Source organism: Martelella mediterranea, assembly GCF_004342225.1.
Taxonomy (GTDB): Bacteria; Pseudomonadota; Alphaproteobacteria; order Rhizobiales; family Rhizobiaceae; genus Martelella; species Martelella mediterranea_B.
Genome location: NZ_SMAR01000021.1, coordinates 1 through 57671, shown reverse-complemented (window position 1 = coordinate 57671; position 57671 = coordinate 1). Strand labels below are relative to the sequence as shown.

General features: G+C 54.2%; 50 protein-coding genes and 2 tRNA genes. 17 read left to right on the top strand and 35 right to left on the bottom strand.

Annotated features, from left to right (window positions below):
* Positions 1-111 precede the first annotated feature (111 nt).
* On the top strand, positions 112-732 hold the full coding sequence (locus EDC90_RS13550; protein ID WP_132312528.1) for a TIGR00730 family Rossman fold protein: 621 nt from the start codon (positions 112-114) through the stop codon (positions 730-732).
* Here EDC90_RS13550 and rarD read toward each other — a convergent pair.
* From rarD to EDC90_RS13525, 5 genes are all read right to left on the bottom strand, one after another.
* A complete protein-coding gene (rarD, locus tag EDC90_RS13545) occupies positions 719-1666 on the bottom strand; it encodes an EamA family transporter RarD (RefSeq protein WP_132312526.1) in 948 nt (315 codons plus the stop codon). The two genes, EDC90_RS13550 and rarD, sit on opposite strands and share 14 nt — an antisense overlap.
* A gap of 102 nt (positions 1667-1768) precedes the next feature.
* On the bottom strand, positions 1769-3388 hold the full coding sequence (gene cimA / locus EDC90_RS13540) for a citramalate synthase (protein ID WP_132312524.1): 1620 nt from the start codon (positions 3386-3388) through the stop codon (positions 1769-1771).
* Positions 3389-3426: 38 nt separating this feature from the next.
* Positions 3427-3930 carry a GFA family protein gene (locus EDC90_RS13535; RefSeq protein WP_132312522.1) on the bottom strand — a complete coding sequence of 168 codons (504 nt, stop codon included), beginning with the start codon at positions 3928-3930 and terminating at the stop codon, positions 3427-3429.
* Positions 3927-5348: a cysteine--tRNA ligase gene (cysS, locus tag EDC90_RS13530; RefSeq protein ID WP_132312520.1), complete on the bottom strand. Its 1422-nt coding sequence runs from the start codon at positions 5346-5348 to the stop codon at positions 3927-3929. The genes EDC90_RS13535 and cysS overlap by 4 nt, the downstream gene beginning before the upstream one ends.
* A gap of 236 nt (positions 5349-5584) precedes the next feature.
* Entirely contained in the window at positions 5585-6043 is a 459-nt protein-coding gene (locus EDC90_RS13525; protein ID WP_207903911.1) for an Lrp/AsnC family transcriptional regulator, read from the bottom strand.
* Positions 6044-6171: 128 nt separating this feature from the next.
* On the opposite strand from EDC90_RS13525, the gene EDC90_RS13520 reads away from it, so the two are divergent.
* Entirely contained in the window at positions 6172-7317 is a 1146-nt protein-coding gene (locus EDC90_RS13520) for an MFS transporter (protein ID WP_165972840.1), read from the top strand.
* Between the two features lie 66 nt (positions 7318-7383).
* Here the strand turns inward: EDC90_RS13520 and EDC90_RS13515 are convergent, their stop codons facing one another.
* From EDC90_RS13515 to EDC90_RS13455, 13 genes are all read right to left on the bottom strand, one after another.
* Positions 7384-8127 carry an SDR family NAD(P)-dependent oxidoreductase gene (locus tag EDC90_RS13515; protein ID WP_132312514.1) on the bottom strand — a complete coding sequence of 248 codons (744 nt, stop codon included), beginning with the start codon at positions 8125-8127 and terminating at the stop codon, positions 7384-7386.
* A 214-nt stretch (positions 8128-8341) separates the two neighbouring features.
* Positions 8342-9832 carry an amidophosphoribosyltransferase gene (gene purF, locus EDC90_RS13510; RefSeq protein ID WP_132312512.1) on the bottom strand — a complete coding sequence of 497 codons (1491 nt, stop codon included), beginning with the start codon at positions 9830-9832 and terminating at the stop codon, positions 8342-8344.
* A 66-nt stretch (positions 9833-9898) separates the two neighbouring features.
* A complete protein-coding gene (locus EDC90_RS13505) occupies positions 9899-10477 on the bottom strand; it encodes a CvpA family protein (RefSeq protein ID WP_132312510.1) in 579 nt (192 codons plus the stop codon).
* Positions 10478-10562: 85 nt separating this feature from the next.
* Positions 10563-11963: a DNA repair protein RadA gene (radA, locus tag EDC90_RS13500; RefSeq protein WP_132312508.1), complete on the bottom strand. Its 1401-nt coding sequence runs from the start codon at positions 11961-11963 to the stop codon at positions 10563-10565.
* Between the two features lie 21 nt (positions 11964-11984).
* The gene (gene alr / locus EDC90_RS13495) at positions 11985-13160 is read right to left on the bottom strand and encodes an alanine racemase (RefSeq protein WP_132312505.1); all 1176 of its coding nucleotides are present in this window, start codon (positions 13158-13160) and stop codon (positions 11985-11987) included.
* Between the two features lie 62 nt (positions 13161-13222).
* Complete coding sequence (locus tag EDC90_RS13490) at positions 13223-14716, bottom strand: replicative DNA helicase (protein ID WP_132312502.1); 1494 nt, start codon at positions 14714-14716, stop codon at positions 13223-13225.
* Positions 14717-14979: 263 nt separating this feature from the next.
* Positions 14980-15609, bottom strand: a complete 630-nt coding sequence (gene rplI, locus EDC90_RS13485) for a 50S ribosomal protein L9 (RefSeq protein WP_132312499.1) — start codon at positions 15607-15609, stop codon at positions 14980-14982.
* A gap of 26 nt (positions 15610-15635) precedes the next feature.
* Positions 15636-16607: a DUF2232 domain-containing protein gene (locus EDC90_RS13480; protein WP_132312496.1), complete on the bottom strand. Its 972-nt coding sequence runs from the start codon at positions 16605-16607 to the stop codon at positions 15636-15638.
* 144 nt (positions 16608-16751) lie between these two features.
* Positions 16752-17000: a 30S ribosomal protein S18 gene (gene rpsR, locus EDC90_RS13475; protein ID WP_018062978.1), complete on the bottom strand. Its 249-nt coding sequence runs from the start codon at positions 16998-17000 to the stop codon at positions 16752-16754.
* 26 nt (positions 17001-17026) lie between these two features.
* The gene (gene rpsF, locus EDC90_RS13470; protein WP_132312494.1) at positions 17027-17401 is read right to left on the bottom strand and encodes a 30S ribosomal protein S6; all 375 of its coding nucleotides are present in this window, start codon (positions 17399-17401) and stop codon (positions 17027-17029) included.
* Positions 17402-17706: 305 nt separating this feature from the next.
* On the bottom strand, positions 17707-18627 hold the full coding sequence (locus EDC90_RS13465; RefSeq protein WP_132312491.1) for a calcium/sodium antiporter: 921 nt from the start codon (positions 18625-18627) through the stop codon (positions 17707-17709).
* Positions 18628-18765: 138 nt separating this feature from the next.
* Complete coding sequence (locus EDC90_RS13460; RefSeq protein ID WP_132312488.1) at positions 18766-19809, bottom strand: aldo/keto reductase; 1044 nt, start codon at positions 19807-19809, stop codon at positions 18766-18768.
* A gap of 17 nt (positions 19810-19826) precedes the next feature.
* Entirely contained in the window at positions 19827-20096 is a 270-nt protein-coding gene (locus EDC90_RS13455; RefSeq protein WP_132312485.1) for a hypothetical protein, read from the bottom strand.
* On the opposite strand from EDC90_RS13455, the gene fabD reads away from it, so the two are divergent.
* The 7 genes from fabD (at position 20084) to gmk (ending at position 27091) form a co-directional block, all read left to right on the top strand.
* On the top strand, positions 20084-21028 hold the full coding sequence (fabD, locus tag EDC90_RS13450) for an ACP S-malonyltransferase (RefSeq protein ID WP_132312482.1): 945 nt from the start codon (positions 20084-20086) through the stop codon (positions 21026-21028). The genes EDC90_RS13455 and fabD overlap by 13 nt on opposite strands.
* A 101-nt stretch (positions 21029-21129) precedes the next feature.
* Positions 21130-21867 carry a 3-oxoacyl-[acyl-carrier-protein] reductase gene (gene fabG / locus EDC90_RS13445; protein ID WP_132312480.1) on the top strand — a complete coding sequence of 246 codons (738 nt, stop codon included), beginning with the start codon at positions 21130-21132 and terminating at the stop codon, positions 21865-21867.
* Between the two features lie 283 nt (positions 21868-22150).
* Positions 22151-22387, top strand: a complete 237-nt coding sequence (locus tag EDC90_RS13440; RefSeq protein ID WP_132312477.1) for an acyl carrier protein — start codon at positions 22151-22153, stop codon at positions 22385-22387.
* Between the two features lie 300 nt (positions 22388-22687).
* Complete coding sequence (gene fabF, locus EDC90_RS13435; RefSeq protein WP_132312475.1) at positions 22688-23950, top strand: beta-ketoacyl-ACP synthase II; 1263 nt, start codon at positions 22688-22690, stop codon at positions 23948-23950.
* Positions 23951-24238: 288 nt separating this feature from the next.
* Positions 24239-25387 carry an endolytic transglycosylase MltG gene (mltG, locus tag EDC90_RS13430; protein ID WP_132312473.1) on the top strand — a complete coding sequence of 383 codons (1149 nt, stop codon included), beginning with the start codon at positions 24239-24241 and terminating at the stop codon, positions 25385-25387.
* A 161-nt stretch (positions 25388-25548) separates the two neighbouring features.
* Positions 25549-26436 (top strand): YicC/YloC family endoribonuclease, encoded by an 888-nt coding sequence (locus tag EDC90_RS13425; protein WP_132312471.1) that lies wholly within the window; start codon positions 25549-25551, stop codon positions 26434-26436.
* 4 nt (positions 26437-26440) lie between these two features.
* Positions 26441-27091 carry a guanylate kinase gene (gene gmk / locus EDC90_RS13420; RefSeq protein WP_132312469.1) on the top strand — a complete coding sequence of 217 codons (651 nt, stop codon included), beginning with the start codon at positions 26441-26443 and terminating at the stop codon, positions 27089-27091.
* Positions 27092-27130: 39 nt separating this feature from the next.
* Here the strand turns inward: gmk and rsmA are convergent, their stop codons facing one another.
* From rsmA to EDC90_RS13385, 7 genes are all read right to left on the bottom strand, one after another.
* On the bottom strand, positions 27131-27958 hold the full coding sequence (gene rsmA / locus EDC90_RS13415; RefSeq protein WP_132312467.1) for a 16S rRNA (adenine(1518)-N(6)/adenine(1519)-N(6))-dimethyltransferase RsmA: 828 nt from the start codon (positions 27956-27958) through the stop codon (positions 27131-27133).
* Entirely contained in the window at positions 27955-28968 is a 1014-nt protein-coding gene (pdxA, locus tag EDC90_RS13410; RefSeq protein ID WP_132312465.1) for a 4-hydroxythreonine-4-phosphate dehydrogenase PdxA, read from the bottom strand. Before pdxA ends, rsmA begins: the two co-directional genes overlap by 4 nt.
* Positions 28969-28990: 22 nt before the next feature.
* Complete coding sequence (locus EDC90_RS13405) at positions 28991-29944, bottom strand: peptidylprolyl isomerase (protein ID WP_132312463.1); 954 nt, start codon at positions 29942-29944, stop codon at positions 28991-28993.
* Positions 29945-30142: 198 nt separating this feature from the next.
* Positions 30143-32347 carry an LPS-assembly protein LptD gene (locus tag EDC90_RS13400; RefSeq protein WP_432420006.1) on the bottom strand — a complete coding sequence of 735 codons (2205 nt, stop codon included), beginning with the start codon at positions 32345-32347 and terminating at the stop codon, positions 30143-30145.
* A gap of 155 nt (positions 32348-32502) precedes the next feature.
* Positions 32503-33576, bottom strand: a complete 1074-nt coding sequence (gene lptG, locus EDC90_RS13395) for an LPS export ABC transporter permease LptG (protein WP_132312461.1) — start codon at positions 33574-33576, stop codon at positions 32503-32505.
* Entirely contained in the window at positions 33573-34724 is a 1152-nt protein-coding gene (locus EDC90_RS13390; RefSeq protein WP_132312459.1) for an LptF/LptG family permease, read from the bottom strand. The genes lptG and EDC90_RS13390 overlap by 4 nt, the downstream gene beginning before the upstream one ends.
* A gap of 109 nt (positions 34725-34833) precedes the next feature.
* Entirely contained in the window at positions 34834-35619 is a 786-nt protein-coding gene (locus EDC90_RS13385; protein ID WP_245511053.1) for a phosphatase PAP2 family protein, read from the bottom strand.
* Between the two features lie 201 nt (positions 35620-35820).
* On the opposite strand from EDC90_RS13385, the gene EDC90_RS13380 reads away from it, so the two are divergent.
* Entirely contained in the window at positions 35821-37305 is a 1485-nt protein-coding gene (locus tag EDC90_RS13380) for a leucyl aminopeptidase (RefSeq protein WP_132312457.1), read from the top strand.
* A gap of 127 nt (positions 37306-37432) precedes the next feature.
* Positions 37433-37882: a DNA polymerase III subunit chi gene (locus tag EDC90_RS13375; RefSeq protein WP_132312455.1), complete on the top strand. Its 450-nt coding sequence runs from the start codon at positions 37433-37435 to the stop codon at positions 37880-37882.
* 12 nt (positions 37883-37894) lie between these two features.
* Here the strand turns inward: EDC90_RS13375 and EDC90_RS13370 are convergent, their stop codons facing one another.
* Together EDC90_RS13370 and EDC90_RS13365 are read right to left on the bottom strand one after the other, a co-directional pair.
* Positions 37895-38185 (bottom strand): DNA-binding protein, encoded by a 291-nt coding sequence (locus tag EDC90_RS13370; protein ID WP_132312453.1) that lies wholly within the window; start codon positions 38183-38185, stop codon positions 37895-37897.
* A 113-nt stretch (positions 38186-38298) separates the two neighbouring features.
* Positions 38299-38514 carry a DUF2842 domain-containing protein gene (locus EDC90_RS13365; protein WP_132312451.1) on the bottom strand — a complete coding sequence of 72 codons (216 nt, stop codon included), beginning with the start codon at positions 38512-38514 and terminating at the stop codon, positions 38299-38301.
* 98 nt (positions 38515-38612) lie between these two features.
* On the opposite strand from EDC90_RS13365, the gene EDC90_RS13360 reads away from it, so the two are divergent.
* Entirely contained in the window at positions 38613-39704 is a 1092-nt protein-coding gene (locus EDC90_RS13360; protein ID WP_132312449.1) for a COX15/CtaA family protein, read from the top strand.
* Between the two features lie 182 nt (positions 39705-39886).
* On the opposite strand, the gene EDC90_RS13355 is transcribed toward EDC90_RS13360, so the two are convergent.
* From EDC90_RS13355 to EDC90_RS13345, 3 genes are all read right to left on the bottom strand, one after another.
* The gene (locus tag EDC90_RS13355) at positions 39887-40720 is read right to left on the bottom strand and encodes a DODA-type extradiol aromatic ring-opening family dioxygenase (protein WP_132312446.1); all 834 of its coding nucleotides are present in this window, start codon (positions 40718-40720) and stop codon (positions 39887-39889) included.
* A gap of 94 nt (positions 40721-40814) precedes the next feature.
* On the bottom strand, positions 40815-41747 hold the full coding sequence (argC, locus tag EDC90_RS13350; protein WP_132312443.1) for an N-acetyl-gamma-glutamyl-phosphate reductase: 933 nt from the start codon (positions 41745-41747) through the stop codon (positions 40815-40817).
* Between the two features lie 183 nt (positions 41748-41930).
* On the bottom strand, positions 41931-43193 hold the full coding sequence (locus EDC90_RS13345) for an AGE family epimerase/isomerase (protein ID WP_132312440.1): 1263 nt from the start codon (positions 43191-43193) through the stop codon (positions 41931-41933).
* A gap of 338 nt (positions 43194-43531) precedes the next feature.
* On the opposite strand from EDC90_RS13345, the gene metH reads away from it, so the two are divergent.
* Complete coding sequence (metH, locus tag EDC90_RS13340; protein ID WP_132312437.1) at positions 43532-47302, top strand: methionine synthase; 3771 nt, start codon at positions 43532-43534, stop codon at positions 47300-47302.
* 553 nt (positions 47303-47855) lie between these two features.
* Here the strand turns inward: metH and EDC90_RS13335 are convergent.
* The 3 genes from EDC90_RS13335 to EDC90_RS13325 form a co-directional block, all read right to left on the bottom strand.
* A tRNA-Asn gene (locus EDC90_RS13335) sits at positions 47856-47930 on the bottom strand.
* A gap of 159 nt (positions 47931-48089) precedes the next feature.
* Complete coding sequence (locus tag EDC90_RS13330) at positions 48090-48758, bottom strand: hypothetical protein (RefSeq protein ID WP_132312434.1); 669 nt, start codon at positions 48756-48758, stop codon at positions 48090-48092.
* 40 nt (positions 48759-48798) lie between these two features.
* On the bottom strand, positions 48799-50709 hold the full coding sequence (locus tag EDC90_RS13325; protein WP_245511052.1) for a mechanosensitive ion channel family protein: 1911 nt from the start codon (positions 50707-50709) through the stop codon (positions 48799-48801).
* 327 nt (positions 50710-51036) lie between these two features.
* Here EDC90_RS13325 and EDC90_RS13320 point away from each other — a divergent pair.
* The 4 genes from EDC90_RS13320 (at position 51037) to EDC90_RS13305 (ending at position 56178) form a co-directional block, all read left to right on the top strand.
* Positions 51037-51110 (top strand) — tRNA-Cys (locus EDC90_RS13320).
* A gap of 343 nt (positions 51111-51453) precedes the next feature.
* Positions 51454-52125, top strand: a complete 672-nt coding sequence (locus EDC90_RS13315; RefSeq protein WP_132312431.1) for a protein-L-isoaspartate O-methyltransferase family protein — start codon at positions 51454-51456, stop codon at positions 52123-52125.
* Between the two features lie 211 nt (positions 52126-52336).
* Positions 52337-53056 carry a PopZ family protein gene (locus EDC90_RS21440; protein WP_132312429.1) on the top strand — a complete coding sequence of 240 codons (720 nt, stop codon included), beginning with the start codon at positions 52337-52339 and terminating at the stop codon, positions 53054-53056.
* A gap of 209 nt (positions 53057-53265) precedes the next feature.
* The gene (locus tag EDC90_RS13305) at positions 53266-56178 is read left to right on the top strand and encodes a valine--tRNA ligase (RefSeq protein WP_132312426.1); all 2913 of its coding nucleotides are present in this window, start codon (positions 53266-53268) and stop codon (positions 56176-56178) included.
* 184 nt (positions 56179-56362) lie between these two features.
* Here EDC90_RS13305 and rpsI read toward each other — a convergent pair whose 3' ends face one another.
* The gene (rpsI, locus tag EDC90_RS13300) at positions 56363-56842 is read right to left on the bottom strand and encodes a 30S ribosomal protein S9 (RefSeq protein WP_132312424.1); all 480 of its coding nucleotides are present in this window, start codon (positions 56840-56842) and stop codon (positions 56363-56365) included.
* The gene (gene rplM, locus EDC90_RS13295; protein ID WP_132312422.1) at positions 56842-57306 is read right to left on the bottom strand and encodes a 50S ribosomal protein L13; all 465 of its coding nucleotides are present in this window, start codon (positions 57304-57306) and stop codon (positions 56842-56844) included. The genes rpsI and rplM overlap by 1 nt, the downstream gene beginning before the upstream one ends.
* Positions 57307-57671: the final 365 nt, after the last annotated feature.

Sequence of the window (57671 nt, the reverse complement as noted above, 5' to 3'; positions counted from 1 at the left end):
AGTACAAGCCTTCTTTAACGCACATACTGCGGTTGCACACGGGAAAAGCCCATTTGTGATCGATTTGCAATGATCTTGACCGATGCAGCGCAAATACGCTTGAGTGAAACCATGAAAACAGAACAAGATCCGATTCGACGTATTTGCGTATATTGCGGCTCCAGACCGGGCAGTCACCCGGCCTATATGGCTGCGGGAAAAGCACTGGGTGAAGCAATCGCCCGGGCGGGTTATGGCCTCGTTTATGGCGGTGGCACAAAAGGCATCATGGGCGCTGTCGCAGAAGGCGTTCTGGAGCATGACGGGCATGTACTCGGCATTATTCCGGAATTCCTCGTGGATATGGAAGCGACACGCGACCAGCTCGAGAAACTCGACGAACTTGTCATTACGCCTGATATGCATCAGCGCAAGCACAAGATGTTTGAGCGCTCCGATGCTTTTGTGGCCCTTCCAGGTGGCATTGGCACGCTTGAGGAAATCGTGGAAATCATGACCTGGGCACAGCTCGGGCGTCACTCAAAGCCGATGATTCTGGGTAATGTTGACAGCTTCTGGGACCCGATGATCCAGCTGATGGATCACATGCACGGGCAGGGCTTCCTGCACACCAGCCATCAGGTTCGCCCACAATTGATCGATGAAATCGGTGATATTCTTCCGGCCATTGAAGCCATCTGGGCCGCTGAGAACGGCCGTGATGGAGAGGCTGAGGTCATCAGCCGCCTTTGAGTTTGCGGCTTCGCCGCGTTCTGAACATGGACAGCGTATAGATAACCAGCGCTGTCCAGATCAGCGCGAAGGCGCTCAGCTTTGGTAGTTCCAGAGGCTCGCGAAAAATTAAAACCGCGACCAGAAATATCATGCTCGGCGCGATATACTGCATGATGCCGATCGTCGAAAGTTTTAGCAGCTTCGCAGCGTTCGCGTAAATCATCAGCGGTATCGCAGTCGCCGCACCACAGCCCACGAGAAGAAGGGCATTGCGTAGAGAATTCAGAAAGTGTCCGGAGCCGGTTGCCTCAAGATAAATGATATAGGCAAGCGCCGGGCCGCTCATGATAAGTGCTTCAAGGGTAAAGCCGGCATTTCCGCCAATCGGAACCAGTTTTTTCAAAAGCCCGTAAAGCCCGAACGACACAGGAAGGGCCAGGGCGACAAGCGGAAGACTGCCCGTCTCGATGGTCAGAATCATAACGGCGCAAAATGCCAGGCCGATGGCCAGGATCTGCCCTTTGGTGAGCTTTTCGTGCAGTATGATTGCCGCCAGTGCAATCGAAAAAAGAGGATTGATAAAGTAGCCGAGTGCTGCATCGACTGTGTGTGCATTGCTGACGGCCCAGATGTATACGCCCCAGTTTATGCTGATGAAGATACAGCAAAGCGCAGCCAGCGCCAGCATGCGCGGACGCCTGATCGCCGCACGGACATCCCGCGTCTGACCGGCAGCCAAAATGACGACACCGGCAAAAGGAAGCGACCAGATGATACGATGCGCCAGTACTTCCATTGGCGGGAGATCGGAGATCAGCTGAAGGTACAGCGGCAGAAGGCCCCACATCATATACACCGAAAGCGCAAGTATCAGGCCAGGTAGCGTATCTCCATCCGCTGGCTTTCCGTTTGAAACTGTTGTGGCGGCGGGCTCTGGTGGATGCGCTGACATGGCATGATCTTTCAAAAAAGCGAATAGCGTTCAATAAACGTTCGTTTGATTAAACGCCAGCCGCCTTCATTGCAGTATCAATCAAAGAAAATGATGGCAGCACTATTCTGCAGCAGCGCGACCGGCCATCTTCCGGTTTTTCATCAGCTTGAAGACAATCGAGTCGACCAGCGCCTGGAATGAGGCATCGATGATGTTTTCCGAGACACCGACGGTCCACCAGCGCACGCCATCGTCGTCGATGCTTTCGATGAGAACGCGGGTGATCGCATCCGTACCTCCATTGAGGATACGCACCTTGTAATCCGCCAGTTTGAGGTCGGCGATTTCGCTCTGGAACTTGCCAAGATCTTTGCGAAATGCGCGGTCGAGCGCATTCACCGGGCCGTCGCCTTCCGAAACGGACATGACCGGCCTGCCGTCAATATCGAGCTTCACCACCGCTTCCGAGACGGTCTTGATGCGGCCATGGCTGTCATAGCGGCGCTCAACCATGACGCGGAAACTATCGACGTGAAAGAAATGCGGAACCGAGCCCAGCTCCCTGAGCGCCAGAAGCTCGAAGCTGGCATCGGCGCCTTCATAGGCGTAGCCGGCGGCTTCGCGTTCCTTGACCATCGCAATCAGCCGGTCGAGGCGCGGGTCGTCTTTAGAAACGACAATACCTCTTTTCTGCAGTTCATTGATAAAATTCGATTTTCCGCCCTGATCGGAAACCATGACGCGACGCATATTGCCAACCTGTTCCGGGTCGACGTGTTCGTATGTTTTCGGATCTTTGAGCAGTGCAGAGGCGTGAATGCCGGCTTTGGTGGCAAAGGCAGATGCGCCGACATAGGGTAGCTGCGGATCCGGCGCGCGGTTCAAAAGCTCGTCGAAGCCGCGTGAAAGGCCGGTAAGCTCGGTCAGCCCTTCCGCGTCGATACCCAGCACGAAGCGGTTCATGTAGCGCGGCTTCAGCGCCAACGTTGCAGCAAGCGTGATGATGTTGGCATTGCCGCAGCGTTCGCCGATCCCGTTCAGCGTGCCCTGAACCTGCCGCACCCCGGCACGAACGGCGGCAAGCGAATTGGCCACGGCCTGGCCCGTGTCATTGTGGGCATGGATACCGAGAAACGTGCCGGGAATGCCGGCGGCAATGACGTCGGCGACAATCTCGGTGACCTCGTCCGGCTGCGTACCGCCATTCGTATCGCAAAGAACGATCCATCGCGCGCCGGCGTCATAGGCCGTCTTCGCGCAGGCGAGGGCATAGTCCCGGTTTGCCTTGTAGCCGTCGAAGAAGTGTTCGCAATCGACCATGGCCTCCTTGGCTGCAGCGGCGACAGCTTTGACGCTTTCGCAAATGCAGACGAGGTTCTCATCGTTCGAAATGCCAAGCGCAACATCCACATGGTAGTCCCAGCTCTTGGCGACCAGACAGACGGCATCGCTCTGGCTGTCGAGGAGTGTGGCAAGGCCCGGATCGTTGGAAGCGGAAACACCGGCGCGTTTGGTCATGCCGAAAGCGGTCAGCTTTGCCCGCGTAGTGCGCCTTTCAGCAAAAAACGCAGTGTCGGTAGGGTTTGCGCCGGGATAACCGCCTTCGACATAATCGATGCCGACCGCGTCGAGCATGCCGGCAATGGCAATCTTGTCCTCCACCGAAAAGTCGATGCCCGGCGTCTGCTGGCCGTCGCGCAATGTGGTGTCGAACAGATAGATGCGTTCGCGCTTTTCCATGTCGTGGGTCTCCGTCCCTAAAACTGGCCTTTTCGGCCTTATTGTCCGGCAGTCGTTTTTTCGTTTTCCGGCCATTTTTCAGTATCATGGTCGGGGTGCTGGTGGTTGCTGGCGGCAATCGCAGCAGTGCCGCCAGGCAGGTCTGAGCGGTCGGTTGGTATCGCGCGAAGGCCAGCGAGTTCATGAAAGAAGGGAACCCGAGCCTCGACGCCGTCCTGTGAGACTGGCGACAAGGCTTTGGGATCATCCAGACTGCCAAGCGTAACCGCAATCGAGTCAGCGCTTATAGTTTCGAAAAACAACGGCGTGCCGCAGTCCGCACAAAAGCCACGCCGAACCTGATCAGAGGAATGAAACCAACCGGGCGCACCCCGCGTCAGGCTGAAATCATCACGATGTGCACCGGCAAGCGGCATGAAGTAGTTGCCTGAGGCCTTCTGGCACATGCGGCAGTGACAGATGTGAGGGTAGGAGAGTGCACCTTTCACATGGTAGCGCACCGCGCCGCACTGGCACCCGCCGGAGAGGACCGATGTCGTCATCGCTTGACCTCCCATGTTGTCTCGCGTTCGCCGGTTTCCTTGTTTTTTGAGTCTTTTAGCTGAATGCCCTGAGATGCAAGCTCATCGCGGATCCGGTCTGCCTCCGCCCAGTTCTTGTCGCGGATGAAGGCGAGTCTTTCATCGACTCTGTGCTGGATTGCTGCGCTGGTGCTTTCATCTATGCGCGCCTCATGACGTTGCAGCCCAAGCAGTTGAGCGCTTGCTGCAAAAACCGGCAACAACGCAGCATCGGAATTGGCTTTTTGTGCCAGCGCATGAAGTCTTTGAATAGCCGATACCGTGTTGAGGTCATCCGACAGAGCCTCTAGCATTTTTGTGTCCGGCTCTGCTTTTTCGTCGCCTGCTACCGGCCACTTTGAGATCAGACGCTCAGCCTCTTCCAACCGCTTCACCGAAAAATCGATCGGCTCGCGATAATGCGTCATCAGCATGGCCAGCCGGAGAACTTCACCGGGCCATTTGCGACCGCCGAAATTTGTCGTCTCCAGAAGCTCGTGGATGGTGAAGAAATTGTCCTCCGACTTCGACATCTTCCGGCCTTCGACCTGCACAAAACCGTTATGCATCCAGACATTCGCCATCGTATGGTTGCCGTGAGCACAGCAGGACTGGGCGATTTCGTTTTCGTGATGCGGGAAAATCAGATCCAGCCCGCCGCCATGAATATCGAAGGTCTCGCCGAGATGTTTTTCCGACATCACCGAGCATTCGATATGCCAGCCGGGACGGCCATTAATCGTGACGGTTTCGCCGTCATGGTTAAAAACCGCATCCCAGCCCGGTTCATCAGCCGCGCTTTCCTTCCAGAGAACAAAATCTGCCGGGCTCTTCTTGTGGCTTTCAACAGCGATACGGGCTCCGGCCTGCTGGTCCTCAAGGTTGCGACGCGACAATTGCCCGTAATCGGGCATTGAAGGAACGCTGAACAGCACTTCGCGGCCTTCGGCGCCGTTGGCGATATAGGCATTGCCCTTGTCGATCAGTGTCTGGATCATCGCTGCCATGCCGTCGATATGTTCGGTGGCGCGTGGCTCGACAGACGGTTCTATCACGCCCAGAGCTTCGACATCCTTGTGGAACTGGTCGGCGGTTTTCTCCGTCACCTTGCGGATGGCCGCATTCAGCGGCAGCTCCGGATAATCGCGTTTCGCGCGGGCATTAATCTTGTCGTCCACATCGGTGATATTGCGGACATAGGTGACGTGCTGCTCGCCATAGAGGTGGCGCAGGAGGCGGTAAAGCACATCAAAAACGATGACGGGGCGGGCGTTACCGATATGGGCAAAATCATAAACCGTCGGCCCGCAGACATACATGCGCACATTGTTCGGATCGATCGGCTCGAAATCCTGCTTCTCGCGCGTCAGTGTATTATAAAGTCTGAGGGGTGTACCCATCCTATTCTCCCGAAATCAGTCAGCTCAGTACATCAAAAGAACCAGCGCCCCGGCCGGGACGTCTGTCGAATGAGTTGATTTCAGGACAGGAACGACCGACCAGCGAGAACGCTAGTGAATAATAATGCAGCAAATGCAAATGGTCGTTTTCATGATGGTCTTATGCCTTTCGGCCTGCGGTGAGTCAAGCAGGCTTTGCCGGTGGTTTTGAGCCACTTCCACCGCGTTTGCGCCAGTCAGTTCCAGCCGCGCTCAGGATCGGGTGATGGGCCGCGTTCAAGCGCTGTATTCAGCACGATATGACTGCGGGTTCTTAAAACACCATCAATGGCTTGCAGTCGTTTGAGCAATGCCTCAAGCTCTGAGGTGTCACGCGTGCGGGCTTTGAGGATATATCCGGTTTCACCCGCAACGCTGTGAATCTCCTCCACATCTGCGACCTGCTGAAACGCCTCAAGCATGGATTGCTGCCGCCAGCTATCGGTATCAACATGAATAAAAGCAAGAAGCGGGCAGCCAATCAGTGCTCCGTCCAGACACGCCACCGTTTTTGTTATAACGCCGTCACGTTTCAGCCGCTTGACCCGCTCGTGAACGGCAGGTGGTGAAAGCGCGACCTTTTCACCGAGTTCAACGAAGGACCTGTCTGCATTGTCCGCCAGAAGCGCTAATATCTTTCGGTCTTTCTGGTCCATTATGGGAACGGCTCTTCCTGATCTCTGAATGCTATTCGTTTTTTGCCGCACGACTGCCTGTTCGCTTGATCGTGAATTATGTTCGGACATACTGCGGCTATCCAGAACACAATTCAACGAGCTATTTCTTGCAAAATAAAAACCTGAAGCCGCTTAAATTGTCAGCGCTGATACTTGGTGTTTTTCTCATTGGCGCGAACTCATTCATCCTCGGCCCGATCCTTGGCGATGTCGCTCAATCTCTGAATACCAGACCGGTTGCGATTACGCGCGCGATCTCGGCGTTCGGAGCCGCCGCAGCTTTTTCGGCTTTTTTTCTGTCCGGATTGATTGATCGGATCGATACCCGAATCATACTGACGGGTTCAGTGACTTTGATCATGATCGCCTTTGCCGGGTCCGCAATCAGCATAAACTGGCAAATGCTCGCACTGTTTCAGGCTCTGGCGGGTTTTTCGACAGGCATATTGCTGCCGGCCATTTATGCAGAAGCCGTTATGAGCGCGCCTGAGGGGCAGGGCGCGCGCGTGCTGGGTATCGTGCTTTCGGGGTGGTCTATCGCTCTTGTTGCCGGTGTTCCGGTATCAGCGCTTTTAAGCGACGTCCTGAACTGGCGGATCGCCTATACGGTTCTGGGAAGCCTGGCTGCCGCGCTGGCGATCGCCGTTCTTGGTCTGAAAACAAACCGGCCTGCGGAAAAGGCCCCGGCACTTTCCAGAGTGCAGGCACTACGGATCGCAGGTGCGAAAAGCCTGCTACTCACCGGTCTTTTGTTCATGATTGCCTTTTACGGCACATATGCCTTGCTCGGTCACCATATCCGGGAGGTACAGAACCTTAACGCGACGCTCGCCAGTACTGTCGTGATCGCATATGGCATTGGCTTCGGTCTTGGCGGAGCATCCGCCCGTCAGGTTGACAGGCTTGGTCCCGGACGGGCGTTTCCGTTTTTCCTGCTCGCCTCGATGGTGCTCTACCTCGCTCTCATCGCCGCAACGCACACATTGCTGGCTTCGCTTGGTGTCGCGTTCCTGCTTGGGATCTCAAACCACTTCGGCATCAGTCTTGTGGTTTTGCGTCTTGCTCAGCGTAACCCGCATGCAAGAGGCACACTCATCGGGCTCAATACAACGGCAACATATGTGGCCGTTTTCTTCGGTCCTCTGATCATGAGCAGTCTTTATCAAGGGGTAAACTTTTACGCTGTCTGCGTGCTTGCAGGTGCCTTGCTCGGCACCTGTGCGCTTCTGATGTGGCGCATCCGCAAATTATAGCGGCACCACAAATGAAGAGAAAAGACATCGGACACTTGCCGCGCAAAGCGCGCGGTCACGGCCTGATCATGAAGGCAAACGGTAATCCTTCAAACGTTCATCGCGAAAAACGTAAAGCTTTCCGCTTTCCTGATACTCAGGCGTCGTCAAGGGCAGTATCTTTGCCGCAACTTCGGAGGGATGTGGCAATGTCATCGGATCTTCTCCGGGGGCAGCCTGCGCGCGCATTGCCGTGCGGGTGCGTCCTGGATCGAAACTTGTGACTTTGATTGGCGTATGCGCCGTTTCTCCCGCCCATGTGCGTGCCAGCGCTTCAACGGCCGCCTTGGACGCTGAATAGGGGCCCCAGAATGGTTTGCAGCTGTGCGCAGCGCCCGACGAAAGAAAGACGGCGCGGCCGGCATCCGATTTCAGCAATAGTGGTTCCAATGAGCGGATCAAACGCCAGCTTGCCGTCACGTTGATTGTCATGACCTGCTCGAAGACCTTGGACTCGATGTGCGAAAGCGGAGAAACCACACCCAGAACGCCCGCATTGGCAACAAGAATGTCCAGTTTGCCCCAGCGCTTGAAGATCGAGCCACCAAGGCGGTCGATGGCTGCCATATCGGCAAGGTCCATCGGCACCAGCGTTGCCGAGCCATTGCCGTCTTCCTTAATGGCATCATCCAGTTCTTCCAGACCACCAACAGTGCGTGCACAGGCAACAACATGCGCACCGGCTTTTGCCAGTTCCAGTGCCGTAAAGTATCCGATCCCACGCGAAGCGCCGGTGACGACGGCAAGCCGTCCTTTCAGATCAAACGTCATCATAAAATCCCGCTGACATTTTAAAACTCTTACTCGAGTCTTTAAAGCAATCGTTACGTCCGCTGGTTCGCGAACAGGCATTTTCTCAAGGGTTACAAAGACAAATAAACAGGGAAAAGCGTGAATTGCTCTTTCCCTGTTTCACCATGTCTTACATTCAAAAACCACCCTGCATGAGCCGGGCGCTGCGCGTTGAATATTTTGCAGCGACTAATCAGCCGTTTCCGGCCAGCAACTCAACCTTACTGAACTCTGTTTCGTGTTCCTTATCCAGAAGCCTGGTCGGATAGTCGCCGGTAAACTGGTGGTCTGTAAACTGAGGCAGCGCGTTGTTTCGCTTCTCCCCGCCAACTGCATCATAAAGACCGTCAATTGAAAGAAACTGGAGGGAGTCGGCTCCGATAAACTCGCACATATCTTTCAGTGTTTCGTGATTGTTGGCGAGCAACTTGTCGCGATCGGGTGTATCGATACCATAATAGTCCGGATAGAAGATCATCGGGCTTGCAACGCGGATATGGACTTCTTTCGCCCCGGCTTCACGCAGCATCTGAACAATCTTCACCGAAGTTGTACCACGCACGATCGAGTCATCGATCAGCACAACGCGGCTGCCAGAGATAACAGCGCGGTTGGCCGAGTGCTTCAGCTTGACGCCAAAGGCACGGATCTGCTGTGTCGGCTCGATAAAAGTGCGCCCGACATAGTGGTTACGGATGATACCAAGTTCGAAGGGTATTCCGCTTTCCTGCGCATAACCAATTGCTGCCGGTGTGCCGCCATCGGGTACCGGCACCACAACATCGGCGTCGACCGGCGCTTCCTTGGCCAGATTGAAACCCATGTTCTTGCGCGTCTGATAGACATTTCTGCCACCGACAACGGAATCAGGCCGGGCGAAATAGACATATTCGAAAAGACAGAGGCGTTCCGGCTTCTTCAGGGCCGGCTTTCGCGAGTCAATGGACACCGAACCGTCGGGCTGAAGCTCGCAAATAATAACTTCGCCGTTCTCGACATCGCGTACGAATTTCGCGCCAATGATGTCCAGCGCACAGGTTTCCGAGCAGAAAATGGGTTTGCCGTTGATTTCGCCCATGACGAGCGGGCGAATGCCGTTCGGATCGCGTGCGGCAATCAGCTTGGTGCGCGTCATCGCGATCATTGAATATCCACCTTCCATCTGATTGATGGCATCAATGAAGCGGTCCGATGAGGTTTTGGCGCGCGAGCGGGCAATCAGGTGCAAAACAACTTCTGTATCTGAAGTTGACTGGCAAATGGCACCATCTGAAATCAGCTTGCGGCGCATCGACAAACCATTGGTGAAATTGCCATTGTGCGCAATCGCGATACCGCCCACTTCCAGCTCGGCAAACAGAGGCTGCACGTTGCGAAGAACGGTTCCACCGGTTGTCGAATAGCGCACATGGCCCATGGCCAGCGCGCCCTTCAGGCTTTCAAGCATGGCCGGATCTGTGTAGTGATCGCCAACAAGACCGAGATGGCGCTCGGACCGGAACTGCTGCCCATCATATGACACGATACCAGCTGCTTCCTGGCCGCGATGCTGCAGAGCATGGAGACCCAATGCGGTCAACGCTGCCGCATCCGGATGGCCCAAAATGCCAAAAACGCCGCATTCTTCATGCAACGTGTCATCATCCAGGCTGAAATTCTCATCAAGGTCAAAACTGTCTGTCATTTTCCGATCCGGCATTCGCATACCCCGGAAGGCAGCGCGAAGAGTTGGAGTGTACCGGGCGTCATATCACGACGCCCGATCGGTGTCCGGTACGATTGCGACAACTTTTTTATCAGCCATCGCCAGAATGCGCTCCTGCTCCGTATAAAGGGACGAGGCCTCGAGATTTCCCCCCGGACGCAACGTTTCCAGTTTTGCCGCCAGTGAGTCGAGCACCGGCTTCGATTTGGCGTTCGTTATCCAATCGGGGCTTTGTGCGTCGCCAACAAGCCAGTTCCAGAATGCAACAGCGACGACAAGGATAAGCAATCCACGGAAAAGACCGAAAACAAATCCCAGTGAACGGTCCAGTACACCGGCCCGGCTATCGATTACAAAATCGGCCAGTCGGGTCGTAAGGAAGGAGAAAATCACCAGAGCGACCAGAAAGATCACCGCAAAAGCGCCACCGATTGCCAATCGCGCGTCCCCCAGAAAACCTTCAAAGGCGGACTGCAGAAACGGGTAGCCGAAATAAGCGATAACCGCCGACAGCCCCCATGCCAGAATCGCAAGCACTTCGCGTGAGAAACCGCGGATCATCGCAAGAACAGCGGAAAACAATATCACGCCAACAACAATCAGATCGAACAACGTGACTGGCATTCAGGGCTCCGCTCGTCCAATGGCCGTAATGTCCCGGCCTCATTTTTCTTGTATGTGGCCCTGGGGCCGAATTCTATGGTTCAGTTCAGTCTTCAGACGCATCGCCACTTTTCGATTTCGAACCGGCTATCATCGCAACCAGTTCGGGCAAAGCACTGAGCTCTTTTAAACCGTTCTTGTGACCGTTTGCAATTTCCGCCGTTCCCAACGGCAAAAGCGCGCTTGAAAACCCTAGTTTCTGCGCTTCTTTCAACCTCTGGGCAGCCTGGGCCACGGGGCGAATTGCACCCGACAGGCTTACTTCGCCGAAATAAACGCTATCAGGCGGAAGAGCAAGTCCGGCCAGAGATGAAATCAGAGCTGCGGCAACCGCCATATCGGCAGCAGGTTCAGTAACCCGATAGCCACCGGCTATATTCAGATAGACATCGTGGTTTCCAAGGCGGACTCCGCAATGCGCCTCAAGAACCGCCAGGATCATTGATAGCCGCGCCGAATCCCAGCCCACAACCGCGCGCCGCGGGGTTCCGAGAGACGTTGGCGCGACGAGGGCCTGCACTTCCACCAGCACAGGCCTTGTGCCTTCCATTCCTGCAAAGACTGCAGCGCCGGGTGCTTTGTCATTGCGCTCACCGAGAAAAAGCTCGGAGGGGTTTGCGACTTCCCGAAGTCCCTTGTCTCCCATCTCGAAGACACCAATTTCATCGGTCGCGCCAAAGCGATTTTTGACAGTTCTGAGGATCCGATAGTGGTGTCCGCGTTCACCTTCAAAATAGAGAACGGCATCAACCATATGCTCGACAACACGCGGACCGGCAATCTGGCCTTCCTTCGTGACATGTCCCACGAGAACCATCGCAGCACCGGTTTGCTTGGCAAAGCGGATCATGGCCTGAACGCCGGTGCGCACCTGCGTCACCGTGCCAGGTGCTGCCTCCGCCTGATCACTCCACAGGGTTTGGATGGAATCAATAATAACCAGATCGGGGCGGGGGCCACTGGCAAGCGTGGCCAGAATATCTTCGACATTGGTTTCAGCGGCAAGCAGAACCTGTGTATCGGAGGCGCCCAGCCTCTTGGCTCTCAGACGAACCTGCGCGATGGCCTCTTCACCAGATACATAGATGACACGTTGATTCTGGCGTGACAGGGCGGCAGCGGCCTGCATCAGCAAAGTCGATTTTCCGATACCCGGATCGCCACCGACCAAAACAGCCGAACCGCGCACAAAACCACCACCGGTAACACGGTCCAGCTCCGCGATATGGCTCCCGATACGCGGCGCTTCCTCACTTTCGCCATCAAGGGCAACGAGGGCGACCGGACGGCCTTTCTTTGGCGCGCGGGCAGGGCCGCCGCCAATACCCGCCGTCGGGTTCTCCTCGACAATCGTGTTCCATGCGCCGCAGGAATCGCATTTTCCAGCCCAGCGCGGATGTACCGTTCCGCAATTCTGGCAGATGAACTGTATTTTCGTTTTGGCCAAGGCTTCGCTTTGTCTCGCTGATCAGGAAGGCTGGATATAGCGACGCTGATACCGCAAACCAAGAGATGTCAGAATTTCGTACCCGATTGTACCGGCGGCCTCTGCCGCCTCATCCACCGGAATATGAGGGCCGATCAGTTCAATAAAATCACCCGGTCGGATTTTGCTTTCCGGAACGTCGGTCACATCGAAGATCGTCAGATCCATGGTGATGCGGCCTGCAATCGGAACCCGGTGGCCAGCGATATAGCCATGACCTTCGATTTTTACGGCGTCGCGCACTGGCGTTCCGGACCCGGATTGAGCGCGCATATAGCCGTCAGCATAGCCGGTGGCGACGATGGCCAGCCGGCTGTCCCGTTCAAGCTTCCATGTCGCCCCATAGCTTACCGTCTCACCGGCTTTCGCATTGCGGATCTGAAGAATACGGGCTTCGGCCGTTGCAACGGTCTTCAGCTGTTTCGCGGTTCCAGGCTGCGAATCGCCACCATAAAGTGCAATTCCGGGCCGGGTCAGGTCGAAATGATAATCAGACCCCAGAAAAATTCCGGCGGAGGCAGAAAGGCTTGTTTCAATCCCCTCGAAGGCGTCCGCAATCAGCCTGAAACGCTCCAGCTGCTCGCGGTTCATTTCCGCGTTTGCATCGTCGCCACACGCCAGATGAGACAGGATCAGAACCGGTGAAAAGGTTGCCGGACGCGCCGTATCTTCGGCAAGCTCCAGCGCCTCTTCAACGCTCAGGCCCAGCCGGTTAAATCCGGTATCAACCTGCAGGGCACAGGGGTGTTCACCGTGCTCGCTGGTGACCGCAGAGAAAAGGGCAATCTGCTCGCGGCTGATCAGCACAGGAACGAGATCGTAGTCGAAGAAAAATTGCTCAGAGCCCGGCCACATACCGGAAAGCACGAAGATACGGGCTTCCGGGGCAAACGTCCTGAGGTTCGCCCCTTCCTCCGGCAGCGCGACAAAAAAATCGCGCGCACCTGCTTCATAAAGGGCCTCTCCAACATCCTCAACACCAAGACCATAGGCATCGGCCTTCAGCACAGCAGCTGCTCTTGCCGAGCCTGAAAGACGCTGCATTGTCTTCCAGTTCTCGACAATTGCGCCAAGATCTACCGTCAATCGCGAAGCCGCGCTCTCAAATGCTTCAGCCTCAGCCTCTTCATCAATAAGTTCGTTCGAATAATCCGTCATAAAATCGCCGTTCGTTGCGTTCCCGGCACGATCATAGCGTTATCCGCACAAATCGCACGCGATTATTCGTCAAAACTTGAATATGACGGATCGGCCAGATCGGCAAAGCGCGTATACGCTGCCTGGAAGGCGAGGTTTGCGGTACCTGTCGGTCCGTGACGCTGCTTGGCAATGATCACGTCCGCAGTCCCTCTGACCTTTTCGTACTTCATCTTCCACTCATCGTAAGCGGGATCGTCCGGGTCGCGCGGCTCAAGGTTCTGAACGTAGTATTCTTCTCGATATACGAACAACACGACGTCAGCGTCCTGCTCGATTGAGCCGGATTCACGAAGGTCGGAAAGTTGCGGACGCTTGTCCTCGCGATTTTCGACCTGACGTGAAAGCTGAGACAGGGCGATAATCGGGACATTAAGTTCCTTGCCAAGCGCCTTGAGGCCAGTCGTAATCTCGGTGACTTCCTGAACACGGTTTTCGCCGGACTTTTTCGAACCCGTCATCAACTGAACATAGTCGACAACAAGCAAATCGAGGCCGCGCTGCCGCTTCAGGCGGCGGGCACGCGCAGACAGCTGGGCAATGGAAATGCCACCTGTCTGGTCGATGTACAGCGGCACTTTCTGCATGGCCTGCGAACAGGCAACCAGTTTGTCAAAATCGGCTTCGGTAATATCACCGCGACGGATTTTGGAAGAGGAAACCTCGGTTTGTTCTGAAATGATACGGGTTGCGAGCTGTTCGGCCGACATTTCGAGCGAATAAAAGCCGACAACGCCGCCTTGTTTGGCCTCAATGGTGCCATCCGGTTTCACCTCCGGCTCATAAGCCGAGGCGACATTCCAGGCTATGTTTGTTGCCAGAGAGGTTTTACCCATACCCGGACGTCCAGCGAGAATAATCAGGTCGGAGCGCTGCAAGCCGCCCATTTTTTCGTCGAGCGTGTTCAGCCCGGTGGAAATGCCGGAAAGATGTCCGTCATTTTCAAAAGCCTTACCGGCCATATCAATGGCGATCGTGACGGCGTTCTCAAAGCTTGTGAAGCCGCCTTCGTAACGCCCGGTCTCGGCCAGAGCAAAAAGCTGCCGCTCGGTGTTTTCGATCTGCTCCATCGGCGGCAGGTCAATCGGTGCATCGTAAGCTGTATTGACGATGTCCGAACCGATATCGATCAGCGAACGACGCAATGCCAGATCATAGATCGTGCGACCGTAGTCTTCAGCGTTAATGATCGTAACCGCTTCGGCTGCCAGCCGTGCCAGATACTGCGCTACCGTGAGATCGCCAACCTTGATGTCGGCGGGCAGGTGGGTTTTGAGCGTGATCGTATTGGCGATTTTGTCCATTCGGATCGTATCGCCGGCAAGCTCATAAATCTTGCGATGAAGCGGCTCATAGAAATGCTCGGACTTCAAAAAGTCCGAAACACGGAAAAACGCACTGTTATTAACCAGAATCGCGCCCAGAAGAGCCTGCTCTGCTTCCAGGTTGTTTGGTGCTTCCCGCTGCTGTGGTGCTCCGGCCTGATTGAATGAGGATGGCGGCGCAAGATCGTTCATAGCGTGTCCGGTTCGGCTTCGTGGAAAACTTGTCGTGGAAAGCATAACGCAAAGAAACGCTCACCGCACGGTAAGATCGGTTCTCAACAGCAATCCACAAGGCAAACGGGGTGCGCCGAAAGATCCGGCAAGAGGTGCCAGCGCAAAGCCTCAAAGCGAATCAAACGGCTACGGAAAGGTTTTTATAAAATCGATGAAGAAAAAGAAAAAGCCCGGTTTCAGCGGAAACCGGGCCAGATCTTAAAGTGAGAACAAAACGAACCTTATTCGCCTTTGTTTTCTTCTTCTTCTTCCGACTCAGAAGCAGCCTCTTCGCCGTCCTCTTCATCGAGATCATAGTCAGCATCCGGATTGAAGAAGTCTTCCGGACGAAGCGCATCTTCATCAACGCCGTAAATGGCATCAGCTGAAGTGAGGTCTTCACCCTGCAACTGACGCTCGGCTTCTTCAGCGGAACGGGCGACGTTCAGTTCAACGGTGACGTAGACTTCGGCGTGGAGTTGAATCTCGACCTTATGCAGGCCAACCGTTTTGATCGGGTTGTTGAGAACGACCTGGTTACGGGTGATGTGGTAGCCTTCTTCGCCGAGGATTTCGACGATATCGCGGGTGGCAACTGAACCGTAGAGCTGACCGGTTTCGCCAGCCGCGCGAACAACGATGAATGACTTGCCATCAAGCGTGTCAGCAATCTTCTGCGCTTCACTGCGGCGCTCAAGGTTGCGGGCTTCAAGAACAGCGCGTTCAGCTTCAAAGCGTGCCTTGTTGGCATCGTTGGCGCGAAGGGCGCGGCCGGTCGGCAGAAGGTAGTTACGTGCATAGCCATCACGAACCTTTACGGTTTCGCCCATCTGACCGAGCTTTGCGATGCGTTCAAGCAGAATAACATCCATTTTGATTTCCTTTCAGGTGTTTTGTTTCAGTTGTCGTTTTCTGTTTCGTCGTTGGAAGCGCCACTGGAAAGCGCAATGGCACGGCGCGTATCAGTGAGGCCCATAATCACGAAGATCAGAGCCGGGAATGTAAACATCAGGGACAGGTAGGAGAGAACGATCACCGGTAAGCGCCAGCTTTGACCACGTGCCGCAAGGTGCATGCGGGCGAGACCAGCCAGAAGAAAGCCACCGCCAAACGCCCCAAGGCAGGCAGCGCCGATCAAGCCAATCACACCTCCGAAAAATGTCAGAACCAAAGCGCCAAGAAATACGAAAATCGCGTTCGTGTTCATTCGAAGCGCCTGAGCCACGTCTTCCCGCGGCCGTCCAGTGAGACCGGATGCTCCGGCAATCCGCACGCCAATGTGATAGGCAATGAACAGCATGATCACCGACATCGCGCCCTGAACCATCGGGACCATGATGACGAACATACTCTTGAACTGTTCAATCATCGCGGGATCAGCGGCGATTTGTGGATCCTGCGTTTCAAGTGCAGAAATGAATGCGTCAATCAGTTCACCGGTCGTATCCGGACCATAACCTGCAATTGCCCCGACAATAATGAGGCCGAGCGCGACTGCGCCACACAAATGAAGAAGGATGTCAGAAAGCGGATACCATGCCGTCAGACCTTCAGGCCCGCCAAGCTCAGAGGCAGGCCGGGCCAGATTACCCAGATGGCTTAGCCAGCCAGCCGGAAGAAAGGTGGCAACCAGAATGTAGAGGGCAAAAAAAGGCGACCCCATCACAGCCCCCAGAGCGCCAGCGACAACGATTGACACAATCGCCGCCACACTGCCCCAGCCGAGGCCAACAATCAGAATTGGAAGAGCGGAAGCCGCGGAGAGCAGTGTTGAAAACAACACGTTCATGCTTGCGGCAAAGGCCAGCATGAAAGCGCTCAATCCGGCAAGCGCACCGATCAGCAATGTTTTGCCGTTGATGGTCTTCATTTCGCTGTCCTGCTTTCAAAGCAGTTAGAGAAGCGCAGATAGATAAAATGCTTCTCAACCTGGGTTTTCAAAAAGCTGCTGCGCGCCCACCGCACAGGAGCCAAAAGAAAAGGCGCAGAAGGCGCCTCTTCCCAAAGTCATCGATCAGGAAACGACGTAAGGCAGAAGGCCGAGGAAACGGGCACGCTTAATTGCGCGTGCGAGTTCACGCTGCTTCTTCTGGCTGACGGCGGTGATGCGGGACGGAACGATCTTGCCGCGCTCGGAAATGTAGCGCTGCAGGAGACGAACGTCCTTGTAATCGATTTTTGGTGCGTTCGCGCCGGAAAACGGGCAGGTCTTGCGACGGCGATTGAACGGGCGGCGGGTCGGGATAGAAGCGATAGCTACCATTTTATACTCTCCTTGAACCTTGATGATCAGTTGCGCGGACGGCGATTGCCGCCATCACGGCGCGGACGATCGTCGCGGTCACGCTTCTGCATCATCGCCGACGGGCCTTCTTCGTGTGCTTCGACCTTGATGGTCATGTAGCGAAGAATATCTTCATTGATGCGCATCTGGCGTTCCATTTCGTGGATCGCAGCAGCCGGGGCATCAATGTCCATCAAAGCGTAGTGTGCTTTACGGTTCTTTTTGATCCGGTAGGTGAGGGACTTAAGACCCCAGTTTTCGATCCGGCCAACTTTGCCGCCATGCTCTTCGATTACGCCCTTGTACTGCTCGACGATCGCGTCGACCTGCTGGGCCGTGACGTCCTGGCGCGCCAGAAACACGTGTTCATAAAGTGCCATTGGTATTTGCCTTTCTTGCATTCGATGTCCGGACCTCGGCGGCTAAGCCTCAACGACTGCTCCTGAAGGGGAAATCCCCGGCAAGAAAAGCGTTTGACGAGACGGTCGAGAGCGGCGACACGGGAGGCAAGCACTTTTTACGTGCCAGACGTTTTCTTGAAAACAGAAAACGGCCCTCCGTTCAGCCACCAGCCAGAAGACCGAACATATCGGATGGCGCGCTTATACACATTCTCCACAGAATGGCAAGCACAGCAGCTTCAATCAGGCAAACAAAGCGATCTGGCCGCCTGAAACGCGTAAGATCAAACAAGATAAGCGATATACCCGCCATAGGCTATGAGCATTCCCAGGCCCGTTGCCCGATGAAATTTGGGGGCGAAGAACAGCATCCCTCCAAAGAACAGGCTGGCCGCCAGCATGACCGGCACATCCAATTTCGCAAAACTGTCCTCCACCGGCATCGGAGCAATCACCGCAGTAAGACCGAGGATGCAAAGCGTATTGAAAATCGAAGATCCGGTTACATTTCCGACCGCAACATCTGAATGCTTGCGGCTTGCAGCAACAATCGCGGTTGCAAGCTCCGGCAGGGAAGTACCAAGTGCGACCACCGTCAGGCCGATGACGGCATCCGAGACGCCGAACTGGCTGGCCAGATCGGTGGCGCCACGAATCAGGAATTCAGCACCGGCGACGAGAACAACAAGGCCAAGCAGAATAAAGAGTGTCGCTTTTCCGGTCGCAAGGGTGTCTGTTGGTAGCTCTTCAAGGTCAGCTTCTCCTGCGCGTGCGGCGCGATAGGTTCTGAAAAGATAGAGCGCGAGCAATATCAGCAGCAGAAGACCCGCTGCGCGACCGATGACGCTGAACTGAACGAGAACAAGAAGAAGGGCTGCTGATCCGACCATCGCCGCAACATCACGTTTGACGGATTTATCCCATCCGGCAATCGGGAAAATCACCGCGCTGGCGCCGATGATCAAAAGAATATTGGCAATGTTCGATCCTACCACGTTGCCAAGAGCAATGCCGGCAGCGCCGGTCGTTGCAGCACGAACTGACACCAGGAGCTCGGGGAGCGAAGTGCCGAACCCAACGATGATGAGTGAAGCGATGAGGGCAGAAACACCCAGCCTGCGCGCAACGGATACGGCGCCGTGAACAAGCCATTCTGCGCCAAAATAAAGCCCGGCCAGACCCAGGGCGACGAACAGATAATCCATCCGGGAATCCTGCCTTTCGAAACGAGTTGTCAGTCAGTAATGGCTGGCAGCTTGAAGGAAAAACAAGAACATGCCCCCGCTATTGGAGGGAATATGGTGCGCAGATCAGGAAATTGCAATGCAGCCATCTGTCATGTCTTAAAACGGCATTGGATATTCGCGATGCACCGCTGCAATTTCAGTCAGTATCTCATCGGTAACGGCGACATCAGCAGCGCCAATATTGGTCTTAAGCTGATCCATCTTCGTCGCACCAATGATCGCAGCCGTGACGAACGGGCGGGAAAGCACAAATGCCAATGCCATCTGTGCCGGGCTCAGGCCATATTCTTCGGCTATTCTGCAATAGGCCTGAACGGCAGGTTCCTGCCTTTCGTTAAGCCGCCCGCCGAGATCACCGCCAATATCTCCCCGAGATCCGGCAGGAACCTTACCGCCGAGATATTTGCCGCTTAAAAGACCGGTCGCCAGAGGCGAGTAGGCCAGCAGTCCGACGTCCTCGTGATGCGAAAGCTCCGCCAGATCGAGATCGTGGTGACGGTAGAGCAGAGAATATTCATTCTGGATCGTTGAAACGCGAACCCGATCCTTCATCTCCGCAAGTGTCAGATATTTCTGGGTACCCCATGTCGTTTCATTTGAAAGGCCGATGGCCCGGATCTTACCTTCTTTGACTAGGCTATCCAGCGTATCCAGCGTCAGCTCGATATCGATGCGTGCCTGATGACGGTCCTGATGATACGGATTGTAGCCCCAGTTGTTCCGGAAGTGGAAATGACCACGATTTGGCCAGTGGATCTGGTAGAGATCGAGGTAATCCGTTTTCAGTCGTCTCAGACTGGTTTCCAGAGCATCACGAATGATTTGCGGGGTGAGTGGTTTACCTTCATGAATCCAGGGACGCCCCGGACCCGTGACCTTGCTTGCGAGAATGATGTCATCGCGCTTTCCACGCTTTTCAAGCCATGTTCCGATATAATCTTCAGTGCGCCCCTGTGTTTCAGCGCTCAGCGGCGTCACCGGGTAAAGTTCGGCTGTGTCAATAAAATTAACGCCATTTTCCACGGCATAATCCATCTGCGCATGGGCCTCAGCCTCTGTGTTTTGAGAACCCCAGGTCATTGTGCCGAGGCAGATCTCGGAAACTGAAATTCCTGTTCTGCCTAAATCTTTCATTTTCATTCGGTTACCTTAATTTTTTAACTTACTACATCAATTTTTATAGCTTTCTGAGTCCCGGTTTCAGACACAGAAGTCCGTAGGCGCACGCTTGATATAGAAAGGCGATATAGACCTTCAACTATTGACTTGCCGCCTTGAAGTGTGGATTGGAAAAACACTTTTACGGCAACCACGGCTCGTGACCAGAGCTTTGAGAGTTGCCAAAATACAAATGGTTCATTCATTTTCGCAAGTTCTAAAATTGCGGAAATGACCAGGCGGAAGGAACCCTGAAATGACAGCCGCATTTACCTTTCCCGGACAGGGAAGTCAGAGCGTTGGCATGGGAAAGACACTGGCAGAGGCTTTTTCAGTTGCTCGCCACGTGTTCGAAGAAGTGGATGACGCGCTCGGTGAGAAGCTTTCGCAAACAATATGGGAAGGCCCCGAAGACGCTCTGCAGCTGACAGCCAATACCCAACCCGCTCTGATGGCTGTGTCTGTCGCAGTGATTCGAGCGCTGGAAAGTGAAGGCCTCGACCTGAAAAACGACATTTCCTATGTCGCCGGCCATTCACTGGGTGAATATTCCGCTTTGTGTGCGGCCGGAACCTTCTCACTCGCCGATACTGCGCGTCTGCTGCGTATTCGCGGGAATGCGATGCAGGCCGCTGTTCCGGTCGGTAAGGGGGCAATGGCTGCGATCATCGGCCTCTCCTTCGACGAGGTGGAATCACTTTGTTCAGATGCATCGAAATTCGGCGCTTGCCAGATCGCAAATGATAATGGTGGCGGACAGGTCGTAATTTCCGGCGAAAAGGACGCGGTTGAAAAGGCCGTCGAAATTGCCGGTGAGAAGGGCGCGAAGCGCGCGCTTCTGCTGCCTGTTTCAGCACCTTTTCATTCAAAGCTTATGGCGTCAGCAGCCGCTGCAATGGAAGAAGCGCTGGCCGAAGTCAGCAAGGCGGCGCCCGTGGTGCCCGTTATTGCCAATGTTGTTGCAGAGCCGGTCAGTGATCCGGATGAAATTGTGCGTCTTCTGGTGGAACAGGTTACCGGGCGCGTTCGCTGGCGCGAGAGCGTAGAATGGTTTGCGCGCAATGAGGTCAGCACACTTTACGAAATCGGAGCAGGGAAAGTCCTGACCGGTTTGGCACGCCGCATTGACCGGTCGCTGAATGGTGTTGCTGTGTCTTCTCCGGATGATATCGATAATGTTTTGAAAGCGCTGAAGGGCTGAAGACGGACCAGTGGTTTTCAAGGCTGGAACTGAAAAAACGAATGACGGGTAATCGGCACTGCCGTTTTCCTGAATGAAAATTCAACGGACGGGGTTACGAAATGTTGGATCTGACGGGCCGTAAGGCTCTGGTAACAGGCGCAAGCGGCGGCATCGGTGAGGCAATCGCCCGCAAGCTCCATGCGCAGGGTGCAACTGTTGCACTTCATGGCACGCGTGCCGAAAAACTCGAGGCTCTTGCTGCAGAACTCGGCGAACGCGCGCACGCATTTCCGGCGAACCTGTCGGATCGCGAAGCCGTCAAAGAGCTCGGTGCCAAGGTTGAAAGCGAGCTGGAAGGCGTTGATATTCTTGTCAACAATGCCGGTATTACCAAAGACGGGCTGTTTGTCCGCATGAGCGATGAAGACTGGGAGAGCGTGCTTGAGGTCAACCTGACCGCAGCCTTCCTGCTGACCCGAACGCTGATGCATCCAATGATGCGCCGCCGCTATGGTCGCGTGATCAACATTACGTCGATCGTCGGTGTGACCGGAAATCCGGGGCAGGCTAACTATTGTGCTTCGAAAGCTGGTATGATTGGTTTCTCCAAATCTCTGGCGCAGGAAGTTGCGCCTCGCAACGTGACTGTGAACTGTGTTGCGCCGGGCTTTATCGAGACAGCCATGACCGACAAGCTCAACGAGAAGCAAAAAGATGCGATTCTCTCTGCTGTCCCGATGAAGCGTATGGGCAGCGGTGATGACATTGCCTCCGCAGTGATTTATCTGGCTTCAGAAGAAGCCGGTTATGTTACTGGCCAGACGCTGCATATCAATGGCGGCATGGCGATGATATAAGATGACGCTGGTTTGTGTGCTTCTGGTGTGAGGAATTGCGCCATGAAGCCTGATAACCGCGTATTTTAGGCTTTGCGCCATGATTAAACCATGGTAAGCGGGCCGAGACTGCATCGAACAGTCCAAACGGTTGTGTCCGTATTTTACTTAACGGCACGATCAGAATGGATGCTGGTTCACATGTTTGCCGCCGGTTCTGTCCACCTTTTCGGAAACGGTCGGCGTTCACTTTGGTGGATGGGGTGGCATCCCATAGTAATTGAGACAGGTCGAGGAAACCGACATGAGCGATATCGCAGAACGCGTTAAGAAAATTGTAGTTGATCACCTGGGCGTTGACGCTGACAAGGTTGTTGAAAGCGCAAGCTTCATCGATGACCTCGGCGCGGACTCGCTCGATACCGTTGAGCTGGTCATGGCCTTCGAAGAAGAATTCGGCGTTGAAATTCCCGATGATGCCGCTGACTCGATCCTGACCGTCGGTGACGCGATCAAGTTTATCGAGAAGTCTCAGGCCTGATTTTTCTCGTGAAATGCAGGCGGGTTCCACAATGTTCGTGCGAATCCGCCTTGATCGGCCCGTGAAAACGGGCCATTTTTTTATCTTCTGGTCGCGGTGAGTGGCCGGTTATTCATATGCGTCGTCTTCGCTCCTTTGCAGGATAGTGAGAACCGACGGATTACAGCATCAGCCCGAAAATCGGAATGGATTTTCGGAAAGCACGATGCGTAGATTCAATAGGTTAGAGCGTCCTTTGTGCATCCGAATGGATGTGACGGCGCTCTAGAATGTGAATGAACGTGAGAGGTAGAGCCGACGATGAGGCGGGTCGTAATCACCGGAATGGGCATGGTCACTCCGCTTGGATGTGGCACAGAAGTTACCTGGTCACGCCTTCTTGAAGGCAAGAGCGGAGCAGGTAAAATCACGGCTTTCGAGACAGACGATCTTGCAGCCAAGATTGGTTGTTCCATCCCTCTGGGCGATGGGTCTGACGGGACTTATAATGCCGATCAGTGGCTTGAACCCAAAGAGCAGCGCAAGGTCGATCCCTTCATCGTCTATGCCATGGCTGCCGCCGATATGGCGCTTGCTGACGCCGACTGGCACCCTGCAAATGACGAAGACCAGATCTCAACCGGTGTTCTGATCGGCTCAGGCATTGGCGGTCTGGAAGGTATTGTCGAAGCTGGTTACACGCTCCGTGACCGTGGTCCGCGCCGGATTTCACCGTTTTTCATCCCGGGTCGCCTGATCAATTTGGCTTCGGGACAGGTCTCCATTCGCCATAAGTTGCGCGGCCCGAATCATTCCGTTGTAACCGCTTGCTCGACTGGCGCTCATGCCATTGGTGATGCAAGCCGTCTGATTGCATTCGGTGATGCAGACGTCATGGTTGCCGGTGGCACCGAATCGCCGCTTTGCCGTCTGTCGCTGGCCGGCTTTGCCGCTTGCAAGGCACTTTCAACCAGCTTCAACGACCAGCCCGAAAAAGCATCACGTCCCTACGACTCAGATCGCGATGGCTTTGTCATGGGTGAAGGCTCAGGCGTTCTGGTCCTCGAGGAACTGGAGCATGCCAAGGCCAGAGGCGCAAAGATTTATGCCGAAGTTGTCGGTTATGGTCTGAGTGGCGATGCCTACCACATTACAGCGCCGAGCGAAGACGGTGAGGGTGCCTTCCGCTGCATGACATCGGCTCTCAAACGCGCAGGCCTCTCGCCGGAAGATGTTGATTACATCAATGCACATGGCACCTCGACCATCGCGGACACGATCGAACTTGGCGCTGTCGAGCGTCTGATGGGCGATGCCGCCTCGAAGGTTTCGATGTCCTCGACAAAGTCGGCAACGGGACACCTTCTGGGTGCAGCCGGCGCAATCGAAGCGATCTTCTCGACACTTGCCATTCGCGACAATATCGCCCCTCCGACGCTCAACCTTGATAATCCGGAACGGGATACGCCTATTGATCTTGTGCCGAAGGTCGCGCGCAAGCGGGATATCAATGTCGCCCTTTCGAACTCATTCGGGTTCGGTGGTACTAACGCGTCTCTCGTGCTGCGCCGTTTCGAGGCTTAAACAGCACGTTTCTTCACTTTGAGCGCCTTGCACCCATTCGGATGCACAAAGGCGCTCTAATCTTTTGAATCTACGCATCGTGCTTTGCGAAAATCGATTCCGATTTTCGGGCCGATGCTGTAGCAGGTTTCAAGCAGGAAAACGGCTGACATTTTGCAGCCGTTTTCTGTTGTTAGCGACATCTTTTCTGTCGGTACAGAATCATCCTAATCAATCGCCAGAAAGATATAGTTCTTTGAAGCAGGCGAGTAAGTTTTACGACCTTATGCGGTCGAACAAGGGGGTCTGGTGAGCGGTTCCGATCAAGATCATGACCAGGAAAACGATGGCCGGTCGCACAAGCGCACGAAACGTATCGTGCCCAAATCCGCAAAAGAAGCGCTTCGCCCGGAGCGAGTGCCTGAGCCGAGACAACGTTCTCACAGGGCTAAAAGTCAGTTCGTGATTTTCCTGAATTTTCTCATGACAATCGTCGTTCTGGGATGTGTTGCTGCATTGGCTGGATATTATTGGGCGATGTCGGCTTACCGTTCCGCCGGGCCGCTTGAGACTGCCGAAGAGTTCACAGTTCGTAGCGGGTCCGGGTTGAACGAAATATCACGGCAGCTGGAGCGCGAAGGCATTGTCACCGATTCGCGACTTTTCAGATACATCACCGCAGCACGCTATCGCGACGGACGTACGCTCAAGGCAGGTGACTACGCGATTGAAGCAGGCGCCTCGATGGAAGAGGTTGCGGATCTGCTCGAATCCGGCAAATCGATCCTGTACAGCGTATCGATCCCTGAGGGCTTCACAGTTGCAGAGATATTTGATCGACTGAGAGATGATCCCAATCTGACCGGCGACCTGCCCGAAGAACGCCCGCCGGAAGGCAGTCTGATGCCGCAAACCTACAAATTTGCGCGTGGTACACCACGTTCACAAATTGTAGAGGAAATGCGTGAGGGGCAGGACGAGCTTGTCGACGAAATCTGGTTACGCCGCGACAAGGACCTGCCCATCGACGACAAGAATGAGTTTGTCACGCTGGCCTCAATTGTTGAAAAGGAAACGGGTGTACCAAGTGAACGACCGCGCGTTGCAGCCGTATTCATCAACAGGCTGAACAAGGGTATGCGTCTGCAGTCTGACCCGACCGTAATCTATGGGCTTTTCGGCGGAGAGGGCAAACCCTCTGACCGTCCGATCTATCGGTCAGATCTTGATAAGGAAACACCTTACAATACCTACAAGATCGACGGTTTGCCACCGTCACCGATTGCCAATCCGGGCCGCGCTGCGCTGGAAGCCGTGGCGCATCCGGCATCGACCGACGCACTTTACTTTGTGGCAGACGGAACCGGTGGGCACGCTTTTGCAAAGACACTGCGTGAGCACAACGCCAACGTTCGTGCGTGGCGCAAGCTGGAAGCCTCCGGCAGTCAGTCCAACTGACCGGCCGCGCCCGTCTTTTTTCACCACTGGTCGGCTCGCGGCCAGTGGTGACGCACTGCCGACGACAAAACGGCATCTCAATTGATACATATTATGCGCTTCTTCGAATTTGATGTTAAACCGCTATCGGATTTGGCACCGAAGACTGCGGGAGAATGAAGTTGACCACCCAATCAATGACTGGATTTGCGCGAAGTTCGGGGCAAATGGGCCGCTACCAATGGGTCTGGGAATTTCGCTCGGTCAACGGGAAGGGACTTGATCTCCGCCTAAGGTTACCTTCAGGGTTTGAGCACTTTGAAACGCCGGTCAAGGATCTTGCCAGCCGTCAGTTAACCCGGGGAAATGTTCAGATCGGCTTGTCGGTATCGCTGACGGAGAGCAGACTTTCGCTGGTTGTCAATGAAACGGCTCTGGACGCAGTTATCGACTTGCAAAAGCGTCTCGGTGAGGCGGTTGATCAATCCCCGATGAGTGTGGATCGTTTGCTGAATATTCGCGGGATCGCAGAATTCCGTGAGGCTGATGACAGCGAAGAGACAATTGCCGAACGTGATCAGCAGATCATGCAGGCATTTACGTATGCTCTCGATCAGCTCTTTGAAGCCCGGTCTTCAGAGGGGCAAAAGATCAGCGCCGTTCTTTCCGGACAGATAGACCGAATTGAACAACTGACACAGCAGATTGAGTGTGACCCGTCCAGAAATGCGAGTGCGATTCTGGGCAAACTGGAAACTCAGATCGGTCAGCTTATGAACGCTGCCCATACACTTGATCACGACCGACTGCATGCCGAAGCAATGTTGTTGGCAACAAAGGCCGACATCAGAGAAGAGATCGACCGCCTCTATGCTCATATTGAAGCTGCCCGTGCGCTCCTTGATCAAGGTGGACCATGTGGAAGAAGGCTCGACTTTCTCGCGCAGGAGTTCAATCGCGAAGCCAATACGATCTGTTCAAAATCAAATGCTGTGGCTGTGACATCGGCAGGCCTTGAGTTAAAAACGGTGATCGACCAGTTTCGCGAACAATTACAAAACCTGGAGTGATGAGATGGGTGATGCAGCAAATCATGGTGAAGCCGCCAGCCGGCGTGGCGTTATGCTTGTGCTTGCGGCCCCGTCAGGTGCAGGAAAGTCGACGATTGCCCGTCGCCTTCTGAAAGAAGACCCACTGATTGACCTGTCGATCAGTGCAACAACACGCCAGAAGCGCCCAAGTGAGTCTGAAGGCGTTCATTATTTCTTCCTGTCTGTTGAAGAGTTCAAGAAACAGCGCGATTCCGAGGCTTTTCTGGAATGGGCGGAAGTGCATGGCAACTTCTATGCCACGCCAAAGGCAGCCGTGGAAAAGTCACTCGCAGCGGGCCACGATGTGCTCTTTGACATTGATGTTCAGGGTGCTGAGCAATTAAAGCAGAAAATGCCGGATGATGTTGTTGGCATCTTCGTCCTTCCTCCCTCAATGGAGGTGCTGAAAGCGCGGCTACAGGCACGCGCAGAAGACAGCAAAGACGCAATGGAAGTCCGACTGACCAATGCCACCGGCGAAATCGCACGCTGGCGGGACTACGAGTATGTCGTCATTAATGATGACCTTGATGACGCATATGATCTTGTGCGATCAATCCTCAGGGCAGAAAGAGCCAAGCGCGACTATGTGAGGACCGTACCGGACCACGTCGCGGCTCTGCTAAACGAATAAACGCTTGCCGGAAATGGATCTGCTCTGACCGTCCGGCGTTCAGAGCAGACTGGCGAGGTTGCAGAACTCTTCAACGCTGAGCGTTTCAGCGCGCCGCTTCGGGTCGATGCCGGCTTTTTCAAGCAGTGTTTCACCACCGAGACTTTTCAGACTCTGACGCAGCATTTTCCGGCGCTGCCCGAAGGCAGCCTGTGTAACCTTTTCAAGTTTATCGGCAGCAACAGGAAAGGGCCGGGCACGAGGCGTCAGGTTTACAACGCTGGATGTTACCTTTGGTGGTGGTGTAAACGCCTGTGGTGGCACATCAAAGGCGATGCGAGCCTCGCTGCGCCATCCGGCAAGCACGCCAAGGCGCCCATAATGCTTGTCACCCGGACGAGCGACGATGCGCTGCGCCACTTCTTTTTGGAACATCAGCGTCAGTGACTGCCAGCAGGGCGGCCACCCGGAAGGCAGCAGCCAGTTAACCAAAAGCTGCGTCCCGACATTGTACGGAAGATTGGCGATGATCTTGACGGGCTTGCCGCCCGCCAGAGCTGTAAAATCCTGCTCAAGCGCGTCGCCATTGATAATCTCGAGCCGTTCCGGGTAGCGCTCAGCAATCTTCGCTAAAACCGGGAGGCAGCGCCCGTCTCGCTCGATGACCGTCAGCCTTTCCGCATTCAGAGACAAAATAGCCCGCGTCAGACCGCCGGGACCGGGGCCAACCTCGATAACATGTACACCTTCAAGTGAACCGGCTGTCCGCGCAATTTTCTGCGTGAGATTCAGGTCCAGAAGAAAATTCTGACCGAGTGCCTTTTTCGCATTCAGTTCATACTCCGCCAGAACCTCGCGCAATGGAGGAAGGTCGTCAATTGCGCTCATCGGCCGGTTCCATGAGAGGATATCTGTGCGGCAAGTTTCAATGCTTCCATGAGGCTTGAAGGGGCGGCCACCCCCTTATCCGCAATTGCAAACGCGGTTCCATGGTCCGGGGATGTTCGAACGAAAGGCAAACCGAGTGTCGAATTCACTCCATCCTCAAACCCAAGGGTTTTGACCGGTATGAGCGCCTGATCATGATACATGCAAAGAGCAACGTCATAGCTTGAGCGCGCTGCGGCATGAAACATCGTATCAGCAGGCAAGGGGCCTTTGACCTTCAGCCCCTCACGTTCCAGGATTTGCAGCGCCGGGCGGATAATATCTTCATCTTCGCGCCCGATCGTACCGCTCTCGCCTGCATGCGGGTTAAGGCCGGAAAAGGCGAGAACCGGCTGCTTAATGCCAAATCGTGTTGTGAGATCTTGAGCAGTAATGCGCGCCGTCTCAACGATCAGATCTGAGGTGAGCGCCGCAGGAACATCAGCAAGCGGAATGTGGATTGTAACAGGCACAACCTTTAACGACGGACAAGAAAGCATCATCACCGGACGATAACGCTCACCGGTCTCTTTCATTGCAAGTTCTGCCAGAAATTCTGTGTGTCCGGGAAACTTAAACCCGGCCTCGTAAAGTACGGATTTCGCTATCGGATTTGTAACAACTGCCGCAGTCTTGCCGCGCATTGTCATTTTTACCGAAGTTTCTATCGCTGAAATTGTGCCGGGCGCAGACATCGGGTCGGGCCTGCCGGGGTCTATCGGGCAAGCTGCATCGATTGCAAAGACCGGAAGAGCTTCGCTGAAGGTCGCAACAGTTGTTTCCGGTGACGCGTTGACCACAGGCACGTCACCAAAGCCCAGAAGCGAAGCGCGTTGCTTCAGAATGCGCGGATCGCCGAAGAAAAGGAATGGCGGCACGCCCGACTCGACGCGGTTGACCCAGGCCTTGATGGCAAGTTCCGGGCCTATGCCAGCGGGATCTCCCTGAGATAAAGCTAGAGGCAGCGCCATGGCGAAATGCTCCGGATTGGTTCTAGTTCTTGCCAGGCGTCACGATCTGCGCTTTGTCTTCAAGTTCCTTCATATACTGATCGTTTTCTTTCTTGAAATCGGTCTCAGCAGAGTCTTCTTTCGAGCTCAGGACCAGCCGGGCGGCGTAGTCGTCACTGGTTTCGGTTTTCTTGCAAATAGCAAGAAACTCAGCGCCGTAGGGGGATGTCTGAACCGACGTCGTATCGCCTTTGGCCTTTACGACCGCATCCTTCCACTGGGGAGGCAATTGCGGTTCAAGAAACCGCCCGAGATCAAGCACGGTTACATCGTTGCGCGCTGCTGCAAAGTCGATCGCCTGATCACATCCCGGAAATTTCGAACGAGACGCCTCTGCTTCGCGCTTGCGCTTCCCGAGAAGCGAGGCCCGCTCCTTTTCCGGTACGACAAAAACGATACGTTTTAGCTGATACTCATAAGTATGCGGTTTTTTACCTTCTTTTTCTGCTTCCTGAAGCTGTGCAATAAACTCATCCTGAGGAAGCAGGCCGCCGCCGCCATAACGAGCGCGCAAAATATTCTTCCAGCTCATCGTGATGGCCATATAAAATTTGAAGTGGTCAACACCGACACCGGCCTGCCGCAATACCTGTTCCATCTGATTGACGGACATGCCGTTGCTTTGCGCAAAATTATTAAAAGCCTGGTCAACCTCGTCACTCGTAACAGACATCCGGCGGAACGCGATCTCAGACTGTTGCAAGGCCTGATCGATCATGGCTTCGCGCGCCTTCTCGTTCAGATTGCCTTTTTCTCCCATGAGGCGGAGCAGGTTACGGCGCTTGCTGATATCGTCATTCGTGACCGGGATATTGTTGACAATGACGGCGATATCGACGGTCTTTGCCATAGCTGGTGAAGACGGGGCGGCAGTGACACCAGCGACCGCTATCATGACGGCGGTCAGAGCGGTAACGGTAAAACGAGCGGTTCTCATTCGATATCCTTTCCAAAGGACGCGGATGCAGCCGTGAACTGTATCATCAGGCATCGGCTGATATCTCTATATAAATGGCTCAAATGCCAATGAATTCAGCGCTATTTCTGGTCTATTCCTGAGGCAAAAGCAAGGCACCAGAAGCCATGCATTTCAGCAATACTTTATAAACACAAGATACAGGCGCGATAAAATTGGTTAATTGAATGTGTCGCCGTCAAGGGAGCCAACCGCAATATCTCCCAGTGTGCGGAAAGTGAGACGGCCACCAATCGACCAGTTCACGGCAGATTGACCGCCATCTTCAAAGCGCTGTTTGTAAACCAGTGAGAATGCCGTGCAGATATCTTCATAGGTAAGGCCAACCCAGCTACGGGTGATCTGCTTGTCTGTCATATCCCAGGTCGCAGAGCCGGAAACAGACCAGTTCTGATTGAACTTGATTGTACTGGTTGATTTCAGCTCGCGATTGTCTTCCTCGTATGCATAGCCCGGCTGGGCGTCAACACTGTTGTAATCCAGCCCGGTATCGAAGTGCAGAGACGTGAAGTCTATTGCTGCGCTGGTGCGGTTAAGCGCAAGGTTTTCTTCATCGAAACGTGCACCACCGCTGAGAGTCAGGCCATAATCAGGCAGCCGCACCGCAGCCGACCCGACATAGTCCGATCGCGAAGATTCCAGGCCTGAATCAATGCCGACACCGACAAGGTCGGGCTGAGCGAATGAATTCTCGCCAGCCAATTGGAACGACTGACCAAATACACCTTCAACCTGAATGCCGGAATCGAAGTCGCCGGTGTAACGGAACCCCAGGTTTGCACGAGTGCCGCCTTCAACACGGTCAAAACCAGAGAATTTGTCACGCTCGAAAAGGTTAGACGTATCAAAGACAAAACTCTGCGCATCTTCGTTCGGCAATCCACCGGCATGAGGTTCATCCGGTCGAACAAAAACCTGAGCAATCGGCTCGAAAACATGTGAGCTGAAGCCATTGGTCGCAATCCAGGGATAACGAACTTCAAGCCCTGCGGTCACCATGCCGCGAGCCGCTGTGCTCTGATCCACAAAGTTGCCATCGTAATGATAAGAGCTTGGATCAATCTGGTTCGGCGCATCGACATCCAGCAGATAACCATCTGCTCTGGCTGCCAGAAGCGGGGTGAGTTGCAGGCCACCCGAGGTCGTGAATGTCCGTTTCCAGCTGAGCTCGCTTGTCAGACGGGTGCTGGAGCCTTCGAGGCCAAGGAAACGGTCGTTCACGCTTGTAGGATCGACATCACTTTTACGGCGAATAATATTTGTGAGGTTGTTTGTGACTGTAAGCTGACCACCTTTGACAGGTTCCGGAGCGATATAGTTATAGTCGATAACCGGAGCGACAATCGCCTGCTTCTTTTCCGACGCATTTTGCGTGTCGGCATCCTGAACGTCGAAATAATTCGCTTTTGCTGAAAATGAGCTGCGTTTGCCCAGACCTTCCAGATAGATCTGGTTGTTAAAGGTATCATCGGAGTGACCGGCGATGCTGTAGGTCTTGGAAAAGTTACTATCCGTCTGCGCCATAACATCCCAGCCGAACACCCAGCGCGGGTTGATACGAAACTGGCCAGTTGACGCGATCATTCCACGGCCGTTGGCCTCAGCATCACTTGTGTCTGCCCGGAAATTATCCGGCTTCATCTGATCAATGCCGGCCAGCCGTAAGATATGCTCACCGTTTCGGTAGCGCTTGCGATATTCGACGTCGAGCAGAAAGCCCTGCTGCGTGTATCCCGTTCCGGTGAAGGTGACATCCGAGCTCGGACTGATCGGCAAGTAGTAGGGAACCGACAAACCGAAGCCGAGATTTTCAGCCATGCTCATAGAAGGGAACAAAAAACCTCGTTTACGTTTGATTGTCTGATCGGGAACCTCAATCGAAGGTAGAAAGGCGATGGTCTGGCCGAGGAGCTGAAAGCGCGGCGACTCCAGGCGGATCGTGTGGGTCTCGCCATTCTGGATTACACGCTCTGCTCTGATCTGCCAGAAAGGCGGCCTTTTGGGCGTTTCAGAGCAAGGAAGACAGGCCGTATAAACACCTTTTTCGACAATCATCTTGTTGCCGTCGACACGCTGAGCACGCTCGCCGGCGATCGACAGATCATCGGGTGTACGCACACTGATTGCGTCTACAAAGCCATTGGCGAAGTCATCGGTGACATCCAGTTGTTCACCGCGCATCCTGTTCCCATCGGGGTCGATAACCTCGATGCCGCCAAACGCCATCAGACGGCCAGCCTTCTGGTCATACTCGACCTTATCGGCAACCATCCGATACCCGTCGTAGAAAATCTGAACGCCACCAAGCGCAAAAACCTTCTGCGTATCGTGATTATACACGAGCTCATTGGCAGAAAGCAGCATTTTGCCTTCTGCCTCACCCTGGGGCAGCGAATCGGAAACAGGCGCAGCGGACTGCGCCGAAGACGGAGAATAAGATGCTGTGATTGCCACGGAGGCAACGCTCGCGAGCAGAAACAGCCCGGCGAGATGCGGTTTGCTCAAAATACGCCGAGCCACTAACCGTCCTCCTGATGCAACAAAATCGTCAATCCCAATGCCATAGCGACAACCACAGGTATCCACGCCGCAACCAACGGCGGCAGAACTCCGCTACTGCCAAATGCCTTAACAAGTACGCTTGTCACATAAAGCAGAAAGCCGGACAGGATTCCACCCAGAATCACCACAGGGGACTGAGAGAATCGTGAAAACTTCAGACATACCGTTGCTGCAATCAGCGTCATCGCCACCATCAGCAAGGGCAGCGAAAGCAGGTAGTTGTACTGTGTCTCAAGGGCTTTTGTCGAAACTCCGAACTGCCGGCCCTTCCGGATACTCTCCGGCAAATCATAAAAATTAACCAAGTCTGCCTGAAGCAATCTCTGCTGCACAAACTTCTGTTCAAGATTGGTCTTCACTCTGGTCGTCGCCATCTGAGTCGTCAGATCCCCTGGTACGATCTGAGTAACCTCCTCCAGATCCCACCAGCCATCGCTCAAAGTCGCCGTGCGCGCATCCAGCCTTTTTGTAATCTGCCCCTGATCACCGAAAAAGATCACCACAGCGCCGACAAGCTGAGTACCATTATTCGTAATCGCCCGACCGCCGATAATCGTATCCTGCCCATCGGTTCGCTGGCGAAGCCAGGGAATTGTATCGCTGTTTCCGTTACTGCCAACGGACTGGATCGCGGTCGCGCGCTGCTGGCTCCAGGACGCAAGCGGATTTAAAGCCAGAATACTGAAGAGCCCTAGAATGAAAGCGCCAGCCACGAAGGGAGTCATAAACTGCCAGACCGAGATGCCCGCTGCCCGGGTTACAACAAGTTCGTAACGACGGTTCAGCGCAATAAGGGTCACCATGCCCGCAAACAGGGCAATGAACGGCACTGTCTGCTGAAAAATATAGGGCAGTCTCAGCGCCGTAATCAAAAGAGCGTCGCCGATACCCTGACCGGCCGCTGCAGATATATTGCCAACCACTTCGCTGAAATCGATCAGATAAATGATCGAAACGACACCAACAAAAAACCATCCAAGAGTGGCAAAATAAGCTTTCAGGAAATAGCGCCCGAGTGTGGAGAAGATCATTGCTCTTCTCCATTCGTGGCATTTCCTTTGCCAGGATTTCCCAAAACGCTCAGAAGTAATCCGCGCCGCCGTGCCCGCCGCGGCTTCAGGAGAAGATAGACGCCGAGCAGAAGTGTCATAATCGCAATCGCATAAGCGATATAGATGAAGGCCGGATCGTTTTCCGCCTGGTTTGTGCTGAAATGTGACGCTAGCCTGAGAAACAGGGCAAGCCCGAAAGCCGTTGCCATGGGCGGCATGCGGCGTTCACGATGAGACCGCGCATCGCCGACGATAAGAATTGTAAAGATCGCGTAGGTCAGCGGAAGCGTCCAATCGGTAAGACGGCGCGTTAATTCAGCACGATAAGCACCCGGATTTCCAAGATAATCCGGATCATCTTTAGGCGGATTCAGAAGGTAGCCCAGTCCACGGTCTGTCGCTCGCCGGCTGGTCTGGCTGCGGTCTTCCGTGAGCGCAGAGAGATCGAAGGAATAAGAATCGAACTGAACAATGGAAACGTTCCCGGCGGCATCTTCGCGCTGAACCTGCCCGTCCTTCATAATCAGCTGGCTACCGCCTGGATCCACAGCGCCTTCCTTGGCATAGTAAATGTAGGCATTATCCGGTTCACGATAGTCTGCAACGAAAAGCCCTTTGAGAACCCGTCCTGACATTCTTTGCGAAATCTGGATGAAAAGGCCATCCTCAACTTCGCGAAACGTTTTCTCCTCAATGACGGATGACAGCAGATCCGCATAAACCGAGGCAATCACCACTCTGGCCTGAGCGCGGGATTTAGGCTCGATATAGTTATCGAGAACAAAGGAGAACGCACACAACAGAACAGCGAACAGCAGAACAGGCTTGTAAACGACTGAGCGGGCGGCCCCTCCGGCATCGATGACAGCGAGTTCGGAATCGTTGTTCATCGCAGTAAGCGTCTGCGCGGTCCCAAGCACGACGGCAAAGGGAAGAACGGTTGGAATAACTGTCGGCAGAATCAGCGTCGCGAGCGTGATAAAGGATACAATCGACTGACCGCTATCAGTCACAAGGTCAATCCGCCCGAGGACTTGTGTGAGCCACAAAATAGCGATGACCGGCACCAAGACTGCCAGAAACATGCGTGCCACGCGCGAAAATATATAGCGTTCCAGTATCTTCATGGCACTTTGCTGAGCACTTTCGCGGTTATCGCAGTTGTCATATCGTTATAGCCGTTAAATCGCAAAGGTGCTGAATATTAGGTTGATTTTTTACACAAAACGGCACACTTCACATCGGCGGCGCCGGTTTGGTTTCAGTTTTGGTAAAAAAAGTCAGAATACCGAGAAAAACGACCACCGACGAGAGCCATCCCAGCAAAATATCCGAAAGATAGTGGCCACCATATGCCAGCCTCATAACGGGCATCGTCAACGAGATCGCGATCAGCAAAGGCATGAACAAAGGGCGGTATTTTTTCGGGATCAGAAACAGGGCGAAGCAAAACAGCCACCCTGCGCCGGCAGCCTCACCAGACACAAATGAACAATTGGATCCGCAAGCTCCGCCAAAATCTCCGGCAGGAAAGAAAACAAGATCCCCGCCAAAAAAGTCTGTGTTGCGCGGGCGAGGGCGGTGAGAGGTGCTCTTGAGGAACTCATTGACCATGAGGCCGGGGCCGATGATCAGCGAAACGAGACCAGCCAGCAGCCGGTTGATCCGTTTTTTGTCATAGCTGGCACCGTGATGCGACCAGGCCAGAATCAACTGGTAGATCACCCAGAGCCCGAAAAGAACAGGAAGATAGAAATAAAAACTGCGAAGAACCTCGAGAGCCTGATTCTCAGATATCGGGAAGCTTCCGCATATCGTACCGGCAGGCTCACTTGTGCCGCAGACCGTTTCAACAAAAAAGTGCCGGGACGCGGCAATGTCGAGCCCGGGGAAAAGATAAAACACGGCGAGGATGAGCCACCACAGCGCAAAAACACTCCAGAATGCAAGCGTCACGGGCTGCATTGCGCTGACAGATGTTGCGAGTTTACGGCAGGTGCCGCGCGGTGGAATGCTTTGCAAGTCGGGTCGTCCTCACCTGGAGCGAAGGAAATGGTACGGCCCAGATATCGGGGCAGTCGTTCAACGGAGTTTTTAAGAGTTCCTGCGTCCCGGTCAACCGTCCTTGCTAAGTTGTGATAACAACGCTTACACATTGGCAAACGGCCTCGAAGGTGGATTCGTTAAAAGCCGCCAGTGCCCATCAGGATCGGGAGTTTCATCATGAGTTTTTCAATTTCCTTTGCTACTTCGGCCCAAACTGCGGGCGCATCCGCGATTTCTCTTGTCACAAAAGGCGGAAAGCCTGCAGGACTTCCTGCCCTTGGTGAGGGAATTGACGGGGTGATTAGCCGCGCTATCGCTACTGCTGATTTTAAATCTGAACTCTGCCTGACACTGGACATGCTCGCACCTGCCAACAGCGATGCTGAGCGGCTCTGCCTGATCGGTCTTGGCGAGCCTGCAACAATGGCTGGCTATGACTGGATGCGCGCTGGCGGAAAGGCGTCTTCAGTTGCCGGGAAAGCGAAGAAACTGGTCATCTTCATCGATGCACCCGGTGCAGATACCAGCGCAGCCAATGCTGCAGATTTTGCTCTGGGAATGCTTCTTGGCACCTACAACTTCGACCAGTTCAAGACCAAGAAGAAGGATGAAGATATTGAAATATCGGTGGAAATTGTAACCGCCGCCGCAGAGGAAGCGACCCGCGCCTTTGAAGAGCGCAAGGCAATTGGCGGCGGCGTTCTGCTGGCGCGCGACATGGTCAATCTTCCGGCCAACGTTTTGGGACCGCGAGAATTTGCCGATAAGGCACTGGAACTGAAAGAACTGGGCGCAGAGGTCGATATTCTGGACCGTGCTCAGATGGAAGAACTTGGCATGGGGGCACTGCTCGGCGTCGCGCAGGGGTCTGTTCGCCCGCCTTATCTGGCGGTTATTCGCTGGAACGGCGGCAAACAAGACGACGCTCCGGTGGCTTTTGTTGGCAAGGGCGTTGTTTTTGACACTGGCGGTATTTCACTCAAGCCACCGGCTTCAATGGAAGACATGAAGGGTGACATGGGCGGTGCTGCCGCCGTTATCGGCCTGATGCATGCCCTTTCTGCCCGGAAAGCGAAGGTGAATGCGGTTGGCATTCTCGGACTGGTTGAGAACATGCCGGACGGTAATGCGCAACGCCCCGGTGACATCGTGACTTCAATGTCCGGCCAGACGATTGAGGTTATCAATACCGATGCAGAAGGTCGCCTCGTTCTGGCTGATGCGCTCTGGTATACAAAAGAACGCTTCAAGCCGCGCTTCATGATTGATCTGGCGACACTGACCGGCGCGGTTCTCGTGGCTCTGGGAACCCATCACGCGGGCCTGTTCAGCAATGACGATACGCTGGCAGGCGAGCTTTACGATGCAGGCCTGACAACGGCTGAAAAGCTGTGGCGGCTTCCCCTCGGCGAGGAATACGACAAGATGGTCGACAGCCGGTTCGCAGATATGCGCAACACCGGTGGGTCGCGTAATGCAGGCTCGATCACCGCAGCCCAATTCCTTCAGCGGTTTGTTGGTGACACGCCATGGGCGCATCTGGATGTTGCCGGAACGGCCATGGGTTCGCCAAAGACTGAAATCAGCCGTGGTTGGGCATCCGGGTTCGGCGTGCGTCTGCTCGATGAACTTGTTCGTGCCCACTATGAGGATAACGCCTGACGACAGCATCGGCTCGAAAACCGGAATCGATTTTCGGAAAGCACGATGTTTAGATTGAGTGGGTTAGAGCGTACTTTGTGCATCCGAATGGATGCACTGCGCTCTAGAATGCAAGGAGCGCGGCTTCATGACCGAGGTTCTGTTTTATCACCTGACCGAATCAAAGCTTGATGCAGCGCTTCCGCCGCTCGTGGAAAAGAGTGTTGAACGCGGTTGGCGCGTTACGGTTCAGGCCACAAGCGAAGGCATGTGTGATCGCCTCGATCAGTTGCTCTGGACATTTCGCGCCGACAGCTTCATTCCCCATGGCGTCGAAAGCGAAGAAGGGACCGCAGAACAGCCTGTACTGCTGACGATCCAAAGCGCTGATACCAACCAGTCAGATATCCGTTTTTATGTTGAGACCGCCGAGGTTGCCGACATCGAACGTTATCAGCGCGTTGTCGTCATGTTTGATGGTCATGATAATGACGAGCTCAATCATGCGCGCGAGAGCTGGAAAAAACTGCGCGGTGGGTCACACAGCCTCACTTATTGGCAGCAGGGACCGGATGGACGCTGGCAGAAGCGGGCCTGAGATGCGCCCCTGTCAGTCATCATTGGTGGCGTTGAGATCTTCCGGACGGATACCATCTTCAGCCTCGCGCGGAGATTTCATGCGAACGCCGCACCCACCGCCACCTTCTCCATCGGCAATCAGCGCGACACCCATCTGCTCAAGTGTTTTCTTAATCTGCTCAGAGACAGCCTGATCATAAGAAGTGCCGTCGGTCTCTGCAGCATGAAGAGCGTCTGCTGAGATGCCGGCACGGGCGGCAAATTCTGTGTCTGACAGGCCAAGCAGTGCGCGGGCGGCACGAAGTTGTTGTGGTGAAATCATCGTTTTCAATTCCCTGCCTTTTTTCCAGATGCATCGAGCTTACACGCATTTCAATGCTGGAAAAGACTATCCGTTCCGTTGCCAGGACAAATTCAGTTCTAAAGATAAAGGGGTTAATCACTGTTTGATGGCGGCCCAGCCATCCAGCGGATGATAACCATGGCCGGCAGGATCCATAAAAGCCCCGTCAGCAGGAAGTAGAGCAGGGCAATCCACCACGGCTGGTCGCCGAGAAGCACAGTCGCAACGGCAGTCGCGACCAGCGCGTAAATGATCACAAGTGCGACAATTACGATCGTTCCCAGAAATTTGCGCAATCTGACTGGCACGAAACCGAATCCCCCCTTAATACGTAAACCCAGACACTATGCGCATGTTTTGGCGGTGTGAAGAGCTGCATGGCACGATGCGAAACGGAGTTTGATGTATGGCGTTTGGTAAAACGGCGGACTGGACCGACAATCAGCAGAAGCACAATGCTACCGCAGTTCGGATCTGGCTCTATCTGGTGGTTTTAACCCTCTTTTGTCTTGTGCTCGTCGGTGGTGCGACGCGGCTTACGCATTCCGGACTTTCAATCACAGAATGGAAGCCGATCCATGGCGTCATCCCGCCCCTGAACCTGCAACAATGGCAGGAAGAGTTCGCGCTTTATAAACGCATACCGGAATATCAGCAGCTCAATCAGGGCATGACGCTGGAAGGCTTTAAGTCCTTGTTCTGGTGGGAATGGGCACACCGCTTTCTGGCCCGCTCCATCGGACTGATCTTTGCTGTTCCATTGCTCTATTTCTGGATGTCGGGGCGTTTGGCCAAAGGACTGGGCTGGCCGCTGACCGGTGTTCTTGCGCTTGGAGGCCTGCAGGGCTTTATCGGCTGGTGGATGGTTTCATCCGGTCTGGTTGAACGCACCGATGTCAGTCAGTATCGACTGGCTGTTCACCTCATTATGGCCTGTCTTATTTTTGCGTCTTGCATCTATATTGCAAGCGGTCTGAAACCACGAAAGCATGAAGCGCCGCCAAGCTTCATTTCCCACCTGTTTGCTGGACTTTTATTGCTCGCAACGTTTGTACAGATTTACCTTGGCGCGCTTGTGGCCGGCCTTGATGCCGGGATGTCTTACAACACATGGCCGCTGATGGATGGTGCCATCGTTCCGTCTGATCTGCTTTTGCAGCAACCAGCACTCATCAACTTTTTCGAAAATCCCAAAACGGTTCAGTTTACCCACCGTATTGGCGGGTATATTTTGTTTCTGCTGGCGCTTTTCCATTTTCTGACGGAATGGCGGGCGGCAGCGCGCCGTGGGCTGGACCTTGAATTGTCGCAACATGCACGCGGCGCAGCGATCATTCTGGCCGCCGTCACCATCCAGGCAACGCTTGGTATTTTCACACTGGTTATGCAGATGCCACTCTGGCTGGCGCTTTCACATCAGGGCGTTGCAATTATCGTTCTGGCGCTTGTCACCAGACATTTGCGGGGCTACCGGAAACCGATGTTCGAAATCGTATAAAAAAGACAGAGCCAGTCACCCAAATCTGACGTTCGTTTCATTGTTTCGATTGCTTTGAACGAACGTCAGACTCAAGGAGGGTGACCATCAGGTTTATGTTTCTGGTTTGGTTTTTAAATTCACCACACTGGCGGCACAACAGGTCATGATAAGCCTTGGCCTGCCGGAAACGCTGACATGCCTCAGCCGAAACGGAATGCCGAATAAGGCTTCCCGAGAAAATTACCATTGAAGATCACTTTACCCATGTCGCGGCCGGCAGCACCGGCGGCGACAAAGACCGGAACCAGATGATCATGATCCGGCTGATGAACAGCCAGCGCATCCGGGTTATCCGCCCACTTTGAAAGCGCGGCGGCGCGCTGTTCTGGAGAAGGAAGAGCAACGGCATTCTGAAGCCAGGTATCAAAACGTCTGGCCTGTTCTGCGTGCTGATCATCCTGTCGATAAAACATACGCATATTGTGATAGGATAATCCCGAAGCCACGATCAGAATGTCTTCATCCCGGAGTTGTTCGAGAGCCTGGCCGATCCTGAAGTGGGTTTCGGCTGTCAGATCCGGGTCCAGCGACATCATCACCAGCGGAACATCGGCATCCGGATAAATCTGCATGAACGGGATAAAGACACCGTGGTCGTATCCACGCTCCGCATCCGCCCCGGTTTCGATATCGGCTGCCTTTAGTACGTTTTGAACGTGATCCGCGATTTCAGGAGCACCCGGAGCCGGATAGCTCAGCGCGTAGGTGTGTTCTGGAAAGCCATAATAATCAAACAGCATACCCGGTTGTTTTGCCGTCGATATCGTCAGCCGATCAACCTTTTCCCAGTGCGCTGAGATCACAAGAACGGCCTTTGGACGTCTGCCAAGCGCGGTGTCAAATCCACGCAGAAAATCCTGAAGTTCCTTCCACGGGTCCTCGTCCGGCAGAATGCCGTCTGTTCCATGGATATATGGCCAAGGACCGCCGCCATGAGGTATGAAGAAAACGGGAAGTCTTTCGTGCTGGGACATAATAACCTCGCTGATAAAGTCTTGAAGACAATATAGCGAGAAGGTCAGCAGGCTTCGATACGCCATTAAGATGACGCATCGTTTACCATCCAGATCAGGCAGATAACATCAGGTCCATATTCTGAACTGCGGCGCCGGAAGCGCCCTTGCCCAGATTATCCAGCAGCGCCACCAGATTAACGTGCTTGCCGCCGGCTTTGCCGAACACATAAATCTTCATCGTGTCCTCACCGGCCAGCGCTTCGGCGTTGAGGCGGGGCAGGGAAGCACTGTCCTCAATTGGCACAACTTTCACAATAGACTGTCCGGCATAATGTGCGCTTAAAGCGGCATGAATGCTTTTCATATCCTGTGCACCATCAAGCGCTTCAAGGTAGAGCGGCACCTGCACGATCATGCCTTGCGGAAAACGACCGACAGACGGCGAGAAAACCGGCGCGCGTGCCAGAAGTCCGTGCTGCGTCATCTCTGGCACATGTTTATGCGAGAGATTGAGCCCGTAAAGAAAGTGAGGAATGTCGAGATAATCATCCCGGCTCTGATCTTCCATCTGAGCGATCAGGTTTTTGCCACCGCCGGTATAGCCGGAAACCGCATTTACGGTGACTGGATAGGTGTCCGGAATGATTCCGGCAGCGCGCAGAGGCCGGATCAGACCAATCGCACCAGTCGGATAACAACCAGGATTGGCAACCCGGCTGGACGAGCGGATTTTATCGGCCTGGTCTTTATCCATTTCTGCAAAGCCGTAGGCCCATTCAGAATTGGTACGATAAGCCGTTGACGTATCGATAACGCGAGTGCTGTTATTGCCTTCAAGCATGCTGACGGCCTCCCGCGACGCATCATCAGGCAGGCATAAAATAGCGATATCTGCCTGATTGAGAAAGTCCTCACGTATCGCAGCATTGCGCCGCTCGGCAGCCGGAATGGACAGCATTTCCACATCGCGGCGCTTGGCCATGCGCGTGCGGATCTGCAATCCGGTCGTGCCATGTTCGCCATCAATGAAGATTTTCGCAGTCATTATCGGTCCTTCCGGATAAAGCGCGGACAAAGTTGTCTCGCGTGCGGCATCAGATTTTCATGGTTGTTTACCGTGCTGACAGGCAAGGTTCAACTGCATTCGGCGCAAAGGACACGTCTGGCTCAACAGACAGAAAACGGCCCGATCGGGCCGCCTTCAAGTGAAAGAGCAAAGCAGCCGACTTTATGCCAGATCGTGTTTCACATCACGGTAGATCATTTCCGGAACGCTTCCCAATGCAGGATAAAGCGGTATCAGGCAGGCCTGCAGTGCGTGATAGATATCGCTCTTGCCGGGAAAGATCGTATGTGCCGGTGCGAGGTCGTCGGTTAGTTCTTCATGCCATCCGCCTTTTTCATGGTCCAGAAGATGGCTTGCAACAAAGCTCCACTGACGGCGGTAGGCCAGCATGTGCATGTTGTCGCCAAAGTGCTGTGTCAGAAAATGCGTGGCTCCGATGCCCTCGCAATGCGGCCACCAGAGTTTAGAGCGGTTGGCGGGCTCGTTGTTCCAGTCAAGCGTGTAAAAGATGCCTTTCTTTTCAAAATCCCATCCGTATTTGAATGCAGATTTGAAGAGTTCCTGCGCGGCTTTTGGCATCCATGCATGACTGCGTCCGGTGAGCGTATGAAGCTGCAGCAGAAGCTTTGTCCACTCCAGCCAATGGCCCGGTGTCGTTCCGGCAGGGCGGAACATTTCATTTCCGGAGTAACTGTAATCGACCTGCCAGTTCTCGGTAAAATGTTCCGGAACACGGTAGTCGCAGGCTTTGGCATGGGTGTTGATAATCAGCTCCGCAATGCTCTTGGCCATTGTCAGATATTCAACATTGCCGGTCACTTCATAAGCTTCCATCAGTGCTTCGGTCATATGCATATTGCAGTTTTGACCGCGATAGCCCGGAACCGGTGTCCAGTCCGTATGAAACTCTTCGGCAACCGCACCGTATTTGTCTTCCCAGAACCGCTCCTTGATGACCTCGGTGACATCGGCAATCATAGCATCAGCCAGCGGGTGGCCCGCAAACTTGGCGGAGGAAGCGGCCAGAAGAACAAAGGCGTGACCATAAGCCTGCTTGGTAGGCTCTCCGAGCGGACCGTCGTCGTTGATCTGCCAGAAATAGCCGCCATTCTTCTGATCGCGATGATGCTCCCATAGGTAGTTCATGCCGTGGTTGAGGAGATCGTCGCAGCCCGGACGGCCCAGAAGGTGACCAATCGCCATGCAGTGAATCATGCGCGTCGTCGTATGAATACCGCGCGTCGGGTTATCTGCCTGAAGTGGTTTACCATCAACATCAAACTCGTAGAATCCACCCTTGGGATTGATGGAGCGATACTGAAAATAGTCAAACAGGTTATTGGCCTGCTGCCACAACCATTCACGATGGTAGGGCCGCTTGATCCAGCGCGGTGGCGCAACAAGTGTATTGACCTTTGGCTTCATGGGATCATCCTCCGCTCTGTTATGATCCGGGTTTGCGACATGCTTTTCGCCTCCAACCCGACCTGTCTGGGGTTATGAACTGGCTTTGCGCAAAAGGTTGATTTCCTGCAGAGCCCGACCACAATCTCGGGTACAAAGTTATACCTATTCGTTGTAAGGGTTCAACGCGGTTTTGTATTGATATCAATCATATCGAGTGAAATTCGTGCAACTTTGGCAGTGCATTGAACGTAACGTGAAGACATATCGGTGCTGTCAGGTAATATTAGAAATACACCGTATATTGACATAAAGATATCTTTATGTGATTTGCGACCTTTCGCATTTGGAGTTTGCTGATGTTTGATGATCTGTTCGGAGAAGAATTGCCCAGGCGTACCGGCTCTGAAATTCGCGCTGCACTTGAAAAAGCTGCGCGCGAACGCATTCTTGTTCTGGATGGTGCAACGGGTACACAGATTCAGGGGCTTGGCTTTGATGAAGACCATTTCCGTGGCGATCGGTTTGTCGGCTGCGCCTGTCATCAGCAGGGTAACAATGACCTCCTGATCCTGTCACAACCGAAGGCGGTCGAAGACATACACTTCGACTACGCAATCGCCGGAGCGGATATTCTGGAGACCAACACGTTTTCAGCGACTCGCATCGCGCAGGCCGACTATCAGATGCAAGACGTCGTCTACGATCTGAACCGCGACGGCGCGCGCCTTGCCCGTCGCGCGGCCATCCGTGCTGAAAAAGAAGACGGCCGCCGCCGTTTTGTTGCCGGTGCTGTCGGCCCGACCAATCGCACGGCCTCGATCTCGCCTGACGTTAATAATCCTGGCTATCGCGCTGTTTCCTTTGATGATTTACGGATTGCCTACCGTGAGCAGATTAATGGCCTGATTGACGGCGGTTCAGACCTGATTCTGATTGAAACGATTTTTGATACGCTCAATGCCAAAGCAGCCGTTTTTGCTGCACGGCAGGCGTTTGAGGACAAGGGGATTGAGCTTCCGCTCATGATCTCCGGCACGATCACCGACCTTTCAGGGCGTACACTGTCGGGCCAGACACCGTCAGCCTTCTGGTATTCGCTGCGCCACGCCAGCCCCTTTACTATCGGCCTGAACTGCGCGCTCGGTGCTGATGCCATGCTTCCGCATCTGCAGGAATTGTCGGGCGTTGCAGACACCTTCATCTGCGCTTATCCGAATGCTGGCTTGCCGAACGAGTTCGGACAGTATGACCAGGATCCGGATCAGATGGCCGAACTCATCCGGCCGTTTGCAGAGCAGGGGCTTGTAAACGTGATCGGTGGCTGTTGCGGTTCAACGCCCGATCATATTGCCGCATTGGCCGAGACGGTTTCGCAGTATCCCCCACGCGAAATCCCGGAGCATAAGCCGCTGCTGGCCTTGTCCGGACTCGAACCTTTCGTTCTCACAGAAGACATTCCTTTCGTGAATGTCGGTGAACGCACGAATGTGACAGGTTCGGCACGCTTCAGAAAACTGATTACAAATGCAGACTATGCAACGGCGCTGGATGTCGCCCGGGATCAGGTCGAGGCCGGGGCGCAAATCATCGACATCAATATGGATGAGGGGCTGATCGATTCTGAAAAGGCGATGGTTGAGTATCTCAACCTTCTGGCAGCCGAACCTGATATCGCGCGCGTTCCGCTGATGATCGATTCCTCCAAGTTTGAGATCATTGAGGCCGGACTGAAATGCACCCAGGGCAAAGCGCTGGTGAATTCAATTTCACTTAAGGAAGGCGAAGAGGATTTCATCGCCAAGGCACGCCTGATCCGCAATTACGGCGCTGCAACGGTGGTGATGGCCTTTGACGAGCAGGGGCAGGCGGATACATTCGAGCGCAAGGTCGATATCTGTACCCGCGCCTACAATATCCTCACCCGGCAGGTCGGCTTTCCGCCAGAGGACATTGTTTTTGATCCGAATATTTTTGCGGTCGCCACCGGCATTGAAGAGCACGACAATTATGGTGTTGACTTCATTCAGGCGACGAAAGCCATTCGCGAAAGCCTGCCACATACCCATATCTCCGGCGGTGTTTCCAATCTGTCCTTTTCGTTCCGCGGCAATGAACCCGTAAGACAGGCAATGCATGCAGTGTTCCTCTATCATGCCATTCAGGCCGGCATGGATATGGGCATTGTCAATGCGGGGCAGCTGATCGTTTATGAAACGATTGATCCGGAGCTGAAAGAAGCCTGCGAAGATGTCGTTCTCAATCGCCGCAAAGATGCCACGGAACGGCTTCTGGATATCGCCGAGCGGTATCGCGGAACGGGCAAGAGTGAAGAGCGCAAGCAGAACCTTGAGTGGCGTGAATGGCCAGTCGAAAAGCGGCTTGAACATGCCCTCGTCAACGGCATTACCGAATATATCGAATCCGATGTCGAAGAAGCACGGCAGGCCGCTGAAAGGCCACTGCATGTCATTGAAGGCCCGTTGATGGCCGGTATGAATGTCGTGGGTGACCTGTTCGGCGCTGGCAAGATGTTTTTGCCGCAGGTTGTGAAGTCGGCGCGCGTCATGAAACAGGGCGTTGCCGTTCTTCTGCCGTATATGGAAGAAGAAAAACGCCGGAACGGTGGTGAAGACAATCAGGCCGCCGGCAAGGTGATCATGGCAACGGTGAAGGGCGATGTCCATGACATCGGCAAGAACATTGTGGGAGTCGTTCTCGCCTGCAACAATTATGAGATCATCGACCTTGGTGTGATGGTCCCGGCAGAGAAGATACTTGCAGCGGCAAAGGAGCACAACGCCGATATCATTGGACTTTCCGGACTGATCACACCGTCACTGGATGAGATGGTTCATGTTGCAAGCGAGATGGAGCGGCAGGGTTTTGACATCCCCCTCCTGATCGGTGGAGCGACCACAAGCCGGGTGCATACGGCTGTCAAGATTCACCCCGCTTATCAGGCTGGTCAGGCGATTTATGTGACCGATGCCAGCCGTGCCGTTGGTGTGGTCAACAATCTTCTGACGCGGGAGCTGAAGGAGAAATACGTCACAGGCATCCGTGATGAATATGCCGAAGTTGCTGAAAAGCATCGCAAGGCGGAAGCCCGCAAAAACCGCTTACCGCTTGCAGCTGCACGCGCCAACCCCGTGCAGATCGACTGGCAGGCTTATGAGCCACATAAGCCATCTTTCTTCGGAACGAAGGTGTTTGAGGATTACGACCTGGAAACACTGGCGCGCTATATCGATTGGACACCTTTTTTCCAGACCTGGGAATTGCGCGGACGCTATCCGGATATTCTGGAAGACGAAAAACAGGGCGAGACAGCCCGTCAACTCTTTGCTGAGGCCAACGCGATGCTGAAGCAGATCATTGATGAAAAATGGTTCCGCCCGCGCGCTGTCATCGGCTTCTGGCCAGCAAACACGGTGGGCGATGACATCCGCGTTTACACGGATGAAACGCGTTCACAGGAGCTGGCGACTTTCTATACACTGCGCCAGCAGCTTTCAAAACGCCGCGATAGGCCAAACGTCGCCATGTCTGATTTTGTCGCTCCGCTGGAAAGCGGCAAGCCGGATTATGTCGGTGGCTTTGTTGTGACGGCCGGAATCGAGGAAGTGGCGATTGCTGAACGATTTGAACGGGCCAACGACGATTATTCGTCGATTATGGTCAAGGCACTGGCTGATCGCTTTGCTGAGGCCTTTGCAGAATGCATGCATGAGCGCGTCAGACGTGATTACTGGGGATATGCCCCGAATGAGGCTTTCTCCAACACAGAGCTGATTGGTGAGGCCTATGGCGGCATTCGTCCTGCGCCTGGATATCCTGCCCAGCCGGATCATACGGAAAAGCAGACACTGTTCGACCTTCTGGATGCGGAAAATGCAACTGGCGTCGAACTGACGGAGAGCTTCGCGATGTGGCCGGGCTCATCCGTTTCTGGTCTTTATATCGGGCATCCCGACAGCTATTATTTTGGCGTTGCCAAAATCGAGAGAGATCAGGTTGAAGACTATGCGGCGAGAAAGGGTATGAGCATCGCAGATGTCGAGCGCTGGCTGGCGCCGGTGCTTAACTACATCCCGGCAGATGCAGAAGAAAATGAGGATGCGGCGTAAGCCTTTTCCGTAGCTTTCAGCATCATGACATCGTTATTAAATTGCCTGAGGCGCGATCACACAAGCGCTTCAGGCCAAAGCAGCCCCCGGCACGCTTGCAATCCGAATCGGGGAGAGGATTGATCTGGCAATAATCTCTGTCCCGCTTGAGAAAATCCTTTTCCAGCGAAAAACATGATCGCTGCCCGCAACGAAGCGGGGCAACGCGGCGCGTTCAACCTATCCACAGTTTCTGTGAGACCATCACACAGCGACGCTCAAGCCCATCCGGCACACAATAAACCGTCCCCAGACAACCTCATTCACCGAAGAGGCGGAGCGCTTGTTGCCATCAAGCATGAGCACTGTGATGGACACTGCCATTCACGAAACTGTATGGGGCCGATGCATAGTCACAGGTTCCAAACCCCACAATCGGGCGTCGGAAACCTCAACATAGAAGATGTGGAACAGATAACATTGCAGATTATCGACAACCCGTTCGGCACGAGGTTGTCACCCGTGTCTTAGGCACATTCTGTTACCTATGTCTTCGGGCTGTACAGAAAAGAAATGGCTCCCCGGGTCGGATTCGAACCGACGACCTATCGATTAACAGTCGAGTGCTCTACCGCTGAGCTACCAGGGAACATTTGCGCCCGGTTGGGCGCTGCGGTGTGAGCGGGTTAATACAAACGCGAAGGCGATTTGCCAAGCCCTTTTTATAAAAAAAATGAAACAGATAATTTTCATCCACAATCGCATTGAATATCAGCGCGGCTATTGAGGCCAGGGCCGTCGGAAAAACCTAGGTAAACGGCTTCACCGCTCCAGTGTCCTTCTCAGTGTTTGGCCGTTCAGAATCATGGAGAGACCGCATGGCACTTATGATGCGTCTGCGTCCGCGACGGGAGCGAATCTGATGTGCCGAATAGCTTCTCGGTGAAAGAAGCTGTTCTGAACCATTCTGAAAGACATCAAAAACCCTTTCTGCGGCAACAGGGCGGTCTTCAGAGGCATAGGTGGCAGCAACCGTGATTTTGATACTCTGGAGCTTGTCATAAGAATCAAAGCCGTCAGGCGACATCGTTTCCACGAGGGCATGGAAAGAACCGATATCAATATGCTCGCCCGCATCGAGCGGTCCCTGGAACCATTTCGACCGTGGGTCACGCGCTTCGTATCGTTCAAAGCTCAGATTGCTGAGCGAGTAGCTGTGGTGCTGGTTCTGACCATCCTGCTCAAGCCAGAAGTCGAGAAGCACGGCATCGATGTATATGGCTTTCGCGCTCATATTCGCGATCAGGCAACGGCCGTTCAACGTCGGGCCAGCCCCGCGATTGATCAGGATCTTGGCCCTATGGCCCTCACGGTAGCTGCCGACGAGAATTTGCAGATAAATGGCCCAGATCAAGAGCGTAAATATGCTTGCAAGTGCATTGAGTGCAGTCGCATTTTCGCTGAACCAGTTCCACATCGGCCTCACCATCACATGATGACGGGCGACAGGCCACCCGTCAGGTTTTGCTGCTATTGCCGCTGGCGGAATATGACGTCTCGCCGGGCTCCTTATGGCCTGAAACGGCCTGGTCAGTGATCGGTTCCGGAATCTGATCGCGCGAGAGGTAAACAGTCGACGACGGGAAGGCGAAGCCTGCACCGTGGTTTTCAACAATCGAGCGAATCGAAATCAAAAGATCTTCCTGAACTTCGAGAAAGGCATTGAGATCTGTGGATGCGATGTTGGCATAAACATCAATCAGGATCGAAAAGTCGGCGTATTCGATAAGGCGAACACGCAGTGGCTCTTCAAGAACCGATTCGCTTTGCTCAAGAAGGTTCCTGATATCTGCGATGATCGCGCGCAGAACCTGAGATTCCGTTTCATAGCGCAGCCCGATTTTATGGCGGAACAGGAACACATCTCTTTGGCTGTAATTGATGATTTTGCGCTTGGCGAGGTCGGCGTTGGAAACGATGATCAGTGTTCGGTCGAGGGCACGAATACGGGTTGAACGGATACCGATCTCTTCTACGGTTCCGGACATATCCTCAAACTGGCAGAACTCGCCAACCCGGATGATCCGGTCAGCATAAAGGATCATACCACCAATAAAATTCTCCAGTGTTGGCTGCGCGGCCAGCGCAATCGCAAGGCCACCAACACCAAGACCAGCGACAACACCATAGATCGGTATTCCAATCCGCGTTGCGCCATACCCGAGAACAATGATCGCGACCAGAAATGACACGACTCTGAATGCTGTACGAATCAGGCTGACGTCGAGACTGGCCTTGTTGAAGGCAGAGCTTCGGCTTGTTGCAAGGTAGATCAATTGCAAAGCCTGATAGGTGAACCAGGCCGCAGCGGTCCAGATCGTAACGCTGGTCACAGTCGTCAGCAACACAAGCAGGCCGCCGGTGATGTTGATCTGCTCTTCACACAAAAACTGAAATGCATTCGCTATCACGATCAGAAGGGCCGGGTTGATAACGTGGCGAATTTGCCTGAGCGTCGGATCAACAGGAACAGCGCGACGCGCATTCCAGCGTGCAAACAGCATGATACCAATCAGGCTGAAAAGCAGCAGAAGCGCCATTCCCGCCCATTGCCAGACGGTTTGTCCGGAGAAGGTTTTTTGCAACCACGGCGGCCCGCTCAGGATATATTGATACCATTGCGGTGCAACGAGATTACCGGGCGTGTAGATGTAGTAGGAATAGAGATCTTCGCCGCGGTCAGAAGCAATCGGTAGCGCTTTAATGACATCGTAGTCACTTGGAATGCGATCGACTGTTCCTTGCGTAAACAGATACTCTCCCGCTCTCGGACCGTCTTCCTGCAGTGCAATAGTCAGGTTCGTTCCCGGAATTGTCCACCTTTCAGGTGGCTCCCGGTTATCTTGCGTCAAGCCTGCAGGCACGCCAGGAACCTCTTCAAGTGCCGGAAGATACACGCGGTCAAGGATTTCCTGCATCTGCAGAACGATTTCGACGCTTGCGCGTTCGCGCGACGCGGCAGGCACCGCCGACATATCGAAAGTGAGAGCAGCTTTTCCCAAAAGCGCGGAAACAAGCTCAAGCTGATCCTTTTCCTTAGAAGTCAGAAAAAAGTTGCTGTTGCTAAAAAACTGGTCACGCGTCTCAACCCAGAGATCGGTGGCAGTCCGCATAATAACCAGAAAGCTCTCCAGCGTGGCGCGCGGACTTTTCGTATCCGGTGGTGAAATTGGATTTTCCACCAGCGTTTTGTAGGCATGGATACGATCACTATCACCAATCGCAGTATCGTAAATCGTATCAAAGAGGTCTGACGCGGATCTTCTGCTGCCCGGTTCCTGTGCCATCATTGTTTGCGGGGCAACGAAACAGGCGAAAAGCAGAAGCAGCAATATGGCGAATGGCTTTCCGCCCGTACAGCCAGCCAATTCTCTTCCGAAACCATCTACGTTCATTCTGAGAAAACGAGTTTTTGAAAGTTTGCGCAAGAGAAATCCCCCGATTGCTCATAATGAAGAAGGGCAGAGCTGCCCGATGCTAAAAAGCGTCACTGCTAATGCATGACCCGGAGCATAGCCTGATTTTGTTGTGACGTTCCACACTTAAGCTTCACGATCAGAATTGCTCCCGAAAAAAGTCAGGGGTTCATTCCTGGGCACTTCAGGATTCTTTGAAGGATTTTTGTCACTTCGCTCTTGCACCCTTTTCGAAATCATTCTAAATGCCCGCCAACGCTTCTGAACAAGAAGCAGTGAGGCCTCGTGGCGGAGTGGTGACGCAGAGGACTGCAAATCCTTGCACGCCGGTTCGATTCCGGCCGAGGCCTCCATTCCTTCTCCTTCGAGAGCTTAACCTTTTGAAATGCGAAAACGGTCATGCCGTTGTGAAGCCGCCCAGGCACCTATAAAGTAGGTGACTCATTTGCTACCGCGCCTTTGTTTGTCTTCTACCGAAGCTTTTCTCTCGCCTTTGTCTCTTCAACAGATATACGAAATTCCCGATAGCGCTTGTTTTCGATTGATATCGGGTCGAAACTGCCTTGTCACAGACGTTGCGCACATCTATGAAAAACCAAGCTTTAGAGCACCATGGATCCATTCGGATACACAAAGGACGCACTAAGCTTTTTGAATCTACGCAGTGGCGAACCGGAAACTTGCGAGGTGAAGGCAATGATGAATTTCGAAGCGGCGCGCATTAAAATGGTAGAAAACCAGATCCGTACGACGGACGTTACGTCGCATCCGGTCATCTCGGCATTCCTGTCAGTGCCGCGCGAAGCTTTCCTTCCGCAGGAAAAGAAGGCGCTTGCCTATATCGATGAAGATATCCCGGTCAGCCAGGCTGCTGACGACAAGCCTGCTCGCTTCATGATGGAACCGTCGCCTTTGGCAAAGCTGGTGCAGCTGCTTGAGGTCAAGAAGAACGACGTCGTTCTGGTGGTCGGGTCGGGCGAAGGCTACTCAACAGCGATCCTTTCGCTTCTCGCAAACTCTGTTGTTGCCATCGAAAGCGATGAAAATCTCGCATCCGAATCCAGTCAGCATCTTGCTGATCTTGGTTACGACAATGCGGCTGTGGTCACAGGCAATATCGAGGAAGGTTACGCCCCGGAGGCACCTTACGACGCCATCTTCGTCAATGGCGCTATCGAGTTTGTTCCGCAGGCGCTGCTGGATCAGTTGCGCGATGGCGGGCGTCTGGTGGCCGTGGAAGGGTATGGCAATGCAGCGCGGGCACGGCTTTACTGGCGCGAGCGCGATGTCTGCTCGTATATCTCCGCATTCAACGCCGCGATCAGACCGCTACCCGGTTTCACAAAGGCGAGAGAGTTCGAGTTCTGATCCTTTAAGGTTGTTCCTTCTCCGACAGGACAGATTTGTACCGTCCTGATCGTGTTTGCGAATTGTGGCAGTCTGTTTTTCCAAGAGAATGAAAAATCTGTGTATAGATCCTTAAATTAGGATAGTTCCCGTCTGACTGTGGAAAGGCACACAGTATAGTTTGAACGAGTCGTGCCCAGTATTTTCGCCGTCAGGCGCAGAGAGGTCAGTAATGGCGCAGCCCAAAGCTCAGCAAGAACCGACGATGGAAGAAATCCTCGCTTCAATCCGCAGAATTATCGACAGCGGTGAAGAAACAGAGCGGGAGTTTTCCGGACGCAGCGATCCCAACCCGAGCGGTTATGATCGTGATCGTTTAGCCGCGGCCGGCGGGAGTGCCAGCGTTCATAACCTCATGCAGCCCGAGAGTTCTCAGACGGACGATGATTTAGCGGCAGACTGGGCCCAGAAAGAACCTGTCGTTGTTTCTCGAACCCATGGTGATCAGTCGTCTCAGTCGGCCGCGCCGAAAGATGAGAGCGCTCATGAAGAAACCGGGACGTTTTCAGGTGAGCTTCATGCCTCAGACTATATGGCAGAGCAGGAAGTCTATCCTGGTTCGATGGGCGAGGTTGCAGATCAGATAAGAGCGGCTTCCGCTGGTGAAGAAAAAACGGACGAGGTTTCGCCGGAGCCTTCTTCCACTAAAGAAGAGACCTCTGAAAACCAGCAAAGCGGGCTGGTTTCTGCGGATGCAGAAGCACGGATCACAAGTGCCTTGCAGGAACTGTCTGCAGCGCTGAGCCAGGAAGGTGTCCGCAGCATCGAGGAGATCGTTGCTGAAGAACTTCGTCCTCTGCTGAGCGCATGGCTTGATCAGAATATGCCTTCGATCGTTGAGCGTATGGTTGCCAAAGAGCTGGAGCGTATGCGCAAGCCAGCGCGCGATTGATGGCGCCTGACAACGTATCTTTTGAAAAAGCCGTCCCATTCCGGGGCGGCTTTATTGTTGACAGGTTTTGGCGCAACCGCTTAACAACATCTATCCTTCAAAGGCTGTCTGCCGATCAACGAGAGGCGGCCTCAAACATTGTTTTTGCGCGATAAAGCCTGTTTTCGTCGAACCGGCCTTTAGCGTCAAACTCGGGAATTGGCTTGAAAATGCTGGACAAGACTTATGACGCCAAGAGCGTCGAACCGAAAATCGCTCGCCGTTGGGAAGACGCAGATGCGTTTCGCGCTGGCGCCAACGCAAAACCCGGAGCCGAGTCTTTCAGCATCGTGATCCCCCCGCCGAATGTGACCGGGCAGCTGCATATGGGACACGCGCTCAATAATACGCTGCAAGATATCATGGTCCGTTTTGAACGTATGCGCGGGAAGGACGTTCTCTGGCAGCCGGGCATGGATCACGCCGGCATTGCAACGCAGATGGTTGTCGAGCGCCAGCTCATGGAAAAGCAGCTTCCCGGACGCCGCGAAATGGGGCGCGAGGCCTTCATCGACAAGGTTTGGGAATGGAAGGATGAATCCGGCGGCCAGATCCTCAACCAGTTGAAGCGCCTCGGCGCCTCCTGCGACTGGTCGCGCGAACGTTTCACCATGGACGAGGGCCTGTCGGAGGCCGTGCTTGAAGTCTTTGTCACCCTTTACAAACAGGGGCTGATCTACCGTGGCAAACGTCTTGTCAACTGGGACCCCGAGTTTGAAACCGCGATTTCCGATCTCGAAGTCGAGAACAAGGAAGTCGACGGCCACATGTGGCATTTCAAATACCCGCTGGCCGATGGCCAGACCTATACATATGTTGAAAAGGACGAGGATGGGAATATCACGCTTCAGGAAGAGCGCGATTATATTTCTATTGCAACCACGCGTCCGGAAACGATGCTCGGCGATGGAGCGGTTGCCGTTCATCCCTCCGACGAGCGCTATGCCTCGATCGTCGGAAAGCTTTGTGAAATCCCGGTTGGCCCGAAAGAGCACCGCCGCTTGATCCCGATTATCACCGACGAGTATCCGGATCCCGACTTCGGCTCCGGGGCGGTCAAGATCACCGGTGCGCATGACTTTAACGACTATGGCGTCGCACGGCGCAACAAAATCCCGGCATACCGCCTGATGGACGAAAAGGCAGCAATGCGCAGCGACGGCGAGCCTTACGCCGTCTGCGCTGCCGAGGCGATGGAGATTGCAAAATCGGGCACGCTTCCGAGCGAATCTGACGTTGACGACATCAACCTGGTGCCGGACGAGTATCGCGGTCTGGACCGCTATGAAGCGCGCAAGAAGATTATTGAATCGATCAATGCCGAGGGACTTGCCGTCACCATTGCAGATGAAGAAGGCAATGCCGTTCCGCTCGTTGAAAACAAGAAGATCATGCAGCCCTTCGGCGACCGTTCCGGCGTTGTCATTGAACCAATGCTGACGGACCAGTGGTTTGCCGATGCCAAAACGCTCGCCGAGCCTGCGATTGAGTCGGTCCGCGAAGGCCGTACGAAATTCGTGCCGAAGAACTGGGAGAAGACCTATTTCGATTGGATGGAGAATATCGAGCCGTGGTGCATTTCGCGCCAGCTCTGGTGGGGACATCAGATTCCTGCATGGTATGGCCCCGATGGCTCTGTTTTCGTGGAGAAGACAGAGCAGGAAGCGCTTGATGCGGCTGTTCAGCATTACATTTCCCATGAAGGTCCCTGGAAGGCATGGGTTGAAGAACAGCTTGAGAACTTTGAACCCGGCAACATTCTGACGCGTGACGAAGACGTTCTGGATACTTGGTTTTCGTCAGGCCTGTGGCCTTTCTCGACGCTTGGCTGGCCGGAGAAGACACCGGAGCTGGAACGCTATTATCCGACAAGCGTTCTGGTCACGGGTTTCGATATTATCTTCTTCTGGGTTGCGCGCATGATGATGGATGCGCTGCACTTCATGAAGGATGAGGACGGCAGGCCGGTCGAACCGTTCCATACGGTTTATGTCCACGCGCTGGTGCGTGACAAGAACGGGCAGAAGATGTCGAAATCCAAAGGGAACGTCATCAACCCGCTCGACCTGATCGACGAGTACGGCGCAGACGCAATGCGCTTCACCCTCGCAATCATGGCCGCGCAGGGCAGGGACGTGAAGCTCGATACCAGCCGTATCGCCGGCTATCGCAATTTCGGCACCAAGCTCTGGAACGCAACGCGCTTCGCCGAAATGAACGGCATGCGCCTTGATCCGGAATTCAAGCCCGAGGCCGCGACACAAACGATCAATCGCTGGATCCTGACAGAGCTTTCGCGAACAGCGGAAGATGTCACGCGCGCAATCGAACACTACCGCTTCAATGAAGCCGCCAGTGCACTTTATCACTTCGTCTGGCATGAGGTTTGTGACTGGTATCTTGAGCTTCTGAAGCCTGTCTTCAACGGAGAGGACGAGAAAGCCAAGGCCGAGGCACAGGCCTGCATCGCTTATGTCCTCTCGGAAACCTATAAGCTTCTTCACCCCTTCATGCCATTCATGACGGAAGAGCTTTGGGCGCATATCGGCAGTCAGGGTATGCTGGCGCATGCTGACTGGCACACACCGCTTCACCGCGATGAGAAGGCTGCAGAAGAGATCAACTGGCTGGTCGAGCTTATTTCCGGCATTCGCTCTGCCCGCGCTGAGGTGAATGTTCCGGCAGGTGCCATGGCCCCGCTGGTCTTCGTTGGGGCAAACTCTGAAACCCGCGAACGCACCGCACGTCATTATCCGGCGATCGAGCGCCTTGCACGCGTTGAATCGCTCGATTTCGAAACGGTCGCACCGAAGGGTTCTGCTCAGGTGATCGTCGGTGAGGCAACCGCCTGCATTCCACTCGGCTCCCTTATCGATATTGCCGCTGAAACCGCACGCCTTGAGAAGGCGATTGGCAAGATCGACAAGGACATCGAGAAAAGTCAGAAAAAGCTGGGCAATGAAAAATTCATCGCTAATGCTGACCCTGAAGTTGTTGCGACCGAACGTGAGCGCTTTGAAGAGCTGAATCAGCAGCGCAGCCAGCTTGCCGTCGCACTTTCTCGGGTAACCGAAGCCGAATAACGAAGAGCCGCAAATAGTCTGAATAGGAAGGCGCCTGATCCGATCAGGCGCCTTTTTTGTATCATCTCGCGTGCCGAAATGCACAAGCAGCCTGCATCAACGCAAACAAAAAAGGCGAAACCACGCGGGTCTCGCCTTCTTAAAAACTTGTCTGCAAAAGCGGACGATAGCCCGCCCTTGTCGATTAGCGCTTGGAGAACTGGAACGAACGACGGGCTTTCGCGCGGCCGTACTTCTTACGTTCAACAACACGGCTATCGCGTGTCAGGAAGCCACCCTTCTTGAGCACAGAGCGCAGGCCCGGCTCGTAGTAGGTCAGGGCTTTAGAAATGCCGTGACGGACAGCACCGGCCTGGCCGGAAAGTCCACCGCCGGTGACTGTTGCGACGATATCGAACTGGCCATCACGCGCAGTTGCGACGATCGGCTGCTGAAGGACCATCTGCAGAACCGGACGGCCGAAGTACTCGGTGAAGTCCTTGCCGTTGACGGTGATCTTGCCTGTGCCAGCTTTAACCCATACGCGGGAAACAGCGTCTTTACGCTTACCGGTCGCGTAAGCTCGGCCAAGGTCATCAACCTTACGTTCATGCACAGGGGCTGCAGGGGTTTCTTCAGCGGTGGCGACATCGCCAAGTGCCTTCAGATCGGAAAGCTCGGCCATTATGCGCTCCTCACATTCTTCTTGTTGAGCTTTGCAACGTCGAGGGCTTCGGGCTGCTGAGCTTCATGCGGGTGGTTGGTACCGGCGTAAACGCGCAGGTTCTTCATCTGGCGACGGCCAAGCGGACCGCGCGGGATCATGCGCTCAACAGCTTTCTCAATGACACGTTCCGGGAAACGGCCTTCGATAATCTGGCGCGCATTGCGTTCCTTGATACCGCCGGGATAACCCGTGTGCCAGTAATACATTTTGTTATAGTATTTCTGGCCGGTCAGGACGACTTTGTCTGCATTGATCACGATGACGTTGTCGCCATCATCAACATGCGGGGTGTAAGTGGCTTTATGCTTGCCGCGCAGACGCATGGCAACGAGCGAAGCGAGACGGCCGAGGACGAGGCCTTCGGCATCGATCACGATCCACTTCTTTTCCACCTCTTCAGGCTTCTGGGAGAAGGTAACCATTGTTGATACTCTCAAATTGATCTGCATCCATAAGGAGCAGACGTTTCTTGTTGCTTTTCTTGATGGTAATTCATCAAGACTGAAAACACCCGCTTCGGGAGCGAAGTGTTTGCGCGTTTATAAGGGCAGGGCGGTGAACCGTCAAGTTGAAACAGCGACCGATCTTCACATTTTATAAAGCAAAATCAACATCTTAAAATTGAGGTATAATAATACCACTACACAGTCTCCAAAACCTGCACCTTCGGGAGCATTTACACTTGTGGCCTTAGAGTCTGTTCAAGAAAGCGGATAGCGGGCGAGCCGCCTTGTCATGAGCTTGATCATCGCGGTCTGGATGAAGGCGAGGCTTGTTGCCGAGAACC

Bases quoted from the DNA above. Each gene is read 5' to 3' on its own strand.
- rpsF (WP_132312494.1), bottom strand. From the start codon at position 17,401: ATGGCACTTTATGAACACGTGTTTCTGGCGCGCCAGGACGTCACGGCC.
- EDC90_RS13490 (WP_132312502.1), bottom strand. From the start codon at position 14,716: ATGAACGATCTTGCGCCGCCATCCTCATTCAATCAGGCCGGAGCACCA.
- lptG (WP_132312461.1), bottom strand. From the start codon at position 33,576: ATGATCTTCTCCACACTCGGGCGCTATTTCCTGAAAGCTTATTTTGCC.
- EDC90_RS13305 (WP_132312426.1), top strand. From the start codon at position 53,266: ATGCTGGACAAGACTTATGACGCCAAGAGCGTCGAACCGAAAATCGCT.
- EDC90_RS13535 (WP_132312522.1), bottom strand. From the start codon at position 3,930: ATGACGACATCGGTCCTCTCCGGCGGGTGCCAGTGCGGCGCGGTGCGC.
- EDC90_RS13440 (WP_132312477.1), top strand. From the start codon at position 22,151: ATGAGCGATATCGCAGAACGCGTTAAGAAAATTGTAGTTGATCACCTG.
- EDC90_RS13355 (WP_132312446.1), bottom strand. From the start codon at position 40,720: ATGTCCCAGCACGAAAGACTTCCCGTTTTCTTCATACCTCATGGCGGC.
- EDC90_RS13360 (WP_132312449.1), top strand. From the start codon at position 38,613: ATGGCGTTTGGTAAAACGGCGGACTGGACCGACAATCAGCAGAAGCAC.
- rplI (WP_132312499.1), bottom strand. From the start codon at position 15,609: ATGGATGTTATTCTGCTTGAACGCATCGCAAAGCTCGGTCAGATGGGC.
- fabG (WP_132312480.1), top strand. From the start codon at position 21,130: ATGTTGGATCTGACGGGCCGTAAGGCTCTGGTAACAGGCGCAAGCGGC.
- EDC90_RS13315 (WP_132312431.1), top strand. From the start codon at position 51,454: ATGATGAATTTCGAAGCGGCGCGCATTAAAATGGTAGAAAACCAGATC.
- EDC90_RS13480 (WP_132312496.1), bottom strand. From the start codon at position 16,607: ATGAAGACCATCAACGGCAAAACATTGCTGATCGGTGCGCTTGCCGGA.
- EDC90_RS13400 (WP_432420006.1), bottom strand. From the start codon at position 32,347: ATGCTGCTTTCTGCCAATGAGCTCGTGTATAATCACGATACGCAGAAG.
- EDC90_RS13345 (WP_132312440.1), bottom strand. From the start codon at position 43,193: ATGAAGCCAAAGGTCAATACACTTGTTGCGCCACCGCGCTGGATCAAG.
- EDC90_RS13505 (WP_132312510.1), bottom strand. From the start codon at position 10,477: ATGCCAGTCACGTTGTTCGATCTGATTGTTGTTGGCGTGATATTGTTT.
- EDC90_RS13370 (WP_132312453.1), bottom strand. From the start codon at position 38,185: ATGATTTCACCACAACAACTTCGTGCCGCCCGCGCACTGCTTGGCCTG.
- fabF (WP_132312475.1), top strand. From the start codon at position 22,688: ATGAGGCGGGTCGTAATCACCGGAATGGGCATGGTCACTCCGCTTGGA.
- gmk (WP_132312469.1), top strand. From the start codon at position 26,441: ATGGGTGATGCAGCAAATCATGGTGAAGCCGCCAGCCGGCGTGGCGTT.
- argC (WP_132312443.1), bottom strand. From the start codon at position 41,747: ATGACTGCGAAAATCTTCATTGATGGCGAACATGGCACGACCGGATTG.
- rpsI (WP_132312424.1), bottom strand. From the start codon at position 56,842: ATGGCCGAGCTTTCCGATCTGAAGGCACTTGGCGATGTCGCCACCGCT.
- purF (WP_132312512.1), bottom strand. From the start codon at position 9,832: ATGACAGACAGTTTTGACCTTGATGAGAATTTCAGCCTGGATGATGAC.
- rpsR (WP_018062978.1), bottom strand. From the start codon at position 17,000: ATGGTAGCTATCGCTTCTATCCCGACCCGCCGCCCGTTCAATCGCCGT.
- metH (WP_132312437.1), top strand. From the start codon at position 43,532: ATGTTTGATGATCTGTTCGGAGAAGAATTGCCCAGGCGTACCGGCTCT.
- alr (WP_132312505.1), bottom strand. From the start codon at position 13,160: ATGACGGATTATTCGAACGAACTTATTGATGAAGAGGCTGAGGCTGAA.
- fabD (WP_132312482.1), top strand. From the start codon at position 20,084: ATGACAGCCGCATTTACCTTTCCCGGACAGGGAAGTCAGAGCGTTGGC.
- EDC90_RS13515 (WP_132312514.1), bottom strand. From the start codon at position 8,127: ATGACGTTTGATCTGAAAGGACGGCTTGCCGTCGTCACCGGCGCTTCG.
- cysS (WP_132312520.1), bottom strand. From the start codon at position 5,348: ATGGGTACACCCCTCAGACTTTATAATACACTGACGCGCGAGAAGCAG.
- EDC90_RS13405 (WP_132312463.1), bottom strand. From the start codon at position 29,944: ATGAGAACCGCTCGTTTTACCGTTACCGCTCTGACCGCCGTCATGATA.
- EDC90_RS13525 (WP_207903911.1), bottom strand. From the start codon at position 6,043: ATGGACCAGAAAGACCGAAAGATATTAGCGCTTCTGGCGGACAATGCA.
- cimA (WP_132312524.1), bottom strand. From the start codon at position 3,388: ATGGAAAAGCGCGAACGCATCTATCTGTTCGACACCACATTGCGCGAC.
- EDC90_RS13465 (WP_132312491.1), bottom strand. From the start codon at position 18,627: ATGGATTATCTGTTCGTCGCCCTGGGTCTGGCCGGGCTTTATTTTGGC.
- EDC90_RS13375 (WP_132312455.1), top strand. From the start codon at position 37,433: ATGACCGAGGTTCTGTTTTATCACCTGACCGAATCAAAGCTTGATGCA.
- EDC90_RS13550 (WP_132312528.1), top strand. From the start codon at position 112: ATGAAAACAGAACAAGATCCGATTCGACGTATTTGCGTATATTGCGGC.
- EDC90_RS13390 (WP_132312459.1), bottom strand. From the start codon at position 34,724: ATGAAGATACTGGAACGCTATATATTTTCGCGCGTGGCACGCATGTTT.
- rarD (WP_132312526.1), bottom strand. From the start codon at position 1,666: ATGTCAGCGCATCCACCAGAGCCCGCCGCCACAACAGTTTCAAACGGA.
- EDC90_RS13455 (WP_132312485.1), bottom strand. From the start codon at position 20,096: ATGCGGCTGTCATTTCAGGGTTCCTTCCGCCTGGTCATTTCCGCAATT.
- rplM (WP_132312422.1), bottom strand. From the start codon at position 57,306: ATGGTTACCTTCTCCCAGAAGCCTGAAGAGGTGGAAAAGAAGTGGATC.
- EDC90_RS13380 (WP_132312457.1), top strand. From the start codon at position 35,821: ATGAGTTTTTCAATTTCCTTTGCTACTTCGGCCCAAACTGCGGGCGCA.
- EDC90_RS13460 (WP_132312488.1), bottom strand. From the start codon at position 19,809: ATGAAAATGAAAGATTTAGGCAGAACAGGAATTTCAGTTTCCGAGATC.
- EDC90_RS13330 (WP_132312434.1), bottom strand. From the start codon at position 48,758: ATGTGGAACTGGTTCAGCGAAAATGCGACTGCACTCAATGCACTTGCA.
- EDC90_RS21440 (WP_132312429.1), top strand. From the start codon at position 52,337: ATGGCGCAGCCCAAAGCTCAGCAAGAACCGACGATGGAAGAAATCCTC.
- pdxA (WP_132312465.1), bottom strand. From the start codon at position 28,968: ATGGCGCTGCCTCTAGCTTTATCTCAGGGAGATCCCGCTGGCATAGGC.
- rsmA (WP_132312467.1), bottom strand. From the start codon at position 27,958: ATGAGCGCAATTGACGACCTTCCTCCATTGCGCGAGGTTCTGGCGGAG.